The organism is Campylobacter sp. RKI_CA19_01116, from assembly GCF_025771405.1.
Taxonomy (GTDB): Bacteria; Campylobacterota; Campylobacteria; order Campylobacterales; family Campylobacteraceae; genus Campylobacter_D.
In genome coordinates this window covers 1-57,671 of record NZ_JAKMQF010000001.1, presented here as the reverse complement: position 1 = coordinate 57,671, position 57,671 = coordinate 1, and the positions used below count along the sequence as shown (strand labels likewise).

At 29.9% G+C, this 57,671-nt stretch carries 64 protein-coding genes (1 of these 64 running past the window's edge); 24 read left to right on the top strand and 40 right to left on the bottom strand.

The window, feature by feature from the left end; translation table 11 throughout:
* The 18 genes from L8U41_RS00320 to L8U41_RS00235 all read right to left on the bottom strand — a co-directional run.
* Positions 1-988 carry the 5' portion of a tetratricopeptide repeat protein gene (locus L8U41_RS00320; protein WP_263702723.1) on the bottom strand. 2 nt of this gene lie to the left of the window's left edge, so the window shows 988 of its 990 coding nt (coding positions 1-988); the start codon lies at positions 986-988; its stop codon straddles the left edge of the window (only 1 of its three bases is visible, at position 1).
* Positions 989-999: 11 nt separating this feature from the next.
* Complete coding sequence (gene pal, locus L8U41_RS00315) at positions 1,000-1,485, bottom strand: peptidoglycan-associated lipoprotein Pal (RefSeq protein WP_263678394.1); 486 nt, start codon at positions 1,483-1,485, stop codon at positions 1,000-1,002.
* Positions 1,486-1,553: 68 nt separating this feature from the next.
* Entirely contained in the window at positions 1,554-2,753 is a 1,200-nt protein-coding gene (gene tolB / locus L8U41_RS00310; protein WP_173787091.1) for a Tol-Pal system protein TolB, read from the bottom strand.
* Positions 2,750-3,529, bottom strand: coding sequence for a TonB C-terminal domain-containing protein (locus L8U41_RS00305; protein WP_263727496.1), 780 nt, complete (start codon positions 3,527-3,529; stop codon positions 2,750-2,752). The genes tolB and L8U41_RS00305 overlap by 4 nt, the downstream gene beginning before the upstream one ends.
* Before the next feature lie 3 nt (positions 3,530-3,532).
* The gene (locus L8U41_RS00300) at positions 3,533-3,919 is read right to left on the bottom strand and encodes an ExbD/TolR family protein (protein WP_012660945.1); all 387 of its coding nucleotides are present in this window, start codon (positions 3,917-3,919) and stop codon (positions 3,533-3,535) included.
* A gap of 3 nt (positions 3,920-3,922) precedes the next feature.
* Entirely contained in the window at positions 3,923-4,483 is a 561-nt protein-coding gene (locus L8U41_RS00295; protein WP_263727495.1) for a MotA/TolQ/ExbB proton channel family protein, read from the bottom strand.
* On the bottom strand, positions 4,483-4,875 hold the full coding sequence (gene atpC / locus L8U41_RS00290) for an ATP synthase F1 subunit epsilon (RefSeq protein ID WP_263727494.1): 393 nt from the start codon (positions 4,873-4,875) through the stop codon (positions 4,483-4,485). Before atpC ends, L8U41_RS00295 begins: the two co-directional genes overlap by 1 nt.
* Before the next feature lie 3 nt (positions 4,876-4,878).
* Positions 4,879-6,333 carry a F0F1 ATP synthase subunit beta gene (atpD, locus tag L8U41_RS00285; RefSeq protein ID WP_039667925.1) on the bottom strand — a complete coding sequence of 485 codons (1,455 nt, stop codon included), beginning with the start codon at positions 6,331-6,333 and terminating at the stop codon, positions 4,879-4,881.
* 14 nt (positions 6,334-6,347) lie between these two features.
* Entirely contained in the window at positions 6,348-7,232 is an 885-nt protein-coding gene (gene atpG / locus L8U41_RS00280) for an ATP synthase F1 subunit gamma (RefSeq protein ID WP_263663543.1), read from the bottom strand.
* Positions 7,233-7,241: 9 nt separating this feature from the next.
* Positions 7,242-8,747, bottom strand: a complete 1,506-nt coding sequence (atpA, locus tag L8U41_RS00275) for a F0F1 ATP synthase subunit alpha (protein WP_012660940.1) — start codon at positions 8,745-8,747, stop codon at positions 7,242-7,244.
* A gap of 9 nt (positions 8,748-8,756) precedes the next feature.
* Positions 8,757-9,278, bottom strand: a complete 522-nt coding sequence (locus L8U41_RS00270) for a F0F1 ATP synthase subunit delta (protein WP_263727493.1) — start codon at positions 9,276-9,278, stop codon at positions 8,757-8,759.
* On the bottom strand, positions 9,278-9,790 hold the full coding sequence (locus tag L8U41_RS00265) for a F0F1 ATP synthase subunit B (protein ID WP_263727492.1): 513 nt from the start codon (positions 9,788-9,790) through the stop codon (positions 9,278-9,280). Before L8U41_RS00265 ends, L8U41_RS00270 begins: the two co-directional genes overlap by 1 nt.
* A gap of 9 nt (positions 9,791-9,799) precedes the next feature.
* The gene (locus L8U41_RS00260; RefSeq protein WP_173787084.1) at positions 9,800-10,225 is read right to left on the bottom strand and encodes a FoF1 ATP synthase subunit B'; all 426 of its coding nucleotides are present in this window, start codon (positions 10,223-10,225) and stop codon (positions 9,800-9,802) included.
* Between the two features lie 63 nt (positions 10,226-10,288).
* Positions 10,289-11,140, bottom strand: a complete 852-nt coding sequence (locus L8U41_RS00255) for a ParB/RepB/Spo0J family partition protein (RefSeq protein WP_263678387.1) — start codon at positions 11,138-11,140, stop codon at positions 10,289-10,291.
* A gap of 3 nt (positions 11,141-11,143) precedes the next feature.
* Entirely contained in the window at positions 11,144-11,926 is a 783-nt protein-coding gene (locus L8U41_RS00250; protein WP_263727491.1) for a ParA family protein, read from the bottom strand.
* Positions 11,923-12,558: a biotin--[acetyl-CoA-carboxylase] ligase gene (locus L8U41_RS00245; RefSeq protein ID WP_263702730.1), complete on the bottom strand. Its 636-nt coding sequence runs from the start codon at positions 12,556-12,558 to the stop codon at positions 11,923-11,925. The genes L8U41_RS00250 and L8U41_RS00245 overlap by 4 nt, the downstream gene beginning before the upstream one ends.
* On the bottom strand, positions 12,539-13,450 hold the full coding sequence (fmt, locus tag L8U41_RS00240) for a methionyl-tRNA formyltransferase (RefSeq protein WP_263727490.1): 912 nt from the start codon (positions 13,448-13,450) through the stop codon (positions 12,539-12,541). The genes L8U41_RS00245 and fmt overlap by 20 nt, the downstream gene beginning before the upstream one ends.
* A 56-nt stretch (positions 13,451-13,506) precedes the next feature.
* Positions 13,507-13,854 carry a hypothetical protein gene (locus L8U41_RS00235; RefSeq protein WP_263727489.1) on the bottom strand — a complete coding sequence of 116 codons (348 nt, stop codon included), beginning with the start codon at positions 13,852-13,854 and terminating at the stop codon, positions 13,507-13,509.
* An 89-nt stretch (positions 13,855-13,943) separates the two neighbouring features.
* Between L8U41_RS00235 and L8U41_RS00230 the strand changes: the two genes are divergently transcribed.
* Positions 13,944-14,183 (top strand): helix-turn-helix domain-containing protein, encoded by a 240-nt coding sequence (locus tag L8U41_RS00230; RefSeq protein ID WP_263727488.1) that lies wholly within the window; start codon positions 13,944-13,946, stop codon positions 14,181-14,183.
* Between the two features lie 37 nt (positions 14,184-14,220).
* Here the strand turns inward: L8U41_RS00230 and obgE are convergent, their stop codons facing one another.
* The 9 genes from obgE to L8U41_RS00185 form a co-directional block, all read right to left on the bottom strand.
* Entirely contained in the window at positions 14,221-15,261 is a 1,041-nt protein-coding gene (gene obgE, locus L8U41_RS00225; RefSeq protein ID WP_263727487.1) for a GTPase ObgE, read from the bottom strand.
* Between the two features lie 95 nt (positions 15,262-15,356).
* The gene (gene rpmA, locus L8U41_RS00220) at positions 15,357-15,611 is read right to left on the bottom strand and encodes a 50S ribosomal protein L27 (RefSeq protein WP_002862355.1); all 255 of its coding nucleotides are present in this window, start codon (positions 15,609-15,611) and stop codon (positions 15,357-15,359) included.
* A gap of 10 nt (positions 15,612-15,621) precedes the next feature.
* A complete protein-coding gene (gene rplU / locus L8U41_RS00215; RefSeq protein ID WP_263727486.1) occupies positions 15,622-15,930 on the bottom strand; it encodes a 50S ribosomal protein L21 in 309 nt (102 codons plus the stop codon).
* Positions 15,931-16,054: 124 nt separating this feature from the next.
* Entirely contained in the window at positions 16,055-17,212 is a 1,158-nt protein-coding gene (locus L8U41_RS00210) for a hypothetical protein (protein WP_263727485.1), read from the bottom strand.
* 9 nt (positions 17,213-17,221) lie between these two features.
* Positions 17,222-18,565, bottom strand: a complete 1,344-nt coding sequence (locus tag L8U41_RS00205; RefSeq protein WP_263727484.1) for a DUF6844 domain-containing protein — start codon at positions 18,563-18,565, stop codon at positions 17,222-17,224.
* A 24-nt stretch (positions 18,566-18,589) separates the two neighbouring features.
* Positions 18,590-19,219: a penicillin-binding protein activator LpoB gene (lpoB, locus tag L8U41_RS00200; protein ID WP_263724717.1), complete on the bottom strand. Its 630-nt coding sequence runs from the start codon at positions 19,217-19,219 to the stop codon at positions 18,590-18,592.
* A gap of 13 nt (positions 19,220-19,232) precedes the next feature.
* On the bottom strand, positions 19,233-19,562 hold the full coding sequence (locus tag L8U41_RS00195) for a YcfL family protein (RefSeq protein WP_263727483.1): 330 nt from the start codon (positions 19,560-19,562) through the stop codon (positions 19,233-19,235).
* On the bottom strand, positions 19,559-20,905 hold the full coding sequence (locus tag L8U41_RS00190) for a COG3014 family protein (RefSeq protein ID WP_263724719.1): 1,347 nt from the start codon (positions 20,903-20,905) through the stop codon (positions 19,559-19,561). The genes L8U41_RS00195 and L8U41_RS00190 overlap by 4 nt, the downstream gene beginning before the upstream one ends.
* Positions 20,906-20,999: 94 nt before the next feature.
* Positions 21,000-22,034, bottom strand: coding sequence for a cytochrome-c peroxidase (locus L8U41_RS00185; RefSeq protein WP_173787074.1), 1,035 nt, complete (start codon positions 22,032-22,034; stop codon positions 21,000-21,002).
* A gap of 200 nt (positions 22,035-22,234) precedes the next feature.
* Between L8U41_RS00185 and plsY the strand changes: the two genes are divergently transcribed.
* The 5 genes from plsY (at position 22,235) to L8U41_RS00160 (ending at position 25,757) form a co-directional block, all read left to right on the top strand.
* On the top strand, positions 22,235-22,846 hold the full coding sequence (gene plsY, locus L8U41_RS00180; RefSeq protein WP_263727482.1) for a glycerol-3-phosphate 1-O-acyltransferase PlsY: 612 nt from the start codon (positions 22,235-22,237) through the stop codon (positions 22,844-22,846).
* The gene (locus L8U41_RS00175; RefSeq protein ID WP_263727481.1) at positions 22,831-23,148 is read left to right on the top strand and encodes a dihydroneopterin aldolase; all 318 of its coding nucleotides are present in this window, start codon (positions 22,831-22,833) and stop codon (positions 23,146-23,148) included. Before plsY ends, L8U41_RS00175 begins: the two co-directional genes overlap by 16 nt.
* Positions 23,149-23,225: 77 nt before the next feature.
* Positions 23,226-23,900, top strand: a complete 675-nt coding sequence (gene hsrA, locus L8U41_RS00170; RefSeq protein WP_039667907.1) for a homeostatic response regulator transcription factor HsrA — start codon at positions 23,226-23,228, stop codon at positions 23,898-23,900.
* Positions 23,901-24,015: 115 nt separating this feature from the next.
* Entirely contained in the window at positions 24,016-24,261 is a 246-nt protein-coding gene (locus L8U41_RS00165; protein ID WP_012660922.1) for a YfhL family 4Fe-4S dicluster ferredoxin, read from the top strand.
* Positions 24,261-25,757, top strand: a complete 1,497-nt coding sequence (locus L8U41_RS00160) for a Ppx/GppA phosphatase family protein (protein WP_263727480.1) — start codon at positions 24,261-24,263, stop codon at positions 25,755-25,757. Before L8U41_RS00165 ends, L8U41_RS00160 begins: the two co-directional genes overlap by 1 nt.
* Here L8U41_RS00160 and L8U41_RS00155 read toward each other — a convergent pair.
* From L8U41_RS00155 to L8U41_RS00145, 3 genes are read right to left on the bottom strand one after another with little or no spacing between them, the layout of a single operon-like run.
* On the bottom strand, positions 25,754-26,512 hold the full coding sequence (locus L8U41_RS00155; RefSeq protein WP_263727479.1) for a hypothetical protein: 759 nt from the start codon (positions 26,510-26,512) through the stop codon (positions 25,754-25,756). The two genes, L8U41_RS00160 and L8U41_RS00155, sit on opposite strands and share 4 nt — an antisense overlap.
* Positions 26,509-26,805: a flagellar motor switch protein FliN gene (gene fliN / locus L8U41_RS00150; RefSeq protein WP_012660919.1), complete on the bottom strand. Its 297-nt coding sequence runs from the start codon at positions 26,803-26,805 to the stop codon at positions 26,509-26,511. Before fliN ends, L8U41_RS00155 begins: the two co-directional genes overlap by 4 nt.
* Positions 26,802-27,224: a hypothetical protein gene (locus L8U41_RS00145; protein WP_012660918.1), complete on the bottom strand. Its 423-nt coding sequence runs from the start codon at positions 27,222-27,224 to the stop codon at positions 26,802-26,804. Before L8U41_RS00145 ends, fliN begins: the two co-directional genes overlap by 4 nt.
* A 111-nt stretch (positions 27,225-27,335) precedes the next feature.
* Between L8U41_RS00145 and pseI the strand changes: the two genes are divergently transcribed.
* The 4 genes from pseI (at position 27,336) to L8U41_RS00125 (ending at position 34,040) form a co-directional block, all read left to right on the top strand.
* On the top strand, positions 27,336-28,370 hold the full coding sequence (pseI, locus tag L8U41_RS00140) for a pseudaminic acid synthase (RefSeq protein WP_263727478.1): 1,035 nt from the start codon (positions 27,336-27,338) through the stop codon (positions 28,368-28,370).
* A gap of 2 nt (positions 28,371-28,372) precedes the next feature.
* A complete protein-coding gene (locus tag L8U41_RS00135; RefSeq protein ID WP_263727477.1) occupies positions 28,373-30,277 on the top strand; it encodes a motility associated factor glycosyltransferase family protein in 1,905 nt (634 codons plus the stop codon).
* A gap of 57 nt (positions 30,278-30,334) precedes the next feature.
* On the top strand, positions 30,335-32,074 hold the full coding sequence (locus tag L8U41_RS00130) for a motility associated factor glycosyltransferase family protein (RefSeq protein WP_263727476.1): 1,740 nt from the start codon (positions 30,335-30,337) through the stop codon (positions 32,072-32,074).
* Between the two features lie 88 nt (positions 32,075-32,162).
* Positions 32,163-34,040, top strand: coding sequence for a motility associated factor glycosyltransferase family protein (locus tag L8U41_RS00125; RefSeq protein WP_263663519.1), 1,878 nt, complete (start codon positions 32,163-32,165; stop codon positions 34,038-34,040).
* A gap of 24 nt (positions 34,041-34,064) precedes the next feature.
* Here the strand turns inward: L8U41_RS00125 and L8U41_RS00120 are convergent, their stop codons facing one another.
* From L8U41_RS00120 to L8U41_RS00105, 4 genes are all read right to left on the bottom strand, one after another.
* Entirely contained in the window at positions 34,065-35,777 is a 1,713-nt protein-coding gene (locus tag L8U41_RS00120) for a flagellin A (protein ID WP_263727475.1), read from the bottom strand.
* Between the two features lie 133 nt (positions 35,778-35,910).
* Positions 35,911-37,623: a flagellin A gene (locus L8U41_RS00115; protein WP_263727474.1), complete on the bottom strand. Its 1,713-nt coding sequence runs from the start codon at positions 37,621-37,623 to the stop codon at positions 35,911-35,913.
* A 133-nt stretch (positions 37,624-37,756) separates the two neighbouring features.
* Positions 37,757-39,469, bottom strand: coding sequence for a flagellin A (locus tag L8U41_RS00110; RefSeq protein WP_263727473.1), 1,713 nt, complete (start codon positions 39,467-39,469; stop codon positions 37,757-37,759).
* Positions 39,470-39,543: 74 nt separating this feature from the next.
* Positions 39,544-41,262 carry a motility associated factor glycosyltransferase family protein gene (locus L8U41_RS00105; RefSeq protein WP_263664252.1) on the bottom strand — a complete coding sequence of 573 codons (1,719 nt, stop codon included), beginning with the start codon at positions 41,260-41,262 and terminating at the stop codon, positions 39,544-39,546.
* A 130-nt stretch (positions 41,263-41,392) separates the two neighbouring features.
* Between L8U41_RS00105 and topA the strand changes: the two genes are divergently transcribed.
* The 5 genes from topA to L8U41_RS00080 are packed head-to-tail and all read left to right on the top strand — an operon-like array spanning position 41,393 to position 46,921.
* On the top strand, positions 41,393-43,477 hold the full coding sequence (gene topA, locus L8U41_RS00100; RefSeq protein ID WP_412175013.1) for a type I DNA topoisomerase: 2,085 nt from the start codon (positions 41,393-41,395) through the stop codon (positions 43,475-43,477).
* Positions 43,477-44,313, top strand: coding sequence for a biotin synthase (locus L8U41_RS00095; RefSeq protein WP_263727472.1), 837 nt, complete (start codon positions 43,477-43,479; stop codon positions 44,311-44,313). Before topA ends, L8U41_RS00095 begins: the two co-directional genes overlap by 1 nt.
* A complete protein-coding gene (locus L8U41_RS00090) occupies positions 44,294-45,472 on the top strand; it encodes a cation:proton antiporter (protein WP_087685281.1) in 1,179 nt (392 codons plus the stop codon). The genes L8U41_RS00095 and L8U41_RS00090 overlap by 20 nt, the downstream gene beginning before the upstream one ends.
* A gap of 40 nt (positions 45,473-45,512) precedes the next feature.
* Positions 45,513-46,271, top strand: coding sequence for a 3'(2'),5'-bisphosphate nucleotidase CysQ (locus L8U41_RS00085; protein WP_263727471.1), 759 nt, complete (start codon positions 45,513-45,515; stop codon positions 46,269-46,271).
* Positions 46,271-46,921: a hypothetical protein gene (locus tag L8U41_RS00080; RefSeq protein WP_263727470.1), complete on the top strand. Its 651-nt coding sequence runs from the start codon at positions 46,271-46,273 to the stop codon at positions 46,919-46,921. The genes L8U41_RS00085 and L8U41_RS00080 overlap by 1 nt, the downstream gene beginning before the upstream one ends.
* Here the strand turns inward: L8U41_RS00080 and L8U41_RS00075 are convergent.
* The 3 genes from L8U41_RS00075 to L8U41_RS00065 are packed head-to-tail and all read right to left on the bottom strand — an operon-like array spanning position 46,914 to position 48,845.
* Positions 46,914-47,690: a UDP-N-acetylmuramate dehydrogenase gene (locus L8U41_RS00075; RefSeq protein WP_263727469.1), complete on the bottom strand. Its 777-nt coding sequence runs from the start codon at positions 47,688-47,690 to the stop codon at positions 46,914-46,916. The two genes, L8U41_RS00080 and L8U41_RS00075, sit on opposite strands and share 8 nt — an antisense overlap.
* The gene (gene fliQ, locus L8U41_RS00070) at positions 47,687-47,956 is read right to left on the bottom strand and encodes a flagellar biosynthesis protein FliQ (protein ID WP_263664267.1); all 270 of its coding nucleotides are present in this window, start codon (positions 47,954-47,956) and stop codon (positions 47,687-47,689) included. Before fliQ ends, L8U41_RS00075 begins: the two co-directional genes overlap by 4 nt.
* A 25-nt stretch (positions 47,957-47,981) precedes the next feature.
* Positions 47,982-48,845, bottom strand: a complete 864-nt coding sequence (locus L8U41_RS00065; protein WP_263727468.1) for a menaquinone biosynthesis family protein — start codon at positions 48,843-48,845, stop codon at positions 47,982-47,984.
* A 110-nt stretch (positions 48,846-48,955) separates the two neighbouring features.
* On the opposite strand from L8U41_RS00065, the gene recA reads away from it, so the two are divergent.
* The 4 genes from recA to L8U41_RS00045 all read left to right on the top strand — a co-directional run bounded on the left by recA (position 48,956) and on the right by L8U41_RS00045 (position 52,188).
* Positions 48,956-49,993, top strand: coding sequence for a recombinase RecA (recA, locus tag L8U41_RS00060; protein WP_039617275.1), 1,038 nt, complete (start codon positions 48,956-48,958; stop codon positions 49,991-49,993).
* Positions 49,993-51,237: a phosphopyruvate hydratase gene (gene eno / locus L8U41_RS00055; protein WP_263727467.1), complete on the top strand. Its 1,245-nt coding sequence runs from the start codon at positions 49,993-49,995 to the stop codon at positions 51,235-51,237. The genes recA and eno overlap by 1 nt, the downstream gene beginning before the upstream one ends.
* 116 nt (positions 51,238-51,353) lie before the next feature.
* A complete protein-coding gene (locus L8U41_RS00050) occupies positions 51,354-51,515 on the top strand; it encodes a hypothetical protein (RefSeq protein WP_163197158.1) in 162 nt (53 codons plus the stop codon).
* A complete protein-coding gene (locus L8U41_RS00045; RefSeq protein WP_039667888.1) occupies positions 51,505-52,188 on the top strand; it encodes an AMIN domain-containing protein in 684 nt (227 codons plus the stop codon). The genes L8U41_RS00050 and L8U41_RS00045 overlap by 11 nt, the downstream gene beginning before the upstream one ends.
* 14 nt (positions 52,189-52,202) lie before the next feature.
* Here L8U41_RS00045 and L8U41_RS00040 read toward each other — a convergent pair whose 3' ends face one another.
* A complete protein-coding gene (locus tag L8U41_RS00040; RefSeq protein ID WP_263679710.1) occupies positions 52,203-52,586 on the bottom strand; it encodes a group III truncated hemoglobin in 384 nt (127 codons plus the stop codon).
* 108 nt (positions 52,587-52,694) lie between these two features.
* Between L8U41_RS00040 and L8U41_RS00035 the strand changes: the two genes are divergently transcribed.
* The gene (locus tag L8U41_RS00035) at positions 52,695-53,171 is read left to right on the top strand and encodes a cysteine permease (protein ID WP_263724735.1); all 477 of its coding nucleotides are present in this window, start codon (positions 52,695-52,697) and stop codon (positions 53,169-53,171) included.
* Here the strand turns inward: L8U41_RS00035 and L8U41_RS00030 are convergent.
* Together L8U41_RS00030 and L8U41_RS00025 are read right to left on the bottom strand one after the other, a co-directional pair.
* Positions 53,140-54,450: an MFS transporter gene (locus L8U41_RS00030; RefSeq protein ID WP_263727466.1), complete on the bottom strand. Its 1,311-nt coding sequence runs from the start codon at positions 54,448-54,450 to the stop codon at positions 53,140-53,142. The two genes, L8U41_RS00035 and L8U41_RS00030, sit on opposite strands and share 32 nt — an antisense overlap.
* A 2-nt stretch (positions 54,451-54,452) precedes the next feature.
* A complete protein-coding gene (locus tag L8U41_RS00025) occupies positions 54,453-54,614 on the bottom strand; it encodes a highly acidic protein (RefSeq protein WP_039667884.1) in 162 nt (53 codons plus the stop codon).
* Positions 54,615-54,701: 87 nt separating this feature from the next.
* Here L8U41_RS00025 and moaC point away from each other — a divergent pair, with 87 nt between their 5' ends.
* The 4 genes from moaC to L8U41_RS00005 form a co-directional block, all read left to right on the top strand.
* A complete protein-coding gene (gene moaC, locus L8U41_RS00020; RefSeq protein ID WP_263683281.1) occupies positions 54,702-55,175 on the top strand; it encodes a cyclic pyranopterin monophosphate synthase MoaC in 474 nt (157 codons plus the stop codon).
* The gene (locus L8U41_RS00015) at positions 55,153-55,416 is read left to right on the top strand and encodes a DUF493 domain-containing protein (RefSeq protein WP_263664263.1); all 264 of its coding nucleotides are present in this window, start codon (positions 55,153-55,155) and stop codon (positions 55,414-55,416) included. Before moaC ends, L8U41_RS00015 begins: the two co-directional genes overlap by 23 nt.
* A gap of 12 nt (positions 55,417-55,428) precedes the next feature.
* Complete coding sequence (locus L8U41_RS00010; RefSeq protein ID WP_263727465.1) at positions 55,429-56,553, top strand: hypothetical protein; 1,125 nt, start codon at positions 55,429-55,431, stop codon at positions 56,551-56,553.
* 50 nt (positions 56,554-56,603) lie between these two features.
* Positions 56,604-57,671 (top strand): cache domain-containing protein (locus L8U41_RS00005; RefSeq protein WP_263727464.1); only part of this gene is annotated, 1,068 nt, incomplete at its 3' end.

Genomic DNA, 57,671 nt, shown 5'->3' with positions numbered 1-57,671 from the left:
ATTTTCTATCTGGTGAAACTTTTGCTTCAGGACTATCAGGGTAAGCTGTTTTTAAAGCTTTATAAAATTTATTAGCACTTTTTGGATCTCCAACCTTATCTAAGCTAATAGCTGTATGATAAAGCAATTTTGGCACATAATCGCCTTTAGTGCTTATAGCAGAGCTTTTCTTATAAAATCCCAAAGCACCTGCGTAATCTTGCTGTTTATATCTTATCTCTCCAAGCCAAAAAGTAGATCTAGCAGGTTTGTAGTGAATACTTATTAGATGTTCAAATTTTTCTTTTGCATCTTCAAATTGATTTTTATTAGTTTCTTCTATCGCTTTTTTCAAAATTTCACTAGATTGTAATTTTTTCCAACTATCATCTTTTACTTCAATCACTTCATCTTGAGTTTCATTTACATCTTGAATGATTTCTTCGGTTTTATTATCATCACTTACAACAGGAACAACCGGAGTAATTTTTGTTTGATTTTGCACTCTAGCTATTTCAGATTGAAAGAAGGTTATGGTTTTATTCATATCTTCTTTTGAAATATAATCATCATTGATTTTATTAATCAAAGTTGTAATTTCACTTAAAACTTTTTGAATTTCTTGATGATTTTTTTCTTGAATTTGCCTATTTTCCTCCACATAAGCTCTTAAATTTTGAATTTCTTGAGTTATGTTTGCGTCAAAATTTTGATAAGTTTCTTCTAATGAAAGCAATTTTGTGTTAGCTTTTGAATATTGAGCATTCAAACCCTCTGTTACACTTTGCAATCCTTCTATATTCTCTACTGCTGTATTTATTTTACTTGTTAAATTTGTATAATATTCATTCAATGCCCTTAGGCGTTCTTGATTTTCATATTGTAATTTTTCATTTTGAGTTAAACCATAAGGTGTTTTTGTATCTACTTTTCCTGCATCAAAAGCTGAAATTTCAGCGTGTAAAAAAGTAGCTCCTAAAAGAGCTACTGATAATAATTTTAATTTCATTTATTTAAAACTTATTTTGATAATTTAAATTCTGCACGGCGATTTTGAGCATCGCAAGTTTTTGTTCTTTCAGTACATACAGGATTAGTTTCTCCATAGCTTTTAACGCTAATTCTATCCGCGCTAACACCTTGAGCTACTAAAGATTCTTTTACTGCTTTAGCTCTTTTTAAACCTAAAGCTTGATTATACTCATCAGTTCCCCACTCATCGCAGTTTCCTTCAACTACTATTGCAGCATTAGCAGCTTCTTTATTAAAGATTTCAGCATTATTTGCAATAACCTTTTGCATATCTGATCTAACATTAAATTTATCAAAATCAAAATATACATTTGCTACAGAATTTAAAGATTCAAGATTTTCAAATCTATCAGATCCACCGCTACCTTTTGAGCCATCTACACTACTTGAACTACTAACGCTAGTGTTTTTAGTAGCACAACCACTTACAATAACAGCAAATGCAGTAATTGAAGCAAAAATGATTTTTTTCATTGATTTCCCCTTTTGTTTATTTAAAAATCATAATTTAATTATAACAAAAAAAATATGATTTTAGTATTTTACCAATCAATTGATTGAATTTTACCCACTTTTAAGCCATAATGAAAAGCTTTATTTGCATTAATTCGAATAACACCTAAAGCACTTTGAGAGCCTAAGTACTTAATAAACACAACACTTTCTCCATCACTTGAAAATCTTGGAAAAAGATTTTTACCATTTGCGGTGAGTTGTCTTATGTAATCACTTTGAGTTGACATCAAGTAAAGATTAAAAACTCCGCTTTGATTTACTTCTCTGCTAGAATAAACCATGTAGTGTTTATAAGTAGAAACCGAAGAATTATTTTTACCATGAAAAACAACTTGTTCTGTTAAATTTGAATCTAAATTTTGCATAAAAATATTTGGATAGCCTAAGCGATCAGACACAAATACAATTTTTTTATCACCATCAACAAAATTGCCATTTACATCAATACCCATATAGTTTGTAATTTGTGTCAGATTTTTTGAATCTACATCATACAAGTATACATCAGGTTGGTCTTTTGGAGCCATGGTAAGTAAAATTTTTTTACCATCATCACTCACATCAGAAGCAACCATCATACCTTTGCTAGCAATAATTTTTGTTATATTTTTATTTTTCATATTATATTTATAAAGAGTTGGAATCTCATCTTCATAGGCAGTAAAATAAAATGCATTTTGTTCTTTATTTGCCCATTTAGGAAACAAATTTAAACCTTTTGAAATCAATACTTTTTGGTAAGTTAAAGTATAATCTGCTAATAAAATATCACTTTGCTTACTACCTTGTGTTCTAGCTATTAAAATTTTATGATCCATCCAATCAACCGGAGCAAAACCTAACTTTTTATTCATTTGGGCAACACTTCTATGTGCTAAAAATGGATACTCTTCGATGGAAAGAATTTGTTCGTAAAATCGTGTTTTAGTTTCATTTGCAGCTAAAATTTCAACATCAATATCTAAAAGTTTACCGTTTTTATTTAATATATAAGAAAAAATATAATCACCTTGTTTTTCATCTTGAGTTATCTCAAAATTTGAACTTACTTTTATATCATTAACAAGCATGTTATAAAAACTTTTTTTAAGATCTAAATCATTCAATTTAGACTGATCTTTAATATAAATTTTTGGCAATTGCATACCTTTATTAACAACAGATATTGTTGCATCTTGTCCAAATAATACTGAACAAAAAAATAAAAATACTAGTATTTTTTTCATTGTTTCTCCGTTTTAAACTCAATTATATCACTAAGTTGCATTTTAATTTTCCTTATTTTACCATTTGGAGGTAAAGTTATGTATTTTCCTTCTAAATTTTGTAAAAATTCTTTTGCTTTTTTATCAAAATTATCACTATGTGCACTAGTAGTGTTTAACAGGTAAAAATAACCATTATTATCAATTACAAATTCTACTTCTATACTTAAATTACCACTAGGATTATAAATTCTCCATCTATCTTCAAGATATTTTCTAACAGCGCCTAAGAATTGATCATAAACCCCTACTTTTTGCTCCATGACAGATTGACCTAATTCTTGATTTATTTTTAAATTTTCATTGAGTTGCTTAGAAAAATCATTGATTTTTTCTCTTTGGGCAAAAGTAGGTTTTTTTGAAGGCATAGAAGATTGCACTTTAGTCGTTTTTTCTTCTTGATAGTCTTCTATTTTACCAAACAACTCATTAAAAACACTTGCTTGTTGTTCTATATTTTGGGTGTTAACGCTTTTATTGGTAGTGTATTTTTGTAGAAGATTTTCTTCAAATAAACTTTGTAGATTTTCTTTTTGTAATTCTTGTATCATATTTACTTGATTTTGATTTATGCTATCTCCAAGTTCTATATTGACAAAACTATTAGGATCATCAGTATATTCAATGGCTTTTGGTTTATACTCAACCAACTTAAAAAATACCAAAAAAACAACAAAAAAATAAACTAAAGTTGCATAAATAAAAGCTTTAAGATTATGTGTAGAATTTTCTTCCATTTTTTACTCAGTTTGCAAAGCAACTTTTTGGAAACCTAAATGTTTCATTGTTCTTAAAACACTCATTACATCATCATATTTTAGATTCTTATCTGCTCTGATAAAAACTGTCTCTTGAGTATTATACTGAACTTTTAAAGCATTCATATTATCCGCAAAACTTATAAAATCAAATTTATCTTTTCCTATAAAAATTTCTTTTTTTGCATTAATTGTTATAATCAAACTTTTAATATTTGGCGCACTTGAAGTTTTTTGCGAACCTTGAGGAAGTTGAACTTTTTCTTCATATGTGATGCTTGGTGCTGTTACCATTAAAATAGCAAGCAACACAAGCATAATATCTACCAAAGGTGTAATATTGAGTTCAGGTTTTTCTTCTAAAAACATTAACTATACCTTTGTAGAGCTTACCAATACTTTGATCTCGCTATCTAAGATATTAATCAATTCATAGGCTTTACGTTTAATAATCAAATGAAAACTGTATGCAGGAATCGCTACTAAAATTCCACAACCTGTAGCTACCAAAGCTTCACTGATTTTAGGAGCTATAATGCTTAAAGAATTTTGCATCTCTAAGCCACCAAAAGTTTCAAGTATAGAAATAACCGTACCAAAAAGACCTATAAAAGGAGAGGTTGAAGCGATAATGCTAAGCCAAGTTAATCCTATTGTGGCTTTTTTTTCTACAGAATTTTTATAAATATTCATCTTTGTTTCATCAACTTCAACACATTTTTTTAAAATTGATGCACTTTGACTTAAATCTTTTTCGCCTCTCATTAAAGCTTCTAAAGCCTGGCTTTCATTTTGAGTCCATTTATTAATAAGCATCAACCTTGAAAATAATATACTAAAACTAAGTATAAAATACACCGAAAGCCAAACTAATACTATATAAGTGATTAAGCTTGTATTTTCAAAAAAATGAAAAATTGCTTGAAAATCCACTATTTTTGCCTTACATTATTATCCATTTTAGCAAAAGTAGAAGCAAGTGCAATACTATCACTGCTCATAGATTTAATTAAATCTTTTGCTTCTTCTAATCTTTTTGCTATTTCACTATCACTATTTCCTCCAACCCATACAGCGCCTTTTGCTAAAATACTCACTTTAGTTTCAGAAACTTTTGCATGACCTGAATCAATAGCAACTAATTCATGAGTTGAATCTGATTTTTCTATATCTATAATTCCTGCTTTTAAAGAAGAGATTAAAGATGCATGTCCTTTTAAAACACCAAATTCACCCTCGCTTCCAGGAAGAACTACCAATCTTGCATCCCCTTGATAAATCATACCAAGGGGTGTAATGATTTCTAAAGATATTAAATCTTGCATAAATTAACCTTTTTTAGCCTTATCCACTTTACAATTATCTAAACAAACGTCTTTTCTGCTAACTTCTTTAAGCGTTTCAGCTTTTGCTATAGCTTCATCTATATTACCAACCATATAAAAAGCATTTTCTGGTAAATCATCATATTTACCTTCTAAAATACCTTTAAATCCTGCAATTGTATCTTCTAAGCTGATATATTTTCCAGGGCTACCTGTGAAAACTTCAGCAACGAAGAATGGTTGAGATAGGAATTTTTCAATTTTTCTTGCTCTTTCAACAATCAATTTATCTTCTTCGCTTAACTCATCCATACCCAAAATAGCAATAATATCTTGCAAATCTTTATATTTTTGTAATACTGATTGTACTCCACGTGCTACTTTATAGTGCTCTTCACCAATAATTTGTGGATCAAGCATTCTTGAAGTAGAATCAAGTGGATCAACAGCTGGATAAATACCTTTTTCAGCAATTGATCTATTTAAAACTGTTGTTGCATCCAAGTGTGCAAAAACTGTTGCTGGCGCAGGGTCTGTTAAGTCATCTGCTGGTACATAAACTGCTTGAACTGAAGTAATAGATCCTTTTTTGGTTGAAGTAATTCTTTCTTGGAACTTACCCATTTCGCTAGCTAGGGTTGGTTGATAACCAACAGCTGAAGGAATTCTTCCTAAAAGCGCTGACATTTCTGAACCTGATTGAGAAAATCTAAAAATATTATCAATAAACATTAAAACATCAAGTCCCATTTCATCTCTAAAATACTCAGCCATAGTAAGACCTGTTAACGCAATACGATTTCTTGCTCCTGGTGGTTCATTCATTTGACCATAGCACAATGCAACTTTATCCAATACGTTACTTTCTTTCATTTCATTATAAAGGTCATTACCCTCACGAGTTCTTTCGCCAACACCTGCAAAAACCGAATATCCGCTGTGTTTAAATGCAACGTTGTGAATTAATTCCATAATAATAACGGTTTTACCAACACCTGCACCACCAAAAAGACCAACTTTACCACCCTTAGCATAAGGAGCTAGCAAATCAACAACCTTTATACCTGTTTCAAAGATTTCACTTTTTGTACTTTGCTCTTCAAATGGAGGCGGATCTCTATGAATTGACCAGTGTTTATCAAAATTGATTTCTTCACCCTCATCAATCAAATCACCCGTTACATTAAAAATTCTTCCAAGAACTTTTTCGCCTACTGGAACGCTAATTGGATTTCCAGTTGCGACAGCTGTTAAACCTCTAACAAGACCATCCGTCATATCCATAGCGATGGTTCTTACTTTATTATCGCCTAAATGCGCAGCTACTTCAAGAACTAGCTTGCATTCTTTTCCTTCTAATTCATAATTAACAATAATAGCTTCATTAATTTGTGGAAGATAGTCTTTAAATTCAACATCAACCACTGGTCCTAAAACTTGAGAAATAAAACCTTGCATCATCACTCCTAAATTTATTTCATTGACTCAACACCGCTGATGATTTCTATCAACTCGGTGGTAATAGATTCTTGTCTTGCTTTATTATAAGCTAGATTAAGCTGCTTAACTCTAGCTTTTGCATTATTGGTTGCATTATCCATGGCTTGCATTCTAGCACTATGTTCAGCTGCCAAAGAATCAACTAAAGAAAAATACATGTTATATTCAAAATAAGTTTTTAACAAATCGTTTAAAATTTCTTCATCTTCTGGTTCTAAGTCCATTAAAGATTCAGACTTTTGTTCTTCTTTACCAACAATAGCTTCTACTGGCAACAACTCATTAATACGAATTTCTTGAGAAATCATATTTTTATAACCATTGTGAATGATTACAATTTTATCTGTCACGCCATTTACAAAATCATCAACAGCTTTTTGGATAATAGCACAAGCCTTATCATAATCTGGACTTGAACTTGTATCTAAATATTTTTCCAAAATTTCTATATTTTGAAAATTAAAATATTCTATACCTGTTTTACCAATAGCTCTTAATCTTACTTTGATTTTTTTTGTTTTGCAATCTTCAAGCATTTCATTTACGGCTTTAATGGTTTTAATATTAAATCCACCACATAAACCCTTATCGGCTGTGACAAAAATAATATCCATTTTTTCTATATTATCTTTTTTTCTAAAAAACGGAAGTTTGTCATCAAGCCCATCGTATTGATTGATCTTGAACGCAATTTCTGATAAAACTTCATCGATTTTTTGAGCAAAAACCTTTGATTTTTTAGCTGCCTCTTCTGCTTTTCTTAGTTTAGCAGTAGAGACAAGCTTCATCGCATTGGTTGTCTTTTGTGTATTGTGAACACTTTTTATTTTTCTTTTAATTTCTTTTAAATTAGACATTTAAAAACCTTATATATGGTTTGCTTTAAACTCACTCAATGCTTTAGCTAGTTTTTCTTCTAAATCTTTATCTAAAGCTTTTTTAGTTCTAATTTGCTCAAAAATTTCTGGATACTTAGCCTCAATAAATGGATATAAAGCTGCTTCAAATTCTCCAATTTTCGAAACTGCAACATCATCTAAATAACCTTTAGTGCCTGCAAAAATAATCACAACTTGATTTTCTGGTGAAAGTGGAGAATATGGAGGTTGCTTTAAAACTTCAACCATTCTTTGTCCACGCTCAAGTTGTTTTCTACTAGCTTCATCCAAATCACTTGCAAATTGCGCAAAAGCTTGCAATTCTCTATACTGAGCTAAATCAAGTCTTAATGTACCTGAAACTTGTTTTGTTGCTTTAATTTGCGCAGCACCACCAACACGAGATACAGATAAACCAACATTAATCGCAGGACGAATACCTGAATTAAATAAATCTGTTTCTAAGAAAATTTGACCATCTGTAATTGAAATAACATTGGTTGGAATATAAGCTGAAACATCACCTGCTTGAGTTTCAATAATAGGAAGTGCAGTCAAGCTTCCCGCGCCAAGCTCATCACTTAACTTACTTGCTCTTTCAAGCAATCTTGAATGTAGATAGAACACATCACCAGGATAAGCCTCACGACCTGGAGGACGACGTAAAATCAAAGACATTTCACGGTATGCAACAGCATGTTTACTTAAATCATCATAAACGATCAATGCATGTCTTGAATTATCTCTAAAATATTCACCCATAGTTACCCCAGCATATGGCGCAAGATACTGTAACGCAGCAGGATCTGATGCACCCGCATTCACCACTATAGTATAATCCATTGCGCCATATTCTTCAAGCTTTTTAACTACTTGAGCTACAGTACTTTGTTTTTGGCCAATTGCAACATAAATACAAATAACATCTTTACCTTTTTGACTAATAATTGTATCAATTGCCACAGTTGTTTTACCTGTTTGTCTATCACCGATGATTAATTCCCTTTGTCCTCTACCAATTGGAACTAAAGCATCAATCGCCTTAATACCTGTGTGCAATGGCTCATGAACGCTTTTTCTAGCCATAATACCTTTTGCTTTTTCTTCTACAAAACGATATTCGCTCGCTTCAATTACGCCTTTAGCATCAATTGGCTCTCCTAAAGCATTTACAACACGTCCTATTAATGCATCTCCAACTGGAACTTTTAAAAGTTTTTTTAATCTTTTTACAGAACTTCCTTCTTTAAGTCCAAGTCCTTTACCTAAGATAACAATACCAACACTTGATTCTTCAAGGTTAAGAACCATTCCTTTTTCGCCATTTTCAAATTCAACCATCTCTCCAGCCATAGCATTTTTAAGGCCATATACCTTAGCAACACCATCGGCAACTGAAATAATTTTACCGGTTTCTTCTATTTCAAGATTAAAGTCAAATTTTTCAATTCTTTCTTTTATAATAGAACTAATTTCATCTGCTTTAAATTTCATCAAATCTCCTTAAATTGCTTTTAATATATAATCATTCATCTTAGCTTTTAAGCTTTGCATTGAAAATGAAATTTCATACCCAAGTCCGTCTAAGCTAATTTTCACACTGTCATTATCACTTATTTTACTATCTAATCTAATTTTTGCATTAAATTTAAGACTAAGTTTTTCCTCTAAATTTTTAATTTCTTCTTCGCTTAATTTTTCTTTTGAGTAAACCTGTCCTAAAAATGTATTTTCTTTTGATGCTTTTTGTTCACTTAATTCTTTAGCGATTTCTGGAATTAACATTTCTCTTTTATTATCCACAATCAAATTTATAAAATTTTTAAAAGCATCACTTGGATTATTCAATAATGAAAGTATTAACTCTAATTTTTTGTCTTGCTTTATTTCGTATGAATTTAAAATATCTATAAATTTATTAGATGCAAAAGCTGAGCTTAACTCTAACAAATTAGAATAAAAATCTTCAAAATCATTTCTTTCTAATATTGCCTTTGCATATGTTTTAGCAATTACTTTTTCCATCAAGACACCTTTTTCATCATGATATTTAAAATTTCTTTTTGTTGTAGCTGTAAATTTTGATCTTCAAAAATTTCTTCTAAAACTTCTTGCACAACTTCTTTTTCCATTTTTCTTATTTCATATTCTTTGTGCTCTTCGTAAGTTTTTTCTAGAGCTTTAATTTCCATTTTTGTTTCATTCTCGATTTTTTCAGTAATAATTTCTGCCTCTTTTTTTGCAAGAGCAATTGCATTAACAGCTTCTTGTTTGGCTAAATCTAATTTTTTCATCATTTCTAATTTATGATTTTTACTTGCAATAAGTTTTTCTTGAATTTCATTCATTCTAGATGCAATCTTTGCAATTCTACCATTATAGAAATTTTTCAAAGGTGTTGCTATGAAATAATACAAAATAGCAGCAAATAAAACAAAATTCACCGCTCTTGGAATAATATCATACTCACCACTTCCATTACCTGCTGCAAAAGCATAAAAAGGAAGTATTGATAATAATGTAATTTTTTTCAACATTTATCTTCCTTAAATTTTACTCAAGCTATTTTTAAAGCTTTGTTTAAATTCTGGCATTTTTAAACGCATTTCTTCTTTTAACTCTTTTTCTTTTTCTTTTAGACTTTTAAGAAAAACAAGCATTTGATCTTCTAATTCTCTTTTTCTTGTTGATAATTCTTTTTCTTGTTTTAATTTAGCTTCTTCTATGGCTTTTGCTTTGATTTGATTGATTTCATCTCTTGTTTGGATATGAATTTTTTCCAACTCACTTTCCACATTTGAAACATCGTCGGAATTTTTTTTCATTTTTTCTTCATCATTTTTTATGGTTAAATCTCTAGAATCCATAAATTTAATCAAAGGTTTATAGAGCATAGAATTTAAAATCGCTATCATAAGCAAAAAAATGACACCGGTGGCTATCATGATGGAAAAATGTACATCATTAAACATTAATACTCCTAAATAAATCTAAATAAAACGCGAAATTATAGCAAAACATACCTAAAAACATATTTAATTTAATGTCTTTAGAAATTCCCTAACCTCATCTTCATTTTCAAAATTTATAGTAATTTTTAAATCTTTTGCATTTACTTTTAAGCCTAAAGATTCAATTTTTTCTTTTAAATTTATTATAGTTTGATATTGTTTGTTTAAAGTTGTGTTTTTTTCTAATTGGTTTGTGTTTTTAAAATTTTTAATTAACTTTTCGGTATCTCTTACATTGAGTTTTTGCCCTATGATAGTATCAACTATCATTTTTTCTTCTTCTTTTTCAAGTCCCACTAAAACTTTTGCATGACCTTGTGAAATTTTACCTTCTATAATGAAATTTTGCGTTTGTTCGTTTAAATTTAAAAGTCTTAAGGTATTTGCAATTTGAGGTCTTGATTTGTGAATAAGATCGGCTAATTTTTCTTGAGTGATATCATGAATTTCCAATAACTCTTTGTAAGAATGTGCTAGCTCTATAGGGTTTAAATTTTCTCTTTGAATATTTTCTATTAAGGCAAGCTCACGTAATTTTATATCATCTACATTTAAAACTACAGCTTTAATCTGTTCTTTTTCTAAAAGCTTACATGCTCTAAATCTTCTCTCACCTGCTATTAAAATATAATCAAATTCATCTTTTTTAAAAACCACAACAGGCTGAATCAAACCATATTCTTTGATAGAACCTGCAAGTTCTTCTAGAGCTTGGGTATCAAAATTTTTTCTTGGTTGATAAGGGTTTGGGCTAATTAAATCTATATCAATTTCTTCTATTCTGCCTTCATTAGAACCTAATTCTTTTTCATAAACCTCATCAATATCAGCTAAAATACTACTTAAACCTCTTCCTAATGCACTCTTTTTTGCCATTTTTTATCCTAATATAGAATGTGCTAAATTTTGATATGCCACCGAACCTGGAGATTTTATATCATAAAGTATGATAGGTTTTCCATAGCTTGGACTCTCAGCAAGTTTTACATTTCTTGGTATGATGATGAAATCATCTTCATTATTACCTGTTCTAAATAGCTTTTGTTTGAAATTTTGCTTTAAATCTTCCACAGTATCTTTTGAAAGATTATTTTGTGAGCTATACATAGTTGGCAAAAAGCCTTTTATTTTTAGTTTTGGATTGATAGTTTTTTTCACAAATTTAATAGTGTTTAAAACCATCGCAACACCCTCAAGCGCATAAAACTCACATTGTATAGGGATAATAACACTATCACTTGCTGCAAAAGCATTTACCGTAATGCTTCCAAGTGCAGGTGGTGAGTCAATGATAATAAAATCATAATCTTTAGCAATTTCTTTGATTTTTTCCCTTAAAATCGTTCTATATTCTCCGCTTTCTTTTACTACTTCTTGCTCAATTCCAACCAAAGAAATATTTGATGGAGCTAAATATAATTGCGGAAGCTCAGTTTTTAAAATGATTTCAGAAAGTTTTTTCCTACCTATAAAAACATGGTAAATATTATATTCATAATTACTTCTATTAAAACCAAGTCCTGTTGTAGCATTAGCTTGTGGATCAATATCTATTAAAAGAACCTTTTTTTCAGCTACTGCTAAAGAAGCCGCTAGATTAATAGCGGTAGTAGTTTTACCTACCCCACCTTTTTGATTTGCAATAGTTATTATCTCACTCATCTTAAACTATATATCCTTTTATTATCTAACAATATAGAACCATCTTTATACAACAAAGCATCTTTTAAAGATAAAATCTTACCTTCATTATGTATAAAAAAATTTCTTGATTTTTCAAATTCTAGCATATACTTGCTAAAAATATTCTTCCATAAAATTTTCTCATCTACATAAGAAAAATACTCATTTAAAAGTTTTGCTATATCCACTTCTATGTCTAAAATTTCAGCATTAAATGGGGCGTATTTAAGATTAATCCCCATTCCTACAACCAAAAAATCATTGATTTTAGAACTCATCAATCCGCCTATTTTTTTATCTTCTATATAAAAATCATTAGGCCATTTAATCCATACTTTTGAATTTTGTCTTTGCAATACTTCTTTCATTAAAAATGCAAAGTATATACTAGCAGAAGCCAAAGGAAGATCTTGTGTTAATTCTTGAGTTTTTATGCAAAAAGATACATGCAAATTTCCTTGCTTACTTTGCCAAGTATTATCTCTACTACCTATACCAGCACTTTGGATAAAAGCACAAATGGCTGTATTGTTAGTAATCTCTCCACTGCGAATTTTATCACTTAAATAAACTTGAGTTGATTCAAGTTCATCAAAATAAACTATCTCCAAGTTTTAACCTTTTTCCATTTAAATAAGTCTTAGCATCTAAAGCTTTTTTTCCACTTTCTTGTAAAGTTTTAATCCTTAAAATACCTTTTGCACACGAAAGCAAAAAGCTTTCCTTTTCTACTTGCAAAATCACACCTGGTTTTTGAGTTTTTTCACTATCAATTAGCTCTATGTCTAAAAATTTCAAACCATTTTCTAAAAAAATTCCAGGCCAAGGTGCAAAAGCTAGAAATTTTTGATAAATTTCACTTGCATTATTTAAAGCAATCAAGCCATCTTCTTTTTTAATTTTTTTACAATGTGTAACTAAACTTTCATCTTGCTTTTTTGGGACAATTTTTTCAAAATTCAAAAGTGTAGAAATAGTAAGTTTAGCTGCTAAATTTGAAAGCATAATAAAAACTTCAGCTGAATTTTTACCTGCGATATCACATTCTATACTTTCTAAAATAGCACCACTATCAAGGCCTTCTTCCATAAGCATAGTACAAACCCCGCTTATTTTATCCCCATTTAAAATAGCACTTTGTATAGGTGAAGCGCCACGATATTTAGGAAGCAAGGAAGCATGCAAATTGATACAAGGAGCGATATCTAAAATTTCTTTTGGTAAAATCTTCCCATAAGCAGCAACAACTATAAAGTCAGGTTTTAAGCTTTTTATTCCATTGATTGTGTTTTCATCTTTTAAGCTTTTTGGAGTGAAAATTTCTATATTTAAATTATTTTCTAAAACAAACTTTTTAGTATCACTTGGAGTTAAAATTTGCTTTCTTCCCACAGGTTTATCAGGTTGAGTAAATAAAGCTTGGATATTAAATCCTTTATCGACAAGCTCTTTTAAAATACATGTTGCATAAGAGGGAGTTCCCATAAAAATGATATTTTTCATAATTTTCCTATATCTATATAAAATAATATTATATTAGATATAGGTAAATTTTAATTTTAGTTAAAACTAAAAGTCCAATCTCCATGATCAGTTTCAACTTTAACTTCTAAAATTTTATTACAATTAGAAAGAGGTATATAATCCCAAGTTTGACTATAAGATAAAGTTTTATCAATCTTTATATCATTTTTATCCAAAACTCCACCAACTTTACATTTTCCTCTATTTGGAATAATATTAGTAATTTTAACACTATCAACCAAAGAAGTTATATTTAAATATTTAACATTTCTATGTAAAATAGGATTATATCTTTCACTTATAGACACCTCAATTGGAACTTTATCTTCTCCGCCACATGCAGCAAAAAATATAGCTACAATGAAAATAAATATTTTTCTCATCAATCTCCTTTTTAATCTATTATAATAGAGTGAAATAAAATTATAAATCAAATATACTTAAAAATCTATAATAATAGAGTGGATATAATTTGATTTACGAATTTAATAAAAGTGAAATTAATTTATTTCATAAACAAATAGCACAAAATGTAGCCAAAATTAGAAAAGAAAAAGGCTATTCTCAACTAGAACTAAGTTTAGCTATAGGATATAAATCCGTTTCACTAGTAAGTGGTGCAGAAGCTGGATATAAAAATATTCATTATAATATTGAACATTTATACAAAATTGCAAGAATTTTAGAAGTAGATATCAAAGAATTTTTCTAAAATTCTTTGATTATTTTATTATGTATTTTCGGCGTTGTTAGTTATTTTGACTTCTAATTTTTTTAACTTCTTCTAAAAGCATAAGTTTAAGCTCTTTTAAACCTGTTTTTTCAAGGCTTGATACTTTAACAAAAAAGCTTTGTGGATTATTTTGACTTTGTAAATAAGCTTTTAACTCATTATAATCATCTTCCATTTTTTGTGCAAATTCTTCGCCTAAATTTACACTATCACTTTTTGAAAGCATTAAGCCAAAATTTCTTGCATAAAGTTTGCTTGAAAATTTTTCTAATTCTTTTCTTAAAATACAAAATTGCTCTTTTAAACTCATATCTCTTAATGGATCAAGTACAAAAAGCAAAAAAGAAGTTCTTTCTATGTGTCTTAAAAACTCAAGTCCCAAACCCCTACCATCGCTTGCACCTTCTATAATACCTGGGATATCTGCCATTACAAAAGAATTATAATCATCTACTTCAACCATACCAAGTTTTGGAGTTAAAGTAGTAAATTCATAATTAGCTATTTCAGGTCTTGCATTAGACACTACACTTATAAGAGTGGATTTTCCTACATTTGGAAAGCCTACAAGCCCAACATCTGCTATGAGTTTTAACTCTAAACGTACGCTTAAGGTTTTTCCTGCCACGCCTGGTTGGGCATAATCTGGGCGTTGATTGGTAGAGTTTTTAAAGTGAGTATTACCAAGACCACCTTTACCACCTTTTAAAAAGAGTTCTTTTTGGCCTTCTACTAACATATCAAGCAAAACTTCCCCGCTTTGTGTATCAATTACCTGAGTGCCTTGAGGAACGATTAATTCTAAGCTCTCCCCTCTTTTGCCATTTTTGTTACGACCCAAACCCGGCTGGCCATTTTGCGCTTTAAGTTCTTTTTTGCCTTTAAAGTGCGCTAGGGTGTGGGTATTGTTATCACATATAAAATACACATCGCCACCATTTCCGCCATCGCCACCATCAGGTCCACCAAGTGGAACATGTTTTTCACGGCGAAAACTCACAGCACCTTTGCCACCATTACCTGAACTTAAAACTAATTTTACATTATCTATAAACATACAATCACCAAAGTATAAATTTTTAAAATGATATTATATTTTTTTTAATATATTAAGATTAAAAAGAAGAAAAAGGCTACAAAGTAGCCTTTAAATTATGCAGGATAAACAGAAACTTTTTTTCTATTTTTATCTTTTCTTTCAAATTTTACAAAACCATCAATTAAAGCAAAAATTGTATGATCTTTTCCCATGCCTACGTTATTACCTGCATGAGTTGCTGTTCCTCTTTGGCGAATGATGATGTTACCAGCACGAACAAATTCTCCACCAAATTTTTTAACACCTAGACGACGACCTATAGAATCACGATTATTCTGAGTTGAACCTTGACCTTTCTTGTGTGCCATTCTTTACTCCTTAAGCTTTAATATCTACTACTCTAACGCGAGTAAATTGTCTTCTAAAACCGCGTTTTAATTTTGAGTCTTTTCTACGTCTTTTTTTATAAATCACAACTTTTTTGTCTTTTCCATGAGCAATCACTTCTAAAACAACTTTTGCACCCGCAACAAACGGCGCACCTACCTTTAATTCTTTATCGCATACAGCAAGAACTTCACTTACTTCTACGCTTGATTTTGCTTCAGCTTCAAAACGATCTAGTTTAAGCTCATTACCTTGGCTTACTCTGTATTGTTTTCCACTGTGTTTTATAATAGCATACATACAGCTATCCTTTCTTAAAATATTTTGGTAGCACCATAAAGCATTATGTATAAAACATAAATTTAAAAAGCTTTAGTGGTTAAAACTTGAGATTATACTCAAAATAATTTTAAATTTAGGTTAATTACCAACCTAAATTTACTGTACCATTTGGATTTACACTATGTTGTTTTTCCATTCCAACACCGCTATCATCTAAAGGTCTACAAATATCATCTTTTTTAACACTTCCTTCAAGAATTTTAGCATATGATAGTTTTGGTGTTGAGCGGATAATTTGAACCTTTCCACTTTTTGTTTCTATTCTTGCTGTATTTTCTTTAGTATAAGCATCCTTTATCACTTCACCCAAAGAATAACACTCATAGATTTCATCATTACTCAAAGTTTGCGAGAAGACTACTTCATTATTACTAACTTGTGCAACTTTTAAAGGATAAATAGCATTTAAAATATCATCTGAAATTTTCTTTGCAATTTTTTCACTTAGCTTTTCACTAGCTACTAAAGAATCACCTTTAACAGAAGCTGACATGGTTAAAGTATTTGAAAATTTAATTTGTCTGGTGGCAAATAAAAGCACGCGATAATCCACCACAACATCTATTTTATTTTTATTTCCTTTGGTTTTAAGATCTACTCCACCTACATGAAATAACAAAATATAATCAGTAGCTAAAACATTCTTAAGTTTGTAAATTTCATCTTTATGCGTATTAGATGAATTTATCAAAGCTTTCTCCATTTCATAATAACCTTTAGAATCTCTATCTAAAACATTAAATTTCCTACTTTGAAGTAAATCTGTGATAATTTTTTGCTGTAAAATATTTCCAAGCTCTTGGTATTTAGAAGAGGTATTAAATACCGTAATACTTCTTCTACTATCTGGCTTATAACCTGGTATTTGATATTTTTTATGAGTAGTAGTTTTAAAAATGGTTACATTTGCTATGTATTTATCGTTTTCTTGAACCACACTATCAATTTCATATGCATCAACTCTGCCTTTTGTAGCTTTTATGATTTGCTCTTTATAGCTATCTTCTATATTAGTCTTTTTATTATTTGAATTTACCCCGACAAAAGACTGCTTGGTTGAGTCAATATTAACACCATTTAATTTACCAATAGCTTCTATTATGGCATTATTTATTGCCTCTTCTCTACTAGCTCCTATACCCTCGCCTGTACTTGAATTGGTAGTGCTTGTGGTGATTATTTTGGCATATAAACTCAAATGAAAACATAAAATCAAAATACAAATTTGTAATATCTTCATAAATTTTTCCTAAAAATCATCTATATCATTTACAACATTAGAACTTCTTTGTATATTAGAAGACTTTTTAGGTTCAGTTTTTGAGACACTAGCGTTTGAATTTGATTTTAAAGCTTCGTTAATATTTGCCACATTATCATAAGAATAAAATCTTACAACACCTACATGTTCTATACCATTTTCGCTTGTATAATTCCATCTTTTAAGTGTTCCTATGCCTTTGATTTTTCCGCTAGCACTTGCTTTTATTTTTGTATTGATTTTTTCTACAATATTTGTGAAATCTTGAATTTGTTCTTGAGTAGTGTTGTCATTGATATTTAAGCTTTGCTTGATGATTTCTTCATAACTTTCACCTGTAGTTTTTTCATCTTTTAAACTTAAATTTGTATTGATAAATTCAATTATAGCTGCATCAGCCATAGTTGAAGCTGTATCTTTAGCCCTATCTTCTAATATATTTGTCTTCTTGGCATTATTTGCATCAGCAATATAACCCCAATTTCCATAGCTTAAAATAACCGGTGAACCTTTTTCATCATAAACTAAGCGAATACCATATTCATTAAGAAAGCCTTTATTGTCTTTTGGTAAATACTCGTTGATATTTTTTCCTTTACCTTTGATCTTACTTTGACGCGCTAAAGACATATCTTTAGCAAGTTGACGAGTTTTTTTAGAAACAACTGCAATTACACCAATATCATATTGCCCTCTTCTTTGCGTAACTATAGTTTGCACAGGAATTAAACCGCTCATTGAACCAACTGCACTAGTAATTGTTTTATTAAGAAACTCTTCTTTTAATAAAATCTTTTTTCTTTCCTCTGTTAAACCTTCTACATTAATACCCAAATCTCTCAAAGCTTTATCTAATTTTGCACCACTTAATTGAACCAGTTTATCAAAAATTTGCCCTACAACACTTCCTTTTGGTAGTTCTTCAAATTCTTTTGCATTAGTAGAATTATCAGCTTCGTAATTTTGAATTTTACTCACTGCCATTCTTCCAAAGGCATCTTCAATAAAATCAGACTGTAAATTAAGCATAGCTTTTTGGTAAGCATTTTGCAAAGCTTGAGCAAATTGAGGATCGCTATCGCTTAGCGCAACTACACTTCTACCTGTATAAAAGGTTTTTCCATCTTTTGTAATACCATATTCTATACCAAAATTATCTGCAAATTCTTCAAAAAAATCATCTAAAGACTTTGGAGTAATATCTTTAGAGCTAGCATCTGACATTTCATTTTGAATTTTAATATCTTCTTGAGTAATTTCAACTTGTGGAGTTGCTTGAGCATAAAGAAAACTCGCTACCAATAATGATCCAATAACAAATCTTTTTTTCATCATATATTTCCTTGTTGTTTTATATTACCAGCTTACAGTTTTACTAGATCCTAGTTTATTGATTCTATTAGTTTTTTGCCATACTACCAAACCACTGCCCTTTTCAGCTAATTTCATAACAAAAAAGTATTCAACCTGGGTTTTACCATTACTTAATTTTATATTTTGCTGACCAATTCTTCCCTGTAAAGTCAAAGATGCACTAATTTGCGTATGATTTTTAGATACCGTAGCTTTATCATATCTATCATCATCTTTATCGCTCATTACATCATCCATATTATTTTGAGTAGCACTATCATTGCCCTGAGTAGCTGAAGCTGCAAATTTACCTGAATTTATAAGTTCTTCTACCATCAAATCAGTCAAATTTCTAGTATCTATTCTTAAAGCTGTATCATTTACCACATCATAAACTGCCACAATAGCCTTACCTGAATTTCCTATTTTATTCACAACATAACTTGAATTAAACAAACTATTTAACATCTCTTTAGCTGTATTGTCAAAATCTTCACCAGTTAAAGCCATGCTTAAAGAATCGCCTTGTTTTACTTTTGCCGCAGTTCCATCTACATAAGTAGGTTGTTGCATACACGCACTAAATAAAACACCTATAGCCACTACACTTGTTAAAATTTTAATTTTTTGCATTTTTTATCCTTTTTTATTTAATATATATTTTATATTTTTTTGCTTCCTTATTACTAGCTATATTTTGTATAATATACCCTTGTTTAGCTAATAATCTTATATTTTTATAGTTTTTATCAATAGTATTTTTTATAACAAATCCATCCTTATCAAACCATTCTATTTTATAAGAAAGCTTTTTATCAACAGAACTATAAAAAATAATCTGCACTTCTAATAATCCTGCATTATTTATTCTTTCTTTTATACTTTTTACATTTGTATGTTTAAAATTTGCATCAAAAGTATCTTGCGAAACCAAAAACATATAATTTAATAATAATAAAAAAATTAACTTTTTCATTTTTCTATGATATTTATACTTGGAGCAATACTAGGTGCAAAAGAACGCACTACAACCAATACATTTTTCTTTGGATTAATCTGTCTTTCAAATAGCACATCATTACTTGGAGTTTTAATAATAATTTTACCTGTATTTTTAATCATAACAACTCCTATGCTTTGTGGCAATCCTCTCCAAGATCTAACATCAGCTTGAGTAGTTGCTGCATTCATGATACCACTAGCAAGGCTTAAAAAACCTCCTGTTGAGTCATTATTAGCTACTGCTGCATTGATAGTAGTTTTTAAGATAGCTGAAACTATTGCTTTTGTAACTATTGATGGTTGCTCGAACTTAAACTCGCTTGCTACAACATTATCCAAATCAACTAATTTTGTAGTATTAGTATCATTTACACTTAAATACTCAAAAGACTGACTTCTTTTTTTTAGCTTAGGTAGAGCAATAGAAGTTGTCGTAAGAGTGTCATTTAAAATCAAAGGCAGAGTTAATTTAAACTCATCCTTTACCACACCAAAACCATTCTCATAAACAATAAAAACATATTTATTTTTTGATTTAGCGTTGCTAATTGCTTTCCACTCTTTATTAATTTCTTTATTTTTTGGGTTTAAAATCTTTATTTCTTTAAATAAATCTTTAGCCAAAGTATAATCTTTGCTCATATAATAAAAAATCGAAGCTAAGTAAGTTGCATAAGGATTGGTAAAATTTTTACTTGTTGAAAATTCTTCAAACAAAACTTCATATTGAGCATTTATTTGTTTTGTTGATTCACTAAAATTTTTATTAAAATTTGGATCTTCTTTTTTGGCCTTTTCTAATTCTGCTTTATTTTTAGCAATTTGAGCTTTAAAATAATCTTTTGCTCTATCTTGACGCAATAAAGCTCTTTTAAACTCCACTCTTGCATTATTATAATCACCCTCACTCATAAAATTTAAACCCTTATATGTATTTACCATTATTCTTTCATATAAAGAGCCATCATAGTCTAATATAGAATCATTTATTAATGTAGTTACAGCTGTTTTAGCAATTTTTTGAGCGCCACTTCTTAAATCCACATCAACTTGATAAGATTCCTCAACCTTATCAAAAAATTCATTACTAAGATTAAAATATCCACAATTTTTTGCGATTAAACCTGCATTTAATCCTACATATACTGGATCATCTTTTTTATCTACCTTAGTCATTTCTTGAGTAAAAAATTCATCAGAACATATCTTTTGGGTTAACTTTTGCTCTAATTCATTGTTTACTTTTGCATGATTAGCACACGCACTAAATAAAATAGCTGTTAATGCAATCACACTAAATAAAATTTTATTTTTCATAGCCAATTCCTAATTAAAAATTAAGAATGTATTATATATAAAAAATAAACAAAAAACAACATTCCCCAAAGAAATATCTTTAGGGAAAATTTGATTAAAGCTCTGGTTTTGGAGTTTTTTCAGTAGCTTTTGGAAGTTGAGGATAAGTAATGCTTGGTTTTTTACCTGTTAGAGCATGTAAGAAAGTTTCTATAGAAGCTGCTTCTTTGTCAGAAATTTCTATGCCAAGTTGCACACTACCCATTTCTTTAATCGCATCTTGTAAAGACCAAATAGCGCCATTATGGAAGTATGGAGCTGTTTCGGCAATATTTCTTAAAGTTGGAGTTTTAACTAAACCATTTGCATCACCTTTAAAATCACCTACATTTGCAAATTTATATTTAGCTGCCACTTGGAAAGCTTGCATGCTACCACCTAAATTTACTCCTGTATGACAAGCTGTACAGCCTTTATCGATGAAAGTTTTTAAACCTTCTTTTTCTTTTTTGCTTAAAGCTTTTGTATCACCTTCTAAGAATTTATCAAATTTAGATGGAGTTAAAAGTGTTCTTTCAAATGTAGCAATAGCATCTGCTATATTATCAAAAGTTACCCCATCATTACCATATATTTTTTTAAATTCTTTAACATATTCTGGCATAGAAGAAATTTTTTCTACTGCTAACTTAGCAGGAGTTGCCATTTCAGGCTCTGCTTCAATTGGTCCTTTTGCTTGATCTGCTAAAGTACCTGCTCTACCATCCCAAAATTGAGTTGAATTTAAAACAGAGTTATAAACTGTTGGCGAATTTAAATGATGAGGATTAGCAGTCCATTTGTGTCCTACAGCTGCTGCTATACCATCAGCACCACCCATACCTAAGTTGTGACAGGTATTACAAGAAATCAAACCACTTTTAGAAAGTCTTGGTTCAAAATACAGCTTTTTACCAAGATTAGCTTTTTCTTTAGAAAACTTACTAGCTTTAACGCCCATTTCTTTTAATAGTTTTTCAACGCCTGCTTGATCCTTTGGCAAAGGTGCTAAACCTGCTGCTTTTGCTTCATCAAGCAAAGCTTTATCGTTAGCAAAAGCAGTTGATGCAACTAATAATGATGATGCAACTAATAATGAAATTTTTTTCATTATTCACTCCTAAATAAGATAAAATAAAGCCTATTTAAAATAAACTTATTGAAAATATATCTATAATTTTCTTTAAATAAAATAAAAAATTTCTATTTAAAAATAAAAATTATTATAGGATAAAATATCTCTTAAATATTTATTTCAGAGTTTTTTGCTATCATTATTATAAATCTTTATAGAATTAGGATAAAAAGTAAATGGAAAATTTAATAATTTATCTTTTAGCTTATCTTATAGGTGCTATACCTTTTGGTCTTTTACTAGCTCAAATTTTTGCCAAAACAAATATCAAAAATGCAGGCAGTAAAAGCATAGGTGCTACCAATGTTTTAAGAGTAGTAAAAGAAAGCGATCCTAAGCTTGCCAAAACACTTGCTGTTGCAACAATTGTCTTAGATGCACTTAAAGGAATTGTACCTATATTAGTAGCAAAAATTTTAGGCTATGATGAAAATATCTTATGGACTATGGCGGTTTTAGCAGTATTTGGCCATTGTTTTTCTCCTTATTTAAAATTTGAAGGTGGCAAAGGAGTAGCTACTGGAGCTGGGGTTTTAGCAGTATTTTTACCTTTTGAGATTACATGTGCACTTTTGGCTTGGTTTATTATAGGTAAGGTATTTAAAATTTCAAGCTTAGCTTCACTTGGAGCTTTAATTGTTTTAATTACAACTTCTTTTATATTTCATTATGATATGCCTGTGATTAATACCCATGCGCCAATATTTATCATCGCTTTTATAGTAGTTTATAAACACATACCAAATATTTTAAGGCTTATTGGAAAACAAGAATGCAAAGTCATATAAAAGTTAGCTTAGAATTTAAATGCATTATAGGGCTTTTGGATTTTGAAAGAATTCAAGAGCAAAAAGTCCTAATAGAATTAGAAGCTAAAAGTAAGAAATTTTTAGATTATGCAAAGTTATGCACTAGAATAGAAAAAATCTATAAAAAGAAAAAATTTAAAACTATAGAAAAGTCTTTAAAATATATATGCAAAGATATCAAAAAACATCATAAAAAACTTCAATTTATAAATATTACTTGTTATAAGCCCGATATCGTCAAAAATGCGTGCGTTGGAGCTAGTTTAAGCAAAAAATATTAAAAATTTTTTAAAGAATTTTGAACATTTGCTTAATTTGTGTTATACTTTTGCACTAAAACTATCTTCAAAGGAATAAAATGCGTATTTTAGTTGTAGAAGATGAAGCATCGCTTAATAAAACCTTATCAAACACTTTAAATGAGTTTGGCTACCAAAGCGACACTTCAGAAAATTTTAAAGACGCTGAGTATTTTATAGGTATTAGACATTATGATTTAGTATTATCAAATTGGACTATAGGCAATAATGATGCAAGCGATTTGATCAATGCTATCAAACAAAAATCTCCAAGAACTGCTATAGTAACAATGTGTACAAAAGCAGATAAAGAAAATGAAATCAAAGCTTTAAAAGCTGGAGCAGATGATTATATAAAAAAACCTTTGGATTTTGAAATTTTAATGGCAAGAATCGAAGCTAGACTTAGATTTGGCGGGACAAATGTGATTAAGATTGATGATTTAGTGATTGATCCTGATGAAGAAAAAATCACTTATCAAGGAAAAGACATAGAGTTAAAAGGAAAGCCTTTTGAAGTTTTAACTCACCTTGCTAGACACTCTGATCAAATCGTATCAAAAGAACAACTTTTAGATGCTATTTGGGAAGAACCTGAACTTGTAACTCCAAATGTTATAGAAGTTGCAATCAACCAAATAAGACAAAAAATGGATAAACCTCTTAATATTTCCACTATAGAAACTGTGCGCCGCAGAGGATATCGCTTTTGTTTTCCTAAAAAAACTAACTAAAAAATTTTTAGAATGATTTGATCATTCTAAAAATTAAATATTTTTATCTCTTTTTAAATTAGCTATAAGTTTTTATATAGTATAAGTTTGCTTTATTATCAATAAAAGGAAAAGTATGTCACTTTTAATCACTAGAGAATGTATATCCTGTGATGCATGCAGAGAAGAATGTCCAGATGAAGCAATTTATGATAATGATCCAATCTATGTCATAGATCCTGATTTATGTACTGAATGTGTGAATGAATTTTCAGAACCAGCCTGTATAGTGGCCTGTCCAGTAGATTGTATCATACCTGATCCTGATAATGTAGAAAGTATTGATGAGCTTCGCTTAAAACATAAAAATAAAGATATTTAATGGCTAAAAAAACAGCAGTAATTGATCTTGGCTCTAACTCCGTTCGCATGGTTGTTTTTGAAAGAACCTCAAGATATGGTTTTTTTATTTGCAGTGAACACAAAAAGAAAGTAAGACTTGGAGAAAATGCTTATAATAACAACAAAATCCTTCAAGAAGAAGCCATGTTTAAGGCCGAGAAGGCACTAGCTTATTTTAAAGAAAAAGCTGTAAAAGAAAAATGTAGGAAAATTATTGCTGTTGGAACTTCTGCGCTAAGAGATGCGCCTAATGCAAAAGAATTTATTACTAGAATATCAAAAAATGTGGGTTTAAACATAAAATGCATTAATGGTAAAACAGAATCATTTTTAGGTGGTCTTGCTGCATTAAATTTACTATCAAATATTCAAAATGCCACCACCATAGACATAGGTGGAGGATCAACCGAGCTTTGCTTGATTAAAGAAGGTAAAATTATAGATTGTATTTCGCTTGATCTAGGAACCGTAAGATTAAAAGAGATTTTTTATGATACTAAAAGATTAAATGCTCTAGATCAATTCATACAAGAAGCTCTAATGCAAGTTCCAAAACATTTTCAGAGTGAAAATATTATTGCCATAGGTGGAAGCTTAAGAGCATTGTCAAATTCTATAATGAAAAAAAATTCCTATCCTTTAAAAATAATCCATAATTTCAGCTACAGCTTTGAAAAAGAAAAAAATTATATAGAAAAAATTCAAAATGCAAAAAATTTAACAGATTTTGATATCAAAAAAGATCGCTTTGATACTATAAAAGAAGGTTGTGTTATATTTTTAGCCTTAGCTAAAAAACTCAAAGCTAAAAATATCATCACTTCTGCAGTAGGTGTCAGAGAAGGCGTATTTTTATCTAATCTTTTTCAAAAATACGCCAAAATAAAAAACGACACTAATGACTTTTCGCAATTTAATGCCAAATTTCCGCCAAATTTCAACCCAAGTTTAAAATCTTTACAAGATCGCTTTGGTGTTGATTATAAAGATAAAAGTGCTTATTTTGCAAGTAAATTATTTGATGTATTTTTACCTATTCACAAAATAAGTTTAGATTTTAAAAAAGATCTTTTAAGCGCTGCTAAATTGGCCCATATAGGTGAAAAAATTAATTTTTATTTTGCTAATGAACATAGCGCCTATATGGCAATGAGTGGCTTAAACTTTGGCTTTTCACACAAAGAAATTTTGCTTATTGCAACTCTTTTAAAAGCCAATGGTAAAAAAATAAATCCCCTTGCTATAGAACATGTTAAAGAATTATTACCAAATAACCATATATTAGCTTGGCTTAATTTTATTCTAGCACTAGCAAAAAAACTTGCTAAAGATAGTGATGAAAATCTTGATTTTACATTAAAAAATCATACCTTATATATTTATTCAACAAAAAAACAAATTTATTTTTCAAGAGAAGAAATCAAAAAAATTTCAAAGCCAAAACTTATTGTTTTAGCTTTTAATCAATCTAATTAAGCATTTTGTTTTAAAAGTAAATTTTGCAATCTTTGTTTATTTTCTTCAAAATAAGAATCAAAGTCTTTTTCTTTTGGTTTTTGGGATGTTTTGTTTTGTTCCTCATTTTTCATCATAGCTTCACTTGTTTCTAATACCACATTAGAATTTCCTATGATCATAGTATAGCGTTTTAAGCCATGCTCAAAAACTACAAGTTGATTATGTCTATCAAGTGGTCTTTGAAAAATCAAAGTAAAATTTCTATCTAAAGGATGTTTTTGTCTTAAATACATTTTTAAAAACCAAAGTCCAACAAGCAAAAGTATCAAAACACTTACAACTAAAATATAATTTGTAAAATCATACTCTTGCATTTTTATCTCCTCATTTTTTTCTTCTAAGCTATTTTTAGTTGCTAAATTCACACCTTCTTTTTGAGCGCGCAGTCTTAATCCATATTCACCAATCGTATCTGCATTAATTTGTATCTTATCGCCAACACTTAAGGCTATAAAAGTTTTTTTACCTTCTGAAAAAATTTTTATTTTTTTAATTATATTAGAATTTAATGTCTTATCTTCTTCTTTAACACTTTGAGCATTTAGTGTAAAGATAATAATATCGCCTTTTCTCTTTTGACTAATGCCTTCTTTATAAGGAATATCAAATGAAAAAGTAATATCCACCCTATCTTCTCTAGGATAGATATTATAATCAAGAATTTTTGCCCCAAAAAGAGGCAAAGCAAGCAGTAAAATCCAAATAAATCTCATTGCAATTCTTTTTTAAAATACTGCAATACTGATTTAGAATCTAAAATCTCATTAATTCTTATGGCAAGGTTTTTTTCATACACCATCACCTCACCTTTTCCAAAAATTCTTTTATTCAAGTAAAGCTCCACACTTTCGCCTGCTGGCTTTTCAAGATCTATCACAGAACCAACTTCTAGCTTTAAGAGTTCTCTCACACTCATATTAGTCGTGCCAAGCTCACTAACAAAATCAACACTAATGTCTAAAATATCTTCATAAGATTGCAATAATCCTAAATGATCTTCTATCATATTTTTTTATAACCTATTCTAAAGGAAGCATTTTTTACTTCATAAGTAAATTTTTCTTTGAGTTTAATTTTTGAAAATCCATCAATACGCCCTAAATACTCAGGAACACCTAAACGATACTCATCTTTTCCATTAGTATCATTAAGTAGCTTTTTAGCATAGCCTATGATTTGATTGGCCACTTCTTTAACTAAATCTGCCAATCCATCTTCTTTTAATTCTTCATGCAATAAAAATTGTGCAATTTCATTTAAAGCTTGTTTTTGAAAAAACAAATAAAAACTATATTCCTCATCTTTAAAATACAAAGGTATAGAAGCCCCATAAAGTTCGCCTCTAATCACGCTTTTTTGTGAAATTTTTAATTTTAAAATATGCTCAAAAAAATGATAAATTGAATACTCAAGTGTTTTAGTCATAGCTTTTCCTTAATAAACTTATAATAAATTTATTTTACTAAATAAACCTTTAATCATAATTAATAATTAAAATATAAAATACTATAATTTTGATTTGCTAAAAGGCTTTTAATGTTTATAGAAAATTTTAATTTAGATGAAAAAGTTTTTATCATTGCCGAGCTTTCAGCCAACCATGCAAACAGCCTTGAAGTGGCCTTAAAAACCATACAAGCAGCTAAAAAAGCAGGGGCTGATGCTATAAAAATTCAAACCTATACCCCAGATAGCTTAACGCTAAATTCTGACAAAAAAGATTTTATTATCGAAGGTGGTTTGTGGCATGGACATAAACTATACGAACTATACGAAGAAGCTAAAACGCCTTATGAATGGCATGAAAAACTTTTTGAATGCGCCAAAAATGAAGGGCTAATCTGCTTTTCTAGTCCTTTCTCTAAAGAAGATGTGAATTTTTTAAAACAATTTAATCCCCCAGCTTATAAAATCGCTTCTTTTGAAGTAAATGATTATGATTTTGTGCGTTATGTGGCAAAAGAAAACAAACCTACTTTGGTTTCTACAGGTATAGCTTATGAAGAAGAGCTTGAAATGGTTGTTAAAATTTTCCAAGAAGAAAACAACCCAAATCTAATTTTGCTTAAATGCACTTCGGCTTATCCTTCACAAATTTGTGATTTAAATCTAAACGCCATCAAAACTTTACAAAAAAAATTTAAAACCATAGTAGGCTTAAGCGATCATAGTGAGGGTTTTTTAGCACCTACTTTAGCAGTAGCTCTTGGAGCAAGAGTCATAGAAAAACATTTTATATTAGATAAAAGCTTAAATAGTGCTGATGCTAAATTTAGTCTTGATTATGAAGAGTTTAAACAAATGTGTTCTATGTTACGCTTGAGCGAGCAAGCACTAGGTAAATCTAGCTTAATAATAGATGATAAAACCTTAAAAAATCGTCATTTTGCAAGAAGCTTATATGCGAGTAAAGATATAAAAAAAGGTGAAATTTTTACACAAGATAATGTAAAAAGCATAAGACCAAGCCTGGGCTTACATCCTAAATTTTTACCTATCATACTTGGTAAAAAAGCAAGTTGCGATATAGAATTTGGACAAGCGTTAAAAAAAGAAGATTTTTTGGAGTAATTATGCAAGAAAATATTTTTAATAAAAATTTAAAAGCTCTAAGTAATAAAGATTTAAAAGAAAAACTAACAAATTTCAAGCAAAATAATTTTAAAATAAAACAAGGATCTGATCCTTTAGATATTAATTTTATTCATCATAAAAGAGAACAAGCGTTGTATAATAATACACTTGATGAGTTAAACGAAAAAATAAATCTATACAATGATAAATATTTATTATATCCAATATTATATTTTTTTGGTTTTGGCAACGGAATTTTGTATAAAATTCTCTTGCAAAACAAAAATAGACAAAAAATTGTTATTTTTGAAAAAGAAATAGAATTTATTTATCTGAGTTTTCATCTTTTAGATTTTAGTGAAGAGTTAAAAGACTGTCGACTAATTATTTTAGATATAAACAATATAAACTATACACATTTTCAAATTTTATGCAATAGCTCGCCGTTTTTTAATTTCTTAAGAACTTATTTTTTAGATATCCATTGTGATTATTATGAAAAATTTCACAATGATATTTTAAAAACAAACGAAACTATGCAAACTTATATAAAAAAATCTATTTTAAAATTTGGCAATTCTTCAAAAGATGCTTTAAAAGGTATAGAAAATTTTATTTACAACCTACCAGATCTTTTTTTAAATCATTCTTTTAAAGAATTATTATCAAAACGAAAAAACACCTACCAAAACGCTATTATAGTTTCAACGGGTCCTTCTTTAATCAAACAACTCCCTCTGCTTAAAAAATATGCAAATAAAGCAACTATCTTTTGCGCTGATAGCGCTTATCCTATACTAGCAAAACATAATATAAAACCTGATTATGTTTTATCTTTAGAGAGAATAGAAAAAACAAGTGAATTTTTTAATAATAATTTTGGAGATTTTGATAAAGATATATTATTCATCTTAACTGAAATTGTATATAAAAACACCCCTAAATATTTAAAAGAAAACAATAGGGATTTTATTTTTATACAAAAAATAGGTGATTTTAGTAAACTTTTTCATTTAAAAGACCTGGGTAGCTTAATAAATACTCCAAGCGTGGCAAATATGGCTTATTTCATAGCATCTTGCTTACAACACAAAAATATCATTTTAATAGGACAAGATTTAGCTTATTCTGATGATGGATTTTCACATCCTCAAGATTATCATTATAAGGCAGACTGCGAAAGTCATTATGAACATATTCAAACTTTGGGTTATGGTGGTAACAGCATGGTGAAAACACACGAAATATGGATGGTGTTTAAACATTATCTAGAAGAAGCTATTGCTGATAATAAAAAACAAAACATCCAAACTTATAATGCCACTGAAGGCGGAGCTAGGATAGAAGGAACCATAGAAAAGCCTTTTAAAGAGCTTTGTGAATCTTTATTTGAAAACACCACACCAAAATCATTCATACAACTTGATAAAATCACACAAAATAAAAAAAATGAACTCATGCTTAAAACATTTTATAAAACACAACAAGCCATCAAGCTTTGTGAGTTTTTGCATAAAGAAAATTTATATATGCTCAATCGTATTTGTTTTTTAATGAGTGATGAAAAAAATTTTATTAGTTTAATACAAGAAATAGAAAATTATAAAACAAAACTTATCAAAGTAGATATTTTAAAAGAGCTAACAAGTGCTATTAGTGTTCAATTTGAGCTTAATTTAGCAAGAATTCAAGTGCTTAACCCTAAAACACAAGAAGATAATTTTAACAAAATGCTTCTTTGGATTAAAGAATACTTATCTTTTATTGAAATTATTAACGAACATATTATTGCATTAAAAATAACCTTAGAAACAAATATATTAAATTTAGAAAATTTTCTGATCAAAAATAACTTTGAAAAATATGTAAGTAAAATAAAAGCAACAAAACTACAAAGCTGTTGATTAATATAAAGTACATTCAATATAATTTTGTTATAATTAAAATAAAAATGGATATTAATGAATAAAGAATTATTTTTAAAAAACACTCAAGCTCTTTTTGAAGTTGATCAAATATTAGCTTATGAATTAAGAAAATTAACTAACACTCAACGGTTTCAACTTATAGAAAATAAAATTTTTGATACACACAATCAAATACTTTTAGATGAAAACCACTCTTTTGACTTTGAAAAATTTGAGCTATATCCAGTATTGTTTTTTTACGGCTTTGGTGATGGAAAATTTTTCTTAGAACTTTTAAAAAATCAACACTTAAAGCACATCGTAATCTTTGAAGATGAATTAGAAATTTTATATTTAGCCTTTCATATGATTGATTTTTCTGCATTTTTAAGAAAGGAAAAATTGATTTTATTTTTTACACCAAATATTAACACCGCTCAAATCAAAGTTTTATTTAATTATCCAAACATCAAACATACATTAAAAATTTTTAACTTTCATTTTTATAATGAATTTTACACCAATTTTTACTCATCTAACGCCCAAAATATAATGCAAACTTTACTAAATATAATCAAAACACTCATGCTTGCTCGAGGAAATGACCCAAAAGATGCTTTAATAGGAATAAAACATAATGTTATAAACCTAGAAAAAATCATCACCCACACCCCTTTTAAAAGTCTAATAAAAGATAGAAAAACAAAGGCAAAAAACGCTATAATAGTTTCAACAGGTCCTTCTTTAATCAAACAACTTCCTCTTTTAAAAAAATACCAAGAAAATGCTGTTATTTTTAGCGCTGATAGCTCTTATGCGATTTTAGCAAAAGAAGGAATCAAACCTGATTATGTTTTTTCGCTAGAAAGAGTAGATTTTACAAGTGAATTTTTTAATAATGATTTTGGAGATTTTGATAAAGATATATTATTTATCATTGCTTCTTTAACTCATCCTAAAACCATAGAGTATTTAGAAAAAAATAATAGAAATTATATACTTGTTTTAAGACCTTTATTTTTTGAAAGTAAGCTTGGTTTAAATGAGTATGGCTTTTTAGGAAATGCTATGAGTGTTGCCAATATGGCTTATGAACTTGCTGGTGCTTTAAGATTTGAAAATATCATTTTAATAGGACAAGATCTAGCCTATAGTGATGATGGCAAATCACACCCAAAAGAACATCTATATGGTGATCAAGGAGATGAGGAAGTAGTCTATAAGGAAATAACTGCTTATGGTGGCAACGGAAAGGTTAAAACACAACTCACTTGGTATTTGTTTTTAAAAAGTTTTGAAAAAGATATTGCTCTTGCAAAAAATATCCTAAATATAAAAACATACAATGCTACAGAAGGCGGAGCTAGAATAGAAGGAACCATAGAAAAGCCTTTTAAAGAAGTTTGTGAAGAAATGCTAAAAGAAAAAATTGACAAAAACATCGCCTTAACAAAACCAAAAAATCCTCAAAAAAAAATCAAACAATGTAAAGAAAAACTTATCAAACAAACAAAACAATGTGAAATATTTATTAATGAATGTAAAAAAGCTATTAAAGAAAAAAACTTAGAAAAACTAGAAAAACTGAGATTAAAACTACCAAAAAGTGATTTTTTTTCAGATATTGTGCAAGCTAGGTGTTTTCAAAACGAATGTGAAGTTTTAAAACACAAAGTTACGAAAGTTAAAGATTTAGAATTTTTCTTAGCTCAGCAAATTGACTTTTTTGAGGAAATCATTTTATACCTAGAAAAATACAATGAGACTATTAAGGAAAATCTTGATAATAAATAATCAACATATTTAAATTTTATTTTCTAAGTAAAAAACCACACTATTTTTATTTGAAAAAATGACGATTTTCTTTAGGCGAAAGGGTAATATGAAAACAGAAATTTTTAAAAAAAATATCAAAGCTTTAAAAGGAAGCGAACACCAGAGCTTAAAAAGAAAATTAGGTAAAATCAAAGAAGCAAAAGATTATATTTATGTTTTTGATAAAGATCCTTTAAACTGCAATATTTGTTATAAAAATCTAAAAAACATATATAAAGATCCACTAAAAGAATTACAAGAACAAATAGAAATTTTTAATAAAAAATACCTAAGATACCCTGTGTTATTTTTTTATGGCTTAGGTAATGGAATTTTTTATAAAAATTTATTAACCAATAAAACCCATGAAAGGGTTATTGTTTATGAAAAAGATATAGAACTTATATTTTTGGTCTTTAATATGATTGATTTTTCCAAAGAGCTTTTAGAGGGAAGATTAATTGTTGTTCATACTAAAGAATTAAATTATGTTAAGGCGGATTTAATTTGTAGTTTATTGGGTTTGTTTTTAAGAACTTATGATTTACATATTCACTCATATTTTTATGAAGATCAAAAAAAAGAAATTCAATACATCAACACCTTAAATTCCAAAGTGATTAAAAATATAGCTTTGCGAAAAGGAAATGACCCAGTAGATGCTATGCAAGGAGTGGAACAATTTGTTTTAAACTTACCCAAAATGCTAACACACCCAAGCTTTAAAGAGTTAAAACAAAAAAGAAGTCATAAAAGCAAAAATGCTATATTAGTGGCTACAGGACCATCACTACAAAAACAACTTCCTTTACTTAAGAAATATGCAAATAAAGCAACTATCTTTTGCGCTGATAGCGCTTATCCTATCTTAGCAAAAGCAGGTATAAAACCTGATTATGTTTGTATGCTTGAAAGAGATGATATAGTAGCTAAATGTTTTGATAATGATTTTGGTGATTTTGATAAAGATATAACTTTTATTTTGGTTTCTTTAGTCTATCAAGATAGTATTAATTTTTTAGAAAAAAATGAAAGAAAATATATTTTAGTTTCTAGAGCTTATGCGTTTGCTTATTCTTTGGGTTTGCATGATTTTGGTTATGTTAGCGGAGGAATGAGTGTTGCTCATCTAAATTATGAGCTAGCTCAATTATTAGGACATGAAAATATCATTTTAATAGGACAAGACTTAGCCTATGCTAATGATGGCAAAACACACAGCGATGGCTTTTTACACGAAAGTTATCATGAAGGAGATTTTGAGCGCGATCATGGCAAATATGAAACCCTAGCATATGGCGGAAAAGGCTATGTACAAAGCTCTGAAATATGGCTTATTTTTAAACAAATTTTTGAAAATTTATTCCACAAACAAACAAAGGTAAAAATTTATAATGCTACAGAGGGCGGAGCTAGGATAGAAGGAACCATAGAAAAACCTTTTAAAGAACTTTGCAAAAATTTACTTACTAATGAAATCAAAAAGCCTTTTTCAAAAATACAAAAACCAAAACGCAAAGATAGTAACGATCTTATGTTACAAGCTTATAAAAAAATCAAACAACACATCAAAGCAAGTAATAAATTTTTTAAAGAGTGCAAAAGATTACACAAGGCACTTAATAATAAAAGCAAAATCCGCTACACTCCTCAAGAATTAAGTGCTCAAATAGACACTCTCAAAGCAACACTAGAAAGTCAAAAATATATTTTTTTAAGAGAAGTTATCTCTCCTTCTTTATTTCATTTAGAAAGTACTATTTCTCAAATTTATGTTACTCCTATACATAATGAAAGTGATAAACAAAATAAACTTACAGCTTGGATACTAGCACATAAAACTTGGCTTGAAGACATTGCGGAATTAACCTTAGTTCAAGAAAAAGCTTTAAAAATTGCTATTATGCCTTTACAAGATATCTTAGAAAAAAGAAAATTAATATAAAGTGGGTTTTTACCCACTTTGGATTTATTGTAAAAGTTTTAGAACATTTTGTTGTACAGCATTAGCCTGACTCATAGCATAAGATCCACTTTGAGCTAAGATGTTATACTTAGAAAAGTTTGCACTTTCTGCTGCAAAGTCTACATCTCTGATGTTTGATTCAGCTGATTTGATATTTACTTGAGTTACACTGATGTTATTAAGTGTTGCAGTGATTTGATTTTGCACCGCACCAATGTCAGCTCTAATAGCATCAAGATTTGCTGTAGCAGTTTCAACTATATCCATCATAGCCATAGCACCTTTAAGTGTAGTAACACCAGGAGCTTGATCATTTGCCGCTATTTGTCCAGCTGTAGCTGTAGCAGCAAATGCAGCAAACTGACTTGAACCATCATTTTTTGCACTAAAACCAAAAGCAGCTGAGAATGCTGTTACAAAAGCCAGGTTACCCTCATAAACCTTAGACATTTCTTTACCACTACCAGGAGAAAAACCTGAACCTTCACTCATACCGCTACCAGATGCACTCATAAAAGCCGCGATATTTGAAAAAGTAACTACCATTTTTCCACCACCCTTATAAGCATTAAAGCCCATAGCATCGGCCATTTGTGGGTCTATTCTTCCTTTTGATTCTCTTAATGATACAGAAGCTTGAGAAATCATATCAGTTGCACCCATACCTATAAAGCTTAATCCACTTCCTGATATTAAGATATCTTTACCATCATTTTTTACTAATGATAAACGACCATAGTTTTTATAATCATCTTTTAAAATACCTGCTCCAGGTCCCATACTACCAGTGATTTCTATACCTCTACCATCTCTTGAGTTAAGCACTAATCTACCATTGGCATCTCTTGAAGCTTCTACACCTGTGCTATCTTTTACTGAGTTAATAGCTGAAATCAATGCTCCGTTTTGATCGCTATCTTGGTATTCTATCCTACCAATCTTAACTCCATTGATAGTAAAATCATCACTTGTAACTCCAGCCTTTATAGGACCAGCACCAGTAGTTTCCACTAAGAAATTTGCTCTAATACCAGTTACATCAGCTACTCTATTAATCTCTTCAGCCAAAGCACCCATACCAGTACCTACTGAAGATGAAATAACTACAGGTTGGAATTTAAAATCATCCACCCCATTATAATTTTTGATATTAAGCTCAACCACACCACTAGTATGAGACATAGAACCTGTTTCAAATCTAGTAACACCGATTTTACTTGATTGAGTTGGTCCTATGCTAGCTTTTACAGTTTGATTTGATTGAGCGCCAATTTGAAATTCTTGATTAGTAAAATTTCCACTTAAAAGTTGCTTACCATTAAATGCTGTGGTATTTGCGATATTATCAAGCTCTTCCATCAAACGGTTAATATCAGCTTGAAGCATGTTTCTTGTTTTAGTGCTTTGTCCATCTTGAGCAGCTTGAGTTGCTTTTACTTTGATAGTGTCTAAGATTTTAAGTTGCTCATCCATAGCCTTATCAGCTGTTTGTAAAATACCTATGGCATCATTGCCATTGTTAATAGCTTGGCCTAAAGTTGCAGCTTGAGATCTTAAGCTATCTGCAATAGCCATCCCAGAAGCATCATCTGCTGCAGAGTTGATTCTAAGACCTGAGCTAAGTCTAGATAAAGACTTATCTAATTCTCTTGCTGTTATAGTTGAGTTTGCATGTGCATTCATTGCACCTATGTTGGTGTTTATTCTAAAACCCATTTTAAATCCTTTCAAAATATTGCTTGATTTCTATAAAAGCAATAAGTGTTCCAAATATAAGAAAGTAAATGGGAGATAAAATAAAAGTGTGAGAAAAACACCTTGAATATTCAAGGTGTTTTGGATTTCTTTACTATTGTAATAATCTCATTACATTTTGTTGTACAGCATTAGCCTGACTCATAGCATAAGATCCACTTTGAGCTAGGATGTTATACTTAGCAAAGTTTGCACTTTCTGCTGCAAAGTCTACATCTCTGATGTTTGATTCAGCTGATTTGATATTTACTTGAGTTACACTGATGTTATTAAGTGTTGCAGTAATTTGATTTTGCACCGCACCAATGTCAGCCCTAATAGCATCAAGATTAGTAATAGCAGTTTCAGCTATATCCATAACAGCCATAGCACCTTTAAGTGTAGTAACACCAGCTTGTTGATCTTTAGCAGCTATTTGTCCAGCTGTAGCTGTAGCAGCAAATGCAGCAAATTGACTTGAACCATCATTTTTTGCACTAAAACCAAAAGCAGCTGAGAATGCTGTTACAAAAGCCAGGTTACCCTCATAAACCTTAGACATTTCTTTACCACTACCAGGAGAAAAACCTGAACCTTCACTCATACCGCTACCAGATGCACTCATAAAAGCCGCGATATTTGAAAAAGTAACTACCATTTTTCCACCACCCTTATAAGCATTAAAGCCCATAGCATCGGCAATATGAGTATCGATATTACCTTTTGATTCTCTTAATGATACAGAAGCTTGAGAAATCATATCAGTTGCACCCATACCTATAAAGCTTAATCCACTTCCTGATATTAAGATATCTTTACCATCATTTTTTACTAATGATAAACGACCATAGTTTTTATAATCATCTTTTAAAATACCTGCTCCAGGTCCCATACTACCAGTGATTTCTATACCTCTACCATCTCTTGAGTTAAGCACTAATCTACCATTGGCATCTCTTGAAGCTTCTACACCTGTGCTATCTTTTACTGAGTTAATAGCTGAAATCAATGCTCCGTTTTGATCGCTATCTTGGTATTCTATCCTACCAATCTTAACTCCATTGATAGTAAAATCATCACTTGTAACTCCAGCCTTTATAGGACCAGCACCAGTAGTTTCCACTAAGAAATTTGCTCTAATACCAGTTACATCAGCTACTCTATTAATCTCTTCAGCCAAAGCACCCATACCAGTACCTACTGAAGATGAAATAACTACAGGTTGGAATTTAAAATCATCCACCCCATTATAATTTTTGATATTAAGCTCAACCACACCACTAGTATGAGACATAGAACCTGTTTCAAATCTAGTAACACCGATTTTACTTGATTGAGTTGGTCCTATGCTAGCTTTTACAGTTTGATTTGATTGAGCGCCAATTTGAAATTCTTGATTAGTAAAATTTCCACTTAAAAGTTGCTTACCATTAAATGCTGTGGTATTTGCGATATTATCAAGCTCTTCCATCAAACGGTTAATATCAGCTTGAAGCATGTTTCTTGTTTTAGTGCTTTGTCCATCTTGAGCAGCTTGAGTTGCTTTTACTTTGATAGTGTCTAAGATTTTAAGTTGCTCATCCATAGCCTTATCAGCTGTTTGTAAAATACCTATGGCATCATTGCCATTGTTAATAGCTTGGCCTAAAGTTGCAGCTTGAGATCTTAAGCTATCTGCAATAGCCATCCCAGAAGCATCATCTGCTGCAGAGTTGATTCTAAGACCTGAGCTAAGTCTAGATAAAGACTTATCTAATTCTCTTGCTGTTATAGTTGAGTTTGCATGTGCATTCATTGCACCTATGTTGGTGTTTATTCTAAAACCCATTTTAAATCCTTTCAAAATATTGCTTGATTTCTATAAAAGCAATAAGTGTTCCAAATATAAGAAAGTAAATGGGAGATAAAATAAAAGTGTGAGAAAAACACCTTGAATATTCAAGGTGTTTTGGATTTCTTTACTATTGTAATAATCTCATTACATTTTGTTGTACAGCATTAGCCTGACTCATAGCATAAGATCCACTTTGAGCTAGGATGTTATACTTAGCAAAGTTTGCACTTTCTGCTGCAAAGTCTACATCTCTGATGTTTGATTCAGCTGATTTGATATTTACTTGAGTTACACTGATGTTATTAAGTGTTGCAGTAATTTGATTTTGCACCGCACCAATGTCAGCCCTAATAGCATCAAGATTAGTAATAGCAGTTTCAGCTATATCCATAACAGCCATAGCACCTTTAAGTGTAGTAACACCAGCTTGTTGATCTTTAGCAGCTATTTGTCCAGCTGTAGCTGTAGCAGCAAATGCAGCAAATTGACTTGAACCATCATTTTTTGCACTAAAACCAAAAGCAGCTGAGAATGCTGTTACAAAAGCCAGGTTACCCTCATAAACCTTAGACATTTCTTTACCACTACCAGGAGAAAAACCTGAACCTTCACTCATACCGCTACCAGATGCACTCATAAAAGCCGCGATATTTGAAAAAGTAACTACCATTTTTCCACCACCCTTATAAGCATTAAAGCCCATAGCATCGGCAATATGAGTATCGATATTACCTTTTGATTCTCTTAATGATACAGAAGCTTGAGAAATCATATCAGTTGCACCCATACCTATAAAGCTTAATCCACTTCCTGATATTAAGATATCTTTACCATCATTTTTTACTAATGATAAACGACCATAGTTTTTATAATCATCTTTTAAAATACCTGCTCCAGGTCCCATACTACCAGTGATTTCTATACCTCTACCATCTCTTGAGTTAAGCACTAATCTACCATTGGCATCTTTAGAAGCTTCTACACCTGTGGTATCTTTTACTGAGTTAATAGCTGAAATCAAAGCTCCATTTTCATCGCCATCTTTATACTCAACTTTACCTATTTTAACTCCATTGATAGTAAAATCATCACTTGTAGTGCCAGCTTTGATAGGACCAGCACCAGTAGTTTGAACTAAGAAATTTGCTCTAACACCAGTTATATCAGCTACCCTATTAATCTCTTCAGCCAAAGCACCCATACCAGTACCTACTGAAGATGAAATAACTACAGGTTGAAATGTAAAATCATCAATACCATTGTAGTTTTTAATAGTAAGTTGAGCTACACCACTAGTATGAGACATAGAACCTGTTTCAAATCTAGTAACACCGATTTTACTTGATTGGGTTGCGCCTATGCTAGCTTGGATGGTTTGATTTGACTGAGCGCCAATTTGAAATTCTTGATTAGTGAAACCACCGCTTAAAAGCTGTTTGCCGTTAAAAGAGGTTGTATTTGCGATATTATCAAGCTCTTCCATCAAACGGTTAATATCAGCTTGAAGCATATTTCTTGTTTTAGTGCTTTGTCCATCTTGAGCAGCTTGAGTTGCTTTTACTTTGATAGTATCTAAGATTTTAAGTTGCTCATCCATAGCTTTATCAGCTGTTTGTAAAATACCTAAAGCATCATTACCATTGTTAATAGCTTGACCTAAAGTATTAGCTTGCGATCTTAAGCTATCTGCAATAGCCATACCAGAAGCATCATCTGCTGCAGAGTTGATTCTAAGACCTGAGCTAAGTCTAGATAAAGAGCTATCCAACGCTCTTGAGTTTAAATTTGCATTGTTTTGAGCATTTAAAGATGCCACGTTAGTATTTATACGAAATCCCATTTTAAATCCTTTTAAATAAATTCAACCGCTTCCATGCCGTTGTTTAGACTATATCGAAAATAAAGAAAAAAATTTTATACTTTTAATATATTTTTATATTCATGTATAGAATTTTCCATGTTTTTCAAACTTAATGTTGTAAATTCTAAAAATATTTCTAGAAAATCTATATATCTTAATAAAGCATTTTGAGGATCTTCATATAGGCAAATATTAAAAAGACCTCTATGGTAAAATAATGGCTTATACATAAAACTTTGTAAAATTTTACTTTCATCAATCATTGTATTAAATTTCAAAACAACATCTATAAATTTTTCATAAAGATGATTTTTGGTTTTATTTTGTTTCAAAACATTTAAGATTTTTTGTGCATCTTCATATAAAGCATTTAATTCAAAATAATCTTTTTGTAAGAGCTCTAGTGATTTTAGTAATATTTTTTTCTGCCTATTAAAACTTAAAATATTAGGCAAAATATAATCTTTTTTAGTATCTTTTAATAATTCCAACACCTCTTTAAAAGGCTTTTCTATAGTATAATCTATAAAAGCACCACCTTCTGTTGCATTATAAAAACTTATTTGTGGATTTGAAAGAAATAAAACCTCTAAACGCTTTCTAAATTCATCCCATACTATATGAGTTTGAATATAACCTTGTTTATTATAAGCTAACACTTTTGATTTTTTTCTATTATCTTCTATAGTTTTAATATCACCAAAACTAAAAACATCTGTATCTGCATGCGAACTTCCATCTTCACTAAAAGACAAATCTTGCCCTATCATAATCACATTAATAAACCCTAAAGCTATGGCAAAATTATAAGCAAAATGGGCTACATTTATACCAATATCTAAATAACCAAAATCATTTAAATTAAATTTTTGCTGGTAATCTAAATTTTGTAAAATATAAATTTTTTGTTTTTTATCTTTTAAAATTAATATCAATTCTTTATTTATATTTCCACTAAGTATAAAAATAGGTTCTTTGGGATTTAAAGGTAAATCCTCGTAAAAACACTTACATTTTTCACCTATATCCATCGAAAAAACAAAATCAGGATAAACTTCATTCTTAAGCAAAGTTTTGTAAGTAGCATCCAAAGCAAATATCACATAATCATCTTGATATGTTTTTAAAAGTTCTAGTTGTTTATTCAAAGAAGGTCCTGCACATACCACAATAACACTTTTGTTTTTTCCTTTATTTTCATAAATAAACCTTTGAAATGGGATATTTTGTAAAACCAAAGGCATATTGGATAAAAACTGTCTATAAATTTTAGAATCTGTAGCAAAACTAGTATCAACATTTCTAACTGTTCTTTTTATAATTTCTAAACATTTTTGATACACAAAATCAAACATAGGACTTTGATCATAAAATTCACTATAAGGCAAAAGCTTAAAAAGCCCTAAATATTCAAAACAATCTTTTTGTGAAAAAAGTAAAAAAAGATATTCTTCCAACCTTTTCTCTTCTACATCGCAAAGATATATTTTTCCACTTGAAAGTTCTTGGCTTAAATCCATCTTACTTAAAACATTAGCAAAAAATTCAGCTTTATCGAAAATAAAAATATGTTTATTAATAAGTTTTTTTAAAAAAAGCCCATCTCCTATACCGCAAAAAAATATATTAGGTTTTATTAAGTCATCTTTTAAAGGCACAAAGGGTGTTTGACTTGAAAAGATACCAATAAATTCTTCTTTTAAAGATAAAATTTTTTCTTGCAAGGGTTTGTTAGTAAATTCTAAAGCTTGTAAATTTTTTTGCAAAAACATTGTCTATCCTATGAAATTAAATTACAGAAAATTATAACATTAATTATATTTTATTTAAAAACCCATCTAAGCAAAAAATTTAACTTTTTTTTATACACTTTTACTAATTTTAATCCTCACAAGGAAAATAATGAAAAATTTAATCATAGTAGAATCACCTGCTAAAGCTAAAACCATAGGTAATTTTCTAGGTAAAGACTATGAAGTAATAGCCTCTAAAGGCCACATTAGAGATCTACCTAAAACTAGCTTTGGTATAAAAATAGAAGATGAAAATTTTAAACCTGAATATAGAATTTCAAACGATCATTCAAGCTTAGTAAAAGAACTCAAAGAAAAGGCCAAAAAAGCTAAAACCATCTACCTTGCAACCGATGAGGACCGCGAGGGTGAAGCCATAGCTTATCATATAGCCAAGGCTATTAATAAAGATGAAAATTCCCTGCCACGCATAGTTTTTCATGAGATTACTAAAAGCGCTATAGAAAATGCTTTAAAAAATCCAAGATCTTTAAATGTAAATAGCGTCAACGCTCAACAAACTAGACGCTTACTTGATCGCATAGTAGGTTATAAACTAAGCCCTTTACTCAATCAAAAAATTCAAAAAGGTCTAAGTGCGGGACGTGTGCAAAGTGCGGCTTTAAAAATCATCGTCGATAGAGAAAGAGAAATCAAAGCTTTTGCTCCTTTAAAATACTTTAGTATAGATATGATTTTTGAAAAAGACTTACAAGCTGAATTAGTCGAATTTCAAAATCAAAAGATAGAAAAACTAAGTCTAACTAATGAAGATAGAGCTAAGCTTATCTTTGAAGCTTGTAAAAATGCTAACTTTAAAATAAAAGATATAGAAAGTAAAGATAGAAAAATAGCCCCACAAGCACCTTTTATGACATCAACTTTGCAACAAAGCGCGAGCAATCGCCTAGGTTTTAACCCTAAAAAAACCATGATGATAGCTCAAAAACTTTATGAGGGCGTAAAAACTCATCAAGGCATTATGGGTGTGATCACTTATATGAGAACTGATAGCTTAAATATCGCAAAAGAAGCTTTAGAAGAAGTAAGAAAGCTTATCAAAAATGATTTTGGTAAAGAATACTTGCCAAGCAAAGCAAATATTTACACCACTAAAAGCAAAGGCGCTCAAGAAGCACATGAGGCTATAAGACCGACTAATCTTAGCTTTACTCCAAAACTTGCAAGTGAGTTTTTAGAAAAAGATGAAGCAAGATTATATACTTTAATATACAATCGCTTCCTAGCTTCACAGATGAATCCTGCTATATCTCAAACTCAAAATGTCTATGCAAAATCAAATGAAGCAAGTTTTAAAATAAGTGGTAGAAAAATTTTATTTGATGGGCATTATAAAGTATATGGGGATATGGACAAAGATAAAATTTTACCTAATTTAAAACTAGAAGATACATTAAATATCCAAAATATAGAATTAAACCCACATTTTACCGAGCCACCTTCAAGATACTCTGAAGCTGGGCTTGTTAAAAAGCTAGAAAATCTTGGTATAGGACGCCCTTCAACTTATGCTCCAACTATTTCTTTACTTAGTGCAAGAGAATATGTACATATAGATAAAAAGCAAATCATACCTAATGAAATAGCCTTTGTTGTAACAGAAGTTTTAGAACAAAACTTTAGTGATATAGTAGATAGTGATTTTACTTCTAAAATGGAAGATAAACTTGACATCATTGCAGAAGGCAAAATGGACTGGCAAGAAGTTTTAAGAGAGTTTTATTTTCCTTTTATGAGAAAAATCGATGAGGGTAAAAAAAATATAAAAAGTCAAAAAACTTTTACAAAATTAGATGAAACCTGCCCTGATTGTGGTGGTGAGCTTGCTATAAGAAAAGGAAGATATGGAGAATTTATAGCTTGTTTAAATTTTCCAAAATGTAAATACTCAAGAAATTTAAAACAAGAAATACAAAATGAAGAAAAAAGTGAGAAAAAGCTCAATACTATAGGTGTAAAATGCCCAAACTGTCAAGAAGGCGAGATTGTGGAGCGTTTTTCTAAGCGTGGTAAATTTTATGGTTGTAGTGCTTATCCAAAATGCAACTATATAAGCAAATACAAACCAAGTGAAGAAAAATGTAGCGAATGTGGCGAAACTTTGATCATCAAAGAGCTTAAAAAAGGCACATTTTTAGAGTGCTTAAAATGCAAAATCAAAAAGGAAATATAATGCAAATCATGCTTTGTGCTATATCTAATATAGCAAGTGGATGGTGCGGGGAGGACTGCAAATACTGCACACAAAGTGCTCATGTGAAAACTAATATCAACAAATACAAAAGAAAAGATATAGATCAAATTGTTTTAGAAGCTAAAATGGCTAAGAAAAATGAGGCTTTGGGTTTTTGTTTAGTTACAGCAGGAGCTGGGCTTGATGATGAAAAACTTGAGTATGTGTGCAAGGTAGCTCATGCAGTGCAAAAAGAAGTAGAAGGACTTTTACTCATAGCTTGCAATGGCATAGCAAATTTAGAACAACTCAAAGAATTAAAAAAAGCAGGAATTTTTTCTTATAATCATAATCTAGAAACTTCCAAAGAATTTTTTCCAAACATTTGCTCTACGCATACTTGGGAGCAAAGATTTCAAACTAATCTTTATGCTAAAGAAGCAGGTTTAATGCTTTGCTGTGGTGGAATTTATGGTCTTGGAGAAAGCGAAGCTGATAGAAAAAGTTTTAGAGCAAGTTTAAAAGAGCTTGATCCTTTTTCTTCGCCTATTAATTTTTTCATACCAAATGAAAATTTAAAACTCAAACAAGCTTTACTTGATCCTGATGAGGCGTTAAATATCATCAAAGACACTAAAAAAGACTTACCAAATGCACATATCATGGTAGCAGGTGGTAGAGAAGTAGTGCTAAAAGAAAGGCAATATGAAATTTTTGACGCAGGAGCTAGTGCTATAGTAGTGGGCGATTATCTTACAACTAAAGGCGAAGAACCTAGCAAAGACATACAAAAACTAAAACAAATGGGATTTAACTTTGCTAGCTCATGCCATTGATGCTCAAGCTGCTACGGATTTAAAAATTTTATTAGTCGTAGCAGGGTGTTTGCTAACTTCACCTTATATTGCTAAATTTTTAAAACTCCCACTTTCAGCTACTGAAATCATGCTTGGTTCTTTTATAGGATTTTTGGGTTTCATAGGAGAAAGTGAGAATTTTAAGCTTTTAGCTAATGCGGGATTTTATTATCTTATGTTTATTGCGGGTATGGAGATTAATCTTAAAACCTTTTTAAACACTGAAAGAAGCTTACTTAATAAAGCTTTTATTTACATTATACTTTTATATGCTTTTAGTGTTTTAGCGGTTGAAAGTATAGATATTTCTTATATTTTTGTCATTATTATACCTGTTATGAGTGTGGGTTTACTCTCAACGCTTTATAGAGACTTTGGCAAAAACTGTGAGTGGCTTAATGTATCTATGGTAGTAGCCACTTTAGCTGAAGTTGTAAGCATAGTTTTGCTTACCATAGCTGCAGCATTTTTGGGAAAAGGAGCCGATCTTTTCTCACTCACTCAAAATTTATTATACTTAGTAGGATTTTTAGCACTTTGTATTTTTGGATTTAAATTTTTAGAAGTGCTTTTTTGGTGGTATCCACAGCTTAAAACCATACTCATGCCTTGGCAAGATCAAAACGAAAAAGATATAAGATTTTGTATGGCAATTTTCATAGCCATAGTTGCGATTATGATTTATTTTAAACTTGAAGTTGCACTTGGAGCTTTTATAGCAGGTTCATTTATAGCTACTTTTTTTGATCATAAAAAAGACTTAGAGCATAAACTCTCTAGTTTTGGTTATGGCTTTTTAATCCCTATATTTTTCATCTATATAGGCTCAAGCTTTAAGCTTCAAATGCTTTTAAACCCTCAAGTTTTGCTCATAGCTTTTTCGCTAACTGCCTTTATGATAGGACTAAGAATACTCTGTGCTATGACTTTTGTAAAAATACTTGGTTTAAAAAACACCTTTTTATTTGGCCTAAGCCATTCTATGCCACTAACCTTACTCATCGCAGTAGCTACGCTTTCTTATCAAACTAATATCATCACTCAAGATATATACTCAGGATTAGTGCTTACTGCTTTACTTGAAGCAATTTTAGCCATTAGCTTAATTAAATTTATTAATAATCTTAGTAGAAAATAATTCTACTAAGTATTTATATAAAATTGCTATACTTTTTTTTATGAAAAATTTAGACACACTTTTAGAATTAGCCTTAAAAGCGGGCAAGGAAGCCTCAAAAGTATTGCTTGAATATAAAGACAAAAATACTTTGTGGCTTAAAGACGATGATTCTCCGGTAGGTTTAGCTGATATAAAGTCTAATGAAGCTATTAGTGAGATTTTGGCTTCAAGCGATATAGCTATATGCTCTGAAGAAAATATACTCTCTTATGAAGAAAGAAAAAATTTAGAGTATTTTTGGCTTATAGATCCTCTTGATGGCACTAAATCTTATGCTAAAAAAGATAAAGAATATTGTGTTTTAATCGCATTAATCCATAAAAACACCCCTATACTTTCACTCATAGGCGATGTGGAAAATAATGCATTTTATTATGCACATACTCATACTAAAGTTTATAAAAATAATGAAATTTTAAATCTTAACTTAGAGCAGTACGAAAAGGTTAAAAATATAGCCCTTTACTCTAAAAATCATGATAATAATGAAGATTTTTTCATTCAAAATCATCTTGAAGGTATTAAGGTTTCATCTGCTTTGAAATTTGTATATTTACTTGAAGCAAAAGCTGGAATTTACCCACGTTTTGGTGGCCCAAAAGCTTGGGATATAGCCGCGGGAGATTTTTTAGTCAAACAAAATGGTGGAATTTTATACGATTTTGATCAAAAGGCTTTAAATTATAATAGTCCTGATTTTAAACTTCCAAGTTTTATAGCTTTTGCTAAGAATGAATTTAAATTAAAAGGTTTTTAGTGAGATTTTTTTTAATATTTTTTTGTTTTTTAAGTGCTATTTATGCTAACTCTTTTGCAAATAAAAAAATCATCAAATTACAAAATAATGATGATTTTAATATCATCAATCTTGAACAAAATATAAATTATGATAAACTCTCACACATTAACACCTTAGCTTTAGTGCCAAGCTATAAAAAAGAATATAATTTTTATTTTTCAAACTTAAAAATTGATGCTAAAACTATGGCAAAAGACACGCTAAAAGCATTAAGTGCTATTTTAAATGAGCAAAATAATTTTGCCTTACTTAGTCAAAAAGAAAATCAATCTTACATCAATAGCCAAAATATCTTGCAAGCAAATAAAAATTTCATCAATGCAAGTGAGTTTTTAGAATTTAATCGTTTCAAAAAGGCTGATTTTATTATTTTGCTAGATTTAAAAAGTATTCAAGCAAGCCAACAAAATTTCTTGCTTTTTTCCAATTTTGAAGTCAAAGCCGACATAGAATACAAACTTTTTAATGCTAAAACAAAAAAACTAAAAGATCATAAAATCCTTACTATCAATACTCAATTTAGCACAAATGATAAAAATAAATCTTATCAAGAATTAGTCCAAGAAATAGCTAAAATTGTTTATGAAGATATTAAAAATACTATATAATTACCACTTCTTCTTCTAAAACAATCCCAAATTCTTCAAAAACTCTTTTTTTAGCAAGCTCTATCAAAAACATAGCATCATCAAAACTAGCATGTTTTTTATTGATTAAAAAATTTGCATGTTCATTACTAAACATCGCATCATTTTTACTAAAACCTTTAAGATTAACTGCTTCTATCAACCTTCCTGCATGATCATTTTTAGGATTTTTAAAAACAGAACCAAAGCTAGCTCCTTTGGGTTGATTTTTTCTTGCATTTTTTAAAAGCTCATCTTTAACTGGGTCAAATCCATATTCTAAAAAAAACTTCGCGCTAAACATCACTTCTTTAATAGGATTAAACCTATAAGCAAAAGCGATGTTTTGTTTTAAAATTTCTTGATTAAAAGTGCAAATACTAATTAAGTTTTTACTAATATCCTCATCCTTTAACCCTGCGTTCATTTTTAAAATACCACCTAAAGTCCCTGGGATATTTCTTAAAAACTCAAAGCCTTTTAGGTTATTTTCTTTAGCAAAATGATACATTTTAAAAGATTTCACGCTAGAGCCTATCTCTAAAAACATACCTTTTTCATTTTGCTCTAAAATTTTAATATAATCAAAACTTTTCCCTAAAATTCCAAGTTTTTTAGGCTTTGGAGAAATTAAAAGATTATTTGCCCCACCTATTAAAAAACCATCAAATTCGCAAAGCTCTTCAAGTATTTGTACTTCAAAGCTCTCGCCTATACGCACAGAAGAATACTTAGAAAAATCAATAATCATCTAATAAAGCTTGGAATTTGATTTAAAATATTAGTTGTAAAATCAATCATAGAACTTATCATCCAAGGCATTAAAAATACTATTACCACAACAACAAGTAAAATTTTTGGCACAAAAGAAAGCGTAGCTTCATTAATTTGCGTTACAGCTTGGAAAATACTTATAATAAGCCCTGCGATAAGTCCTGCTAAAAGCATAGGTAAAGAAAGCATAAGTGTGATTTTAAAAGTTTGTACACCCAAGGCTACTAAAGTACTTTCCATGATTTACTCCTTAAAAATTTAAATTCTATCAAGAATTTCTAAATTCTTCATACTCACTAGGTATAAGATAATCTTTGCTTTTTATTAATTTCTCATAAAATCCATGATTAAACCCAAGCTCAAAAAGCTTATCTATAGCATTGTATTGTTTATCATTCATATTTATAGAGTTTTTATTTGCATATAAATTTAAATACACATCAAGTTTTTGGGCATCAACGCGTATTAAATTACGCTCTAAAAGCATAGAAGCTAAGATTTTTCTATTATGATTAGCTACTTCTACTGCTTTAATCAAATCTTTTTCAACTGCTATTGCATCATTAAGTGGTAAAGATCTTCTGAGAGCCATACCACCCAAAGGTAAAGGTAAATCATCTTTAGCCAATTCTTGCCAAATATCCCAAAGTTCAGCCTCAACACACAAACTAGAATCAAATTCTAAAATACTCTCATGTATAAGCACTCCCGCATCAACCTCATCTTCTAAAACAGCCTTTTCAATCTCTAAAAAATTCTTATAAACTATCCTAGCTTGTGGGTATTTTATGCGAAAGATTAAAGCATTAGTAGTGTGTGCTCCACTTAAAGCAACTTTAAAATTTGGCTTTAATTTTTTATCTTTTTTCTTAATAAGCTTTGGCCCATAACCCTCGCCAAAACTCACAGCAGTTTTTAATAAAGCATATTCACTAGCTATTAAAGGATAAAGCGCAAAAGATATCGCACTAACATCGTATATATTTTCTAATGCAAGTTCATTTAAAGTTTGTATATCTAAAGCTGTATTTTCATACTCATAAGCATTTCCAACCCAACCAAATTTAATCGCCATATACATAAAAATATCATCAGCATCAGGAGAGTGTGCTACGCTAATTTTTTTATTCATTTTTTTCCTTGAAAAATTTAAAAAAGTATTTTAGCAAAATTCAAAATAAAAACTTATATTAAATTTCTTTTTGATACAATTTTAAACATATTATAAAAGGATTAACAAGTATGGATGATAATAAAAGAAAATCACTTGATGCGGCTTTAAAAAGTCTTGATAAAACCTTTGGAAAAGGTACTATTTTAAGACTTGGCGATAAAGAAGTTGAAAAAATTGATTCTATTCCTACAGGTTCGGTTGGGCTTGATTTGGCTTTAGGAATTGGCGGGGTTCCAAAAGGAAGAATTATAGAAATTTATGGACCTGAAAGCTCAGGTAAAACCACCCTTACCTTACACATCATAGCAGAATGTCAAAAAAAAGGTGGAGTTTGTGCGTTTATCGATGCTGAGCACGCTCTTGATGTAAGATATGCAAAAAATTTAGGTGTTGATACAGAAAATCTTTACATCTCTCAACCAGATTTTGGAGAACAAGCCTTAGAAATCGTTGAAACCATAGCAAGAAGTGGAGCCATTGATCTAATAGTAGTAGATAGCGTTGCTGCACTTACTCCAAAAGCAGAAATCGAAGGTGATATGGGAGATCAGCATGTAGGTCTTCAAGCAAGATTAATGAGCCAAGCTTTAAGAAAATTAACCGGTATCGTTCATAAAATGAATACTACTGTAATTTTCATCAACCAAATTCGTATGAAAATAGGCATGATGGGCTATGGCACTCCTGAAACAACTACCGGAGGAAATGCTTTAAAATTTTATGCTTCGGTTCGTTTAGATGTACGAAAAACAGCTACTTTAAAACAAAATGATGAGCCTATTGGAAACCGTGTTAAGGTAAAAGTGGCTAAAAATAAAGTAGCCCCTCCATTTAAACAGGCTGAATTTGATGTGATGTTTGGCGAGGGTGTAAGCCGTGAGGGCGAGCTAATAGACTATGGTGTAAAACTTGATATTATTGATAAAAGCGGTGCGTGGTTTTCTTACAAGGCTTCTAAACTTGGTCAAGGTAGAGAAAATGCCAAAGCATTTTTAAAAGAAAATCCAGCTATTGCAGATGAAATCACTCAAGCCATACAAAACTCAATCGGTATAGATAGTATGATTTTGGGTGCAAAAGAAGACGATGAAGAAGGAGAGGAATAATGTTGATTATTGAAGATTTAAGAGCTTTTGAAGTTTTAGATAGTAGAGGCAACCCTACCATTAAAGCCGAAATCATGCTAAGCGATGGTAGTGTAGGAAGCGCTATCGTTCCAAGTGGTGCAAGCACGGGAAAAAAAGAAGCTTTAGAACTAAGAGATAATGATGAAAGATTTGGTGGTAAAGGTGTTTTAAAAGCGATTGAAAACATCAATGGCACCATAGCTGAAAACATTATAGGGCTTGATGCATTTAATCAAACCCAACTAGATAATACTCTTTTAGAGCTTGATGGAACAAAAAACTACTCTAACCTAGGAGCAAATGCAACCTTAGGAATTTCTATGGCAACAGCACGTGCTGCCGCTAATGCACTAGGTGTACCTTTATATCGCTATTTAGGTGGGGCAAATGCAAGTGTATTACCCGTACCAATGTGTAATATCATCAACGGTGGTGCACATGCAAACAATAGCGTAGATTTTCAAGAATTTATGATTATGCCTTTTGGTTTTTCAAGCTTTAAAGAAGGATTAAGATCAGTTTGTGAAATTTATGCAGTATTGAAAAAAGAATTAGCCAATCTGGGTCACTCTACCGCTTTAGGTGATGAGGGCGGTTTTGCACCAAATTTAGCAAATAATACAGAGCCTCTTGATCTTTTAATGACTTGTATTAAAAAGGCAGGCTATGAAAATAAAATTAAACTTGCACTAGATGTAGCAAGTAGTGAACTTTATAAAGATGGTAAATACCATTTAGAGGGTAAAGTTTTCTCAAGTGAAGACTTAATCGCGCGTTATGAAGAATTATGTGCAAAATATCCAATTTTTAGTATTGAAGATGGTTTAGCTGAAGATGATTATGAAGGTTGGGTTAAACTTACTCAAAAGCTTGGTAATAAAATTCAACTTGTGGGTGATGATTTGTTTGTAACTAATGAAGATATTTTAAGAGAAGGTATCATGAAAAATATGGCAAATGCTGTATTGATTAAGCCTAATCAAATTGGAACAATCACTCAAACTATGAGAACAGTAAGATTAGCTCATAGAAATAATTACAGATGTATTATGAGTCACAGAAGCGGGGAAAGCGAAGATGCTTTTATAGCTGATTTTGCAGTAGCACTTAATACAGGACAAATCAAAACAGGAGCTCTAGCAAGAGGTGAAAGAACTGCTAAATACAATCGCTTATTAGAAATTGAACTTGATAATGATGAGTACTTAGGAGATAAACTCTGAGCGATTTATTAAAAGAGTATGATGAGCATTCTAAAAAAAAGGAAGCTCATCGCCAACTCATCAAAACCATTGCGTTATCATTTGTAGCTATTATTGTTGCTATGTATTTTGGTAATATGTTTTTTGGTAAATCTTCTCTAGATGTACTACTAACACTTAAAGAAGAGCAAAAAATTTTAGAAAAAAATATAATGACTTTAAAAGCTAAGAATGCTCAAGCTCAAAAAGAATATTTGCAACTTTTAAGACTTAAGGGAGAAAATTCGCATGAGAATTAAATTTTTTATATTGTTTTTACTTTCTTGTGTATTTTTAAATGCAAAAGACAATCCTTTTGATAATAACATAGAGCAAAAAAATACCGAATTTGCAAAACTTAGTCCTTTCCAAAGGCAAGATTTTAACTTTAATTCTGATGCGAGAATTTTAAAAAATATTACCATTACTTACATTAACCTTGATGGCTCTGAAGAACAAACCACTCTGGATATATACAAAAGTATTAACTGGCATGATACCTATTCATTTATAAAAACTAAAAGTCCAAATGCCACGCCTATACTTGATGTATCTGTAACCGTGCCACAAAAACAAGGAAATAAAAACTCAAAAACAGAAGAAAACAACACTACTTTAAACATAGAAACACCACTTTTTAGCGGAAATATTTATAATTTTATTTCTCTTGGTTTTTACAATAACAAAATCAATATCAAAACCCAGGATAAAATACTAAGACATCTTTCTATAGGAGATCCTACTAAAATTATTATAGATTTTGCTAAAAAACAAAATTTTAACACCAAAACACTGCAAGTTAATACAGCACAAGTTAGAAAAGTTGTATTTGGTTCACATAAAGGGTATTATCGTTTGGTAATATATCTTGATGGAAAATATAGTTATAAATATTCACATAGTGAAAACTTACATACATTTAACTATCGCTAAGAGTTTTTAAACTCTTAAGCAAATCTATGATCATAAATAATCATTTGAAATCTTTGGGCTATCATTCTAGCTCTTTCTATAATGATATTTCTTGGTTCATCTTCAAAAACTTCTTGCAAACTCTCGTCAAATAAATTAAGCCAAATATCAAAAAATTCTCTTGGAAATGGAGGTAATTCATGATGAGCTCTCAAAGGTGAACCACTATAACTTGGATCAGCTAAAAACATCCCTGCCCAAAAACTTGCTATTTTTTCTTTATGTTTTTTCCAACTCTCATCATCTGTGCCGATTTTTTCATTAAAAATAGGTCCTAAATCTTTATCCACTCTAACCTTTGCATAAAAAATATCCATAAGTTTTTTTATACCCTCATGATTAATAGTTTCAAATTTCATGCTTTTCCTTAAAAATAATTTTTACTTATTGTATTAAATTTAGAAATTAAAAATATAAACAAAAGTCAATTTTTAGTATAATTTTAAAAACAAAACTAAAGAAAAACTATGACTTATACTATTTTACCACCCAATCAATTCTTAGATGATTATGTCTTAAATGTACAATTACATCAATTAGCAAATATCTCTAAAAACGCTTATAAATTTTGGAAAAACGTTCAAGCAGCACGCTATCAAGGCACAAGAGTGGTATTTTTAAACAAAAAAAGTATTTTAAAAAAACACCAACATCTTATACAAAAATGTGAAAATTTAAGTGGCTATGTGTTAGCAAGTGCTTTTTGCTCATTTACCACTTTAGCCCCATCTCATTTAGTAGAAAAAAATAATTCTCAAATTTATAAAATCTTAGATATAAAAGAAGTATGTGGGGTTAAATTTGTAAATTTAAAGGCATTTTACGATCTTTTAAAGCTAGATTATAATTATAATATTTACATTGAAAAATGCCATTTTTTTAGTCCCACTCCTTTGGAAAAGCGTATTAAAATCACTGAGAGTATGTGCGTTGGGTATTACTAAGATATTTAAACATCAAAGCACAAATAAGTGAGATTATAGCCATAGCTAACATATAAAATCCCAAAGAAAAACGAGCAATATTTTCTAAATTTCCTAAAGCAATAGTATGTAAAAATAAAGCAAGTTGCGGGGTAAACCCACCAGCTATTGCATAAGCTATATTATATGAAAAACTAAGTCCTGAAAATTTAATCTTAGCATCAAATACTTCACTCATCATTAAAGGGCAAAAATTCATTACTCCGGCAAAAAAACAAGCACTCAAATAATACACACTCACTGTATTAAAATCAGGTGTTTTAGTATAAAGAGCATTAAAATAAAACAAGCAAGTTAAGAAAAATCCTAATGAAAAAATCACACAAGCTTTCACTATGCCCATTTTATCAGCCAAAATTCCACTTAATATACAACCAATTACAAGTACAACTATGCCAAGCATTTGCATGTAAGTTTGAATGCTTGCATCAATACTTAAAATTTTTGCCATAAAAGAAGGTATAATCAAAATCATCACAACAATACAAGCAGTTAAAACCCAAGTTATTAACATAGAAAGCACTATACCTAGCTTAGCTTTTTTAAACACTTCTTTTAAAGGAAATTTTTCTAGGGCTTTATCTTTTTTCATTTGCTCAAAAACAGGAGTTTCTCTTAAGAATTTACGCAAATAAGCAGAAATGATCCCAAAAATTCCACCTAAGAAAAATGGAATTCTCCAAGCCCACTCATAAAGCTCTTCTTGTGTAAAAAATTTATTCATCATCAAAAATACAAAACTACCAAGTAAAATTCCACCCACCACAGAAGCTGTTAAAATCCCAAGATAAGTACGTTTTTGACCCTTTGGAGCATGCTCAAATACAAAAACCCAAGCACCAGGCAATTCCCCGCCTATAGCTATACCTTGACAAATCCTTACAAATACTAAAAATACTATACATAAATACCCTATGCTTTCATAAGTAGGTATAAAAGCAAGCATAAAAGTTGGCACAACCATCAGCAAAATACTAAGCATAAACATTTTCTTACGGCCAAATTTATCGCCAAAATGAGCCATAACTATACCGCCAAGCGGTCTAGCTAAATATCCTGCAGCAAAAATTCCATAAGTATTAAACATTTGCCAAAATGGACTTAAATTTTCAGGAAAGAAATTTTTAGAAATATAACTTGCAAAAAATACAAAAATGATAAAATCATAAAATTCTAAAGTCCCTCCCAAAGAAGAAAGACCTAAAACTTTTATATCTTTTTTACTAAGATTTTTACTCACTCTTAATCCATCTCATAAGTATCATCATCACTATAATCATCATCGTATTCATAATCATCATCATCATAATTATACGATCTTTGATTATTTACATAAGTATCATCATCTGTTTCATCATACATTTCATCATCGTAATTTTCAAATTCTTCATCATCATAAGCCATTATAAATCCTTTAAAATTTTTTAGTAGTATTTTAATATAAAAATATACATTTTGGTATAATTTTTCAAACTTTACTTAAGGAAAAATATGAATTTAACGCATTTAGATGAAAAAAACCATCCCAAAATGGTAGATGTAAGTCAAAAAGATATCACCCAAAGAGAAGCTTGTGCAAGCGGTAAAATATACATGAGCAAAGAAGCATTTGAAGCTATCATTGAAAATAAAGCTAAAAAAGGACCTGTTTTGCAAACTGCCATCACAGCAGCCATCATGGGAGCTAAGCAAACTTCAAATCTCATTCCAATGTGTCATCCTTTAATGATTTCAAAAGTACAAACCCATATAGAAGAAAACAAAGAAGAATATTCTTTTAAACTTTTTGTGACCGTAAAATGCGAAGGAAAAACCGGAGTTGAAATGGAAAGCTTAACTGCTGTTAGCATTGGACTTTTAACTATTTATGATATGGTTAAGGCTATTGATAAAAGTATGCAAATTACTAATATAGTTTTAGAAAGTAAAGAAGGAGGAAAAAGTGGTAAATATCTGCGATCTTAAAAAAGAACCTATTATAAATTACCCTACTTTTTGGGATTATAAAGTCGTTTTTGAAGCTGGGGTTGATGCTTTAGAAATTTTTACTCAAATACTTAATGAAAGAGAATTTAAATACAAAATCTCAAATACTAGCAAACAAGGAACATACAAAAGCTATCTTTTAAGTGTTTATGTAGATAGTAAAAGTGACCGTTTAAATATTTTTAATCAATTAAAAAGTAAAGCCAAATTTGTACTATAAAAAGGGAAAACTATGAAAAATTTAGCCATTATTTTTGAAAATTCTCTCTTAGCTTGTGAAAAAAACGAAATTCCAAACTTAATTAGCGAGCTTGTTTTTAGTCTAAGTTATAAAAAAATTAGTTTTGAAAATACTAGCAATGAAGAACTTTTTGCCATATTTTCTAAGGTATTAGAAAAACTTGAACTTATAAATGAAGAAAATATTTCTAAAATAATCCAAGGTATCATCAAAGCTAGAGTGGAAGAGGACAAAAAAGCATTTTTTGCTTATATTAATGAATATGGCAAATTAAAAGTAAAAATCGAAGAGCAAAAAAACACCATTAAGCATAAAATTTGTGATAATTTTTTTGACTTAGAAAAAACCTTAAAGGATTTGAATTTAAATGAATTTAATATAAGTATTAATGATGCAATGCTTTATGATATAGAAATACTAGGTCTTTTAAAAGAAACTGCTGAAAGTGCTTTTATCACAACCTTAGAAAAAGGAGAAAATATAGAGCTTACTTCTTGTGAGATTGCTAAAAATTTAGTCTTTAATGCAATTTGTGAAGGAAGTTTTGAAAAAGAAAGAATTTTAAAAATCTCCCAAGTAGTTTTAAATGCAGCTTTTGAACTTGCTAATGAATCACAAGCCTTTGCTTATGATTTATGTATTGGAAGTATTTATGGAGCGCAAGAAGGAATTTCTTTAGCGATTGAAAAATTTAAATCAAGCTTTGCATATAGTGCTTTAGAATATGATTTAAAAAACAAAGAAAAAGAACTCATAGATATAGAACAAGAATTTATTCAAATGCTTAAAAAAATATCATCAGAACTTGACAATCCCGTAAAAGACATACTCAAAGATTTATTAGAAAATAAATTTGACACTTTATTTGCTAAATTTAAACGTCTCATACAAGAAAATAGAGAACAAATCCTTATTAAAATAAATGAAATTAAACAAAATCCAAAAATTGACGACTTTAGCAAGCTAGCACAAAATAAACTTAACATTCTAGCCAAAGAGCTAAGTGAGCTTGAAAAACTTGCTAGTCATAAATATAAAAGTTTAGATAAAAATAATGCAAAAGAATTAGGGGTAAGATTGTGGGAAAAAATTAACAAACTAATAAAAAAATATTAAAAAACAAAAGTTACCATTTTGTCAAATACATCAGATGAAAGAGGTAACTAATGTTTAAAAATTTTAATTTAACTACAAAAATGATTTTAATTTTATCTTCTGTAATATTTATTGGCATAGGAATTTTATCTGTAACGATAATCTCAAAAAGCCAAGAAATGCTTAATGATGAAGCTCATAAACTTTTATTAAGTAGCGCCAATAGATACTCAAATGGGATTCAAGCAATTACCCAAAACGCATATTCAACACTAGAAACAGCACAAGGCGTTATTAAAAATTTTGCAAATAAAGATAATAACTTAGATATAGAAGATCTTAAAATTTTAATAAGCAGTATGCTAGATTCAAATTCTTGGACTTATTTTGCATATATTCATCTTAACCAATACCACAGCAATAATCCTTTAAATCTTACTCCATCAGGAAAGTTTTTATTATTAGCAAAAGATGAAAATCCACAACAAAAAGGATCAATTAAATTCATCCAAGCTGAAGAAGTAATCTTACAACAAAATTCTCTCATAAAAGCTTTACAAACCAAGCAACCTGCCGTTGGAAGACCTAGAGATTATTCTATAAATGGAGAAAAATTATACTTAGTAAACATTGTTTTACCAATTTTTGGAAAGAATAACGAAACAATTGGTGCAATAGGTATGCTTGTGCGCATTGATTTATTGAGAGAAGAATTAAATGATCCAAATAAGAGTTTATTTGCAAATGACCAACGTTTATTGATTTCAAGTGATGGTTTAATCATATCTAGTCCAAAAGCAGAATATGTTGGAAAAATCATCACAGAAATTAATCCTCATCCTAGTGCAAAAACAATACTAGACATGCAAAGCACCAAAACCAATGGTTTATTTACTTTTATACCTGCTTCTACAAATGAAGAAAATTTAGCTCAGCTTGTAAATTTTGATCTTTGGGAGGGCTCTAATGATCATTGGAGTGTTGTAACTATAGCACCAAAAAAATCAGTGGAAAAGCCTGCTGATTCTTTAGCATTTATTATATTTGCAATTTCTGCAATTGTGCTTTTTATTATTATTAGTGTGATTTATTTTTATGTTAAAAAAAGTGTTGTTGGAACAATTCATAAACTTCAAATC

Coding starts and splice junctions, on each gene's coding strand:
- pal (WP_263678394.1), bottom strand. CDS start 1,485: ATGAAAAAAATCATTTTTGCTTCAATTACTGCATTTGCTGTTATTGTA.
- tolB (WP_173787091.1), bottom strand. CDS start 2,753: ATGAAAAAAATACTAGTATTTTTATTTTTTTGTTCAGTATTATTTGGA.
- L8U41_RS00305 (WP_263727496.1), bottom strand. CDS start 3,529: ATGGAAGAAAATTCTACACATAATCTTAAAGCTTTTATTTATGCAACT.
- L8U41_RS00300 (WP_012660945.1), bottom strand. CDS start 3,919: ATGTTTTTAGAAGAAAAACCTGAACTCAATATTACACCTTTGGTAGAT.
- atpC (WP_263727494.1), bottom strand. CDS start 4,875: ATGCAAGATTTAATATCTTTAGAAATCATTACACCCCTTGGTATGATT.
- atpD (WP_039667925.1), bottom strand. CDS start 6,333: ATGCAAGGTTTTATTTCTCAAGTTTTAGGACCAGTGGTTGATGTTGAA.
- atpG (WP_263663543.1), bottom strand. CDS start 7,232: ATGTCTAATTTAAAAGAAATTAAAAGAAAAATAAAAAGTGTTCACAAT.
- atpA (WP_012660940.1), bottom strand. CDS start 8,747: ATGAAATTTAAAGCAGATGAAATTAGTTCTATTATAAAAGAAAGAATT.
- L8U41_RS00270 (WP_263727493.1), bottom strand. CDS start 9,278: ATGGAAAAAGTAATTGCTAAAACATATGCAAAGGCAATATTAGAAAGA.
- L8U41_RS00265 (WP_263727492.1), bottom strand. CDS start 9,790: ATGTTGAAAAAAATTACATTATTATCAATACTTCCTTTTTATGCTTTT.
- L8U41_RS00260 (WP_173787084.1), bottom strand. CDS start 10,225: ATGTTTAATGATGTACATTTTTCCATCATGATAGCCACCGGTGTCATT.
- L8U41_RS00255 (WP_263678387.1), bottom strand. CDS start 11,140: ATGGCAAAAAAGAGTGCATTAGGAAGAGGTTTAAGTAGTATTTTAGCT.
- L8U41_RS00250 (WP_263727491.1), bottom strand. CDS start 11,926: ATGAGTGAGATAATAACTATTGCAAATCAAAAAGGTGGGGTAGGTAAA.
- fmt (WP_263727490.1), bottom strand. CDS start 13,450: ATGAAAAATATCATTTTTATGGGAACTCCCTCTTATGCAACATGTATT.
- L8U41_RS00235 (WP_263727489.1), bottom strand. CDS start 13,854: ATGAGAAAAATATTTATTTTCATTGTAGCTATATTTTTTGCTGCATGT.
- obgE (WP_263727487.1), bottom strand. CDS start 15,261: ATGTTTATAGATAATGTAAAATTAGTTTTAAGTTCAGGTAATGGTGGC.
- rpmA (WP_002862355.1), bottom strand. CDS start 15,611: ATGGCACACAAGAAAGGTCAAGGTTCAACTCAGAATAATCGTGATTCT.
- rplU (WP_263727486.1), bottom strand. CDS start 15,930: ATGTATGCTATTATAAAACACAGTGGAAAACAATACAGAGTAAGCCAA.
- L8U41_RS00210 (WP_263727485.1), bottom strand. CDS start 17,212: ATGAAGATATTACAAATTTGTATTTTGATTTTATGTTTTCATTTGAGT.
- L8U41_RS00205 (WP_263727484.1), bottom strand. CDS start 18,565: ATGAAAAAAAGATTTGTTATTGGATCATTATTGGTAGCGAGTTTTCTT.
- lpoB (WP_263724717.1), bottom strand. CDS start 19,219: ATGCAAAAAATTAAAATTTTAACAAGTGTAGTGGCTATAGGTGTTTTA.
- L8U41_RS00195 (WP_263727483.1), bottom strand. CDS start 19,562: ATGAAAAAGTTAATTTTTTTATTATTATTAAATTATATGTTTTTGGTT.
- L8U41_RS00190 (WP_263724719.1), bottom strand. CDS start 20,905: ATGAAAAATAAAATTTTATTTAGTGTGATTGCATTAACAGCTATTTTA.
- L8U41_RS00185 (WP_173787074.1), bottom strand. CDS start 22,034: ATGAAAAAAATTTCATTATTAGTTGCATCATCATTATTAGTTGCATCA.
- plsY (WP_263727482.1), top strand. CDS start 22,235: ATGGAAAATTTAATAATTTATCTTTTAGCTTATCTTATAGGTGCTATA.
- L8U41_RS00175 (WP_263727481.1), top strand. CDS start 22,831: ATGCAAAGTCATATAAAAGTTAGCTTAGAATTTAAATGCATTATAGGG.
- hsrA (WP_039667907.1), top strand. CDS start 23,226: ATGCGTATTTTAGTTGTAGAAGATGAAGCATCGCTTAATAAAACCTTA.
- L8U41_RS00165 (WP_012660922.1), top strand. CDS start 24,016: ATGTCACTTTTAATCACTAGAGAATGTATATCCTGTGATGCATGCAGA.
- L8U41_RS00160 (WP_263727480.1), top strand. CDS start 24,261: ATGGCTAAAAAAACAGCAGTAATTGATCTTGGCTCTAACTCCGTTCGC.
- L8U41_RS00155 (WP_263727479.1), bottom strand. CDS start 26,512: ATGAGATTTATTTGGATTTTACTGCTTGCTTTGCCTCTTTTTGGGGCA.
- fliN (WP_012660919.1), bottom strand. CDS start 26,805: ATGATAGAAGATCATTTAGGATTATTGCAATCTTATGAAGATATTTTA.
- L8U41_RS00145 (WP_012660918.1), bottom strand. CDS start 27,224: ATGACTAAAACACTTGAGTATTCAATTTATCATTTTTTTGAGCATATT.
- pseI (WP_263727478.1), top strand. CDS start 27,336: ATGTTTATAGAAAATTTTAATTTAGATGAAAAAGTTTTTATCATTGCC.
- L8U41_RS00135 (WP_263727477.1), top strand. CDS start 28,373: ATGCAAGAAAATATTTTTAATAAAAATTTAAAAGCTCTAAGTAATAAA.
- L8U41_RS00130 (WP_263727476.1), top strand. CDS start 30,335: ATGAATAAAGAATTATTTTTAAAAAACACTCAAGCTCTTTTTGAAGTT.
- L8U41_RS00125 (WP_263663519.1), top strand. CDS start 32,163: ATGAAAACAGAAATTTTTAAAAAAAATATCAAAGCTTTAAAAGGAAGC.
- L8U41_RS00120 (WP_263727475.1), bottom strand. CDS start 35,777: ATGGGTTTTAGAATAAACACCAACATAGGTGCAATGAATGCACATGCA.
- L8U41_RS00115 (WP_263727474.1), bottom strand. CDS start 37,623: ATGGGTTTTAGAATAAACACCAACATAGGTGCAATGAATGCACATGCA.
- L8U41_RS00110 (WP_263727473.1), bottom strand. CDS start 39,469: ATGGGATTTCGTATAAATACTAACGTGGCATCTTTAAATGCTCAAAAC.
- L8U41_RS00105 (WP_263664252.1), bottom strand. CDS start 41,262: ATGTTTTTGCAAAAAAATTTACAAGCTTTAGAATTTACTAACAAACCC.
- topA (WP_412175013.1), top strand. CDS start 41,393: ATGAAAAATTTAATCATAGTAGAATCACCTGCTAAAGCTAAAACCATA.
- L8U41_RS00095 (WP_263727472.1), top strand. CDS start 43,477: ATGCAAATCATGCTTTGTGCTATATCTAATATAGCAAGTGGATGGTGC.
- L8U41_RS00085 (WP_263727471.1), top strand. CDS start 45,513: ATGAAAAATTTAGACACACTTTTAGAATTAGCCTTAAAAGCGGGCAAG.
- L8U41_RS00075 (WP_263727469.1), bottom strand. CDS start 47,690: ATGATTATTGATTTTTCTAAGTATTCTTCTGTGCGTATAGGCGAGAGC.
- L8U41_RS00065 (WP_263727468.1), bottom strand. CDS start 48,845: ATGAATAAAAAAATTAGCGTAGCACACTCTCCTGATGCTGATGATATT.
- recA (WP_039617275.1), top strand. CDS start 48,956: ATGGATGATAATAAAAGAAAATCACTTGATGCGGCTTTAAAAAGTCTT.
- eno (WP_263727467.1), top strand. CDS start 49,993: ATGTTGATTATTGAAGATTTAAGAGCTTTTGAAGTTTTAGATAGTAGA.
- L8U41_RS00050 (WP_163197158.1), top strand. CDS start 51,354: ATGTTTTTTGGTAAATCTTCTCTAGATGTACTACTAACACTTAAAGAA.
- L8U41_RS00045 (WP_039667888.1), top strand. CDS start 51,505: ATGAGAATTAAATTTTTTATATTGTTTTTACTTTCTTGTGTATTTTTA.
- L8U41_RS00040 (WP_263679710.1), bottom strand. CDS start 52,586: ATGAAATTTGAAACTATTAATCATGAGGGTATAAAAAAACTTATGGAT.
- L8U41_RS00035 (WP_263724735.1), top strand. CDS start 52,695: ATGACTTATACTATTTTACCACCCAATCAATTCTTAGATGATTATGTC.
- L8U41_RS00025 (WP_039667884.1), bottom strand. CDS start 54,614: ATGGCTTATGATGATGAAGAATTTGAAAATTACGATGATGAAATGTAT.
- moaC (WP_263683281.1), top strand. CDS start 54,702: ATGAATTTAACGCATTTAGATGAAAAAAACCATCCCAAAATGGTAGAT.
- L8U41_RS00010 (WP_263727465.1), top strand. CDS start 55,429: ATGAAAAATTTAGCCATTATTTTTGAAAATTCTCTCTTAGCTTGTGAA.